9 protein-coding genes (1 of these 9 running past the window's edge) are annotated in these 45,307 nt (G+C 75.1%); all 9 read right to left on the minus strand.

Annotated features, from left to right (window positions below; translation table 11 throughout):
- Nucleotides 1–10,687 carry the 5' portion of a type I polyketide synthase gene (locus tag QFZ71_RS30125; protein WP_307671665.1) on the minus strand. 236 nt of this gene lie to the left of the window's left edge, so 10,687 of the gene's 10,923 nt are visible here — the first part of the coding sequence; its start codon is at nucleotides 10,685–10,687; its stop codon lies beyond the left edge, outside the window.
- Nucleotides 10,688–10,723: 36 nt separating this feature from the next.
- Nucleotides 10,724–27,877: a type I polyketide synthase gene (locus tag QFZ71_RS30130; RefSeq protein WP_307671666.1), complete on the minus strand. Its 17,154-nt coding sequence runs from the start codon at nucleotides 27,875–27,877 to the stop codon at nucleotides 10,724–10,726.
- A gap of 294 nt (nucleotides 27,878–28,171) precedes the next feature.
- Nucleotides 28,172–28,825 (minus strand): response regulator transcription factor, encoded by a 654-nt coding sequence (locus QFZ71_RS30135; protein ID WP_307671667.1) that lies wholly within the window; start codon nucleotides 28,823–28,825, stop codon nucleotides 28,172–28,174.
- Complete coding sequence (locus tag QFZ71_RS30140) at nucleotides 28,815–30,113, minus strand: sensor histidine kinase (RefSeq protein ID WP_307671668.1); 1,299 nt, start codon at nucleotides 30,111–30,113, stop codon at nucleotides 28,815–28,817. Before QFZ71_RS30140 ends, QFZ71_RS30135 begins: the two co-directional genes overlap by 11 nt.
- A gap of 26 nt (nucleotides 30,114–30,139) precedes the next feature.
- Nucleotides 30,140–30,925, minus strand: a complete 786-nt coding sequence (locus QFZ71_RS30145; RefSeq protein ID WP_307671669.1) for an ABC transporter permease — start codon at nucleotides 30,923–30,925, stop codon at nucleotides 30,140–30,142.
- On the minus strand, nucleotides 30,922–31,824 hold the full coding sequence (locus QFZ71_RS30150; RefSeq protein WP_307671670.1) for an ABC transporter ATP-binding protein: 903 nt from the start codon (nucleotides 31,822–31,824) through the stop codon (nucleotides 30,922–30,924). The genes QFZ71_RS30145 and QFZ71_RS30150 overlap by 4 nt, the downstream gene beginning before the upstream one ends.
- Nucleotides 31,825–31,930: 106 nt before the next feature.
- Nucleotides 31,931–32,713, minus strand: coding sequence for a class I SAM-dependent methyltransferase (locus tag QFZ71_RS30155; RefSeq protein WP_307671671.1), 783 nt, complete (start codon nucleotides 32,711–32,713; stop codon nucleotides 31,931–31,933).
- Nucleotides 32,710–33,249 carry an FdtA/QdtA family cupin domain-containing protein gene (locus QFZ71_RS30160; protein ID WP_307671672.1) on the minus strand — a complete coding sequence of 180 codons (540 nt, stop codon included), beginning with the start codon at nucleotides 33,247–33,249 and terminating at the stop codon, nucleotides 32,710–32,712. The genes QFZ71_RS30155 and QFZ71_RS30160 overlap by 4 nt, the downstream gene beginning before the upstream one ends.
- 108 nt (nucleotides 33,250–33,357) lie before the next feature.
- Nucleotides 33,358–45,255, minus strand: coding sequence for a type I polyketide synthase (locus tag QFZ71_RS30165; protein ID WP_307671673.1), 11,898 nt, complete (start codon nucleotides 45,253–45,255; stop codon nucleotides 33,358–33,360).
- Nucleotides 45,256–45,307: the final 52 nt, after the last annotated feature.

Here is a 45,307-nt window from a genome sequence, read left to right on the forward strand (position 1 = left end):
CGTCGGCGATGCCGAGTTCCGAGGCGAGGTGGGCGGCGACGCCGTGGGGGTTGCGGTGGTTGAAGGCCAGGCTCACCGGCAGCCGCAGTCCGGTCAGCGCGCTCAGCCGGTTGCGCAGTTCGACCGCGGTGAGCGAGTCGAGGCCGAGGTCCTTGAATGCCTGTCCGGCCTCGATGACCTGTCCGTCCCGGTGGCGCAGGACCGCCGCGGCCTCGGTGCGGACCAGGTCGAGCAGGATCTGACGGCGTTGCCGGGGCGGTGCGGCGGTCAGGCGGGCAAGAAGTGCGGACGTTCCGTCGGCGTTCCGTCCGTCGGCCGTCTCCGGGGCCGGGTCGTCCAGGAATGCGGTGATCAGCGGGCTCGGCCGGGTGGCGGTGAACGCGGGTCCGAAGACGTCCCAGTCGATGTCGGCGACGACCAGGCCGTCCTCCTGCCGGTCGATGGCTTGTGCCAGGGCCCGTACGGCGAGTTCGGGTTCCATCGGGAGAACCCCGAGGCGCCGGAGCCGGTCGGCGCCCGGGGAGGCGGCGAGGCCGCCGCCGGCCCAGGAGCCCCAGGCCACGGAGGTTCCGGTCAGGCCGAGTCGGCGGCGGTGCGCCACCAGTGCGTCCAGGAAGGCGTTGCCCGCGGCGTACGCGCCCTGGCCTCCGCCGCCCCAGACGGCGGCGCCGGAGGAGAACACGACGAACTGCTCCAGGTTCATCTCGCGGGTCAGTTCGTGCAGGTGGCGTGCGCCGGTGACCTTGGGGCCGAGCACGGTCTCGAGGTGGTCCGTGTCGATCTCGTCCAGTGCGGTGACGCCGTCGACGCCGGCGGCGTGCAGGACCGCGGTCAGCGGCCACCGCGCGGGCACCGCCGCCAGTACCTCGGCCAGCGTGTCCCGGTCGGTGACGTCGCAGGCGGCCAGGGTGACCGCCGCTCCGAGTGCGGTCAGCTCGTCCGCCAGGTCGCGGGCTCCGTCGGCGCTCTCGCCGCGGCGGCCGAGCAGCAGCAGGTGCGGTGCGCCCCGGCGGGCCAGCCAGCGGGCCGCCTCGGCGCCGATGGCCCCGGTTCCGCCGGTGACGAGCACCGTTCCGGTGGGGGTCCAGGCGGGGGGTGCGGGCTGGGTGGTGTCGGTGTCGCGGGGGGTGCGGACGAGCCGGCGGGCGGATGTTCCGCGGTCGCGGATCGCGAGCTGGTCCTCGTCGGCGCCGCCGGCCAGGATCGCGGTCAGCAGGTCGCCCGCGGTGCTGTCGGGGGTGGGCGGGGCGTCGATCAGACCGCCCCAGCGGTCGGGGTGTTCGAGTGCGGCGACCCGGCCCGCGCCCCAGACCGCGGCCTGGGCGGGGTGCTCGACGGGTTCGCCTTCGTGGGTGGAGACAGCTCCGTGGGTCAGCGTCCACAGGGGGGCGGTGATGCCCGCGTCGCCGAGCGCCTGGGTCAGCGTCACGGTGGCGGCGACTCCGGCGGGCACCGTGGTGTCCGGGAGCGCGGTGTCGGCCGCGGCGATGAGCGACAGGACGCCGGAGAGGGGTTCCCGGTGGCCGGTGGTCTCCTTCAGGCGTGCGGCGAGGGTGTCGCGGTCCACGCCGGGGGCGTCGGCCTCGAACTCCACGACGTCGGCGCCGGCGGCGCGCAGCGCGGTGGTGGCCCACTTCGTCAGTTCGCAGGCCGGGGGGACGACGGCCAGCCAGGTGCCGGAGAGCCGGCCGGTGGCGGGGAGTCCGGCCGGCGGGGACCATACGACCCGGTAGCGCCAGGTGTCGATGGTCGTGTCCTGGCGGCGTCGGGTACGCCAGGAGGAGAGTGCGGGCAGGAGGGCGCCGAGCTCGCGGGAGGATTCCAGTTCCAGGGTGCCGGTGAGTTCGGTGAGGTCGCCGCGTTCCACGGCGTCCCAGAAGGCGGTTTCCTCGGTGTCGGCGGTCGTCGTCTCATGGGCGGCCGCTGCGGGTTCGAGCCAGTAGCGTTCGTGTTGGAAGGCGTAGGGCGGGAGTTCGACACGGTGTCCGGCCGGGAGGACCGAGGCCCAGTCCACGTCCGCACCCGCGACCCAGGCCTCGGACAGCGCGGTCAGGAAACGCTCCCCACCACCCTCACCACGACGCAGCGAACCCACCACCACCACATCCGCACCCACCGCCTCGGCCGTCTCCTGCACACCGACCGCCAGAACCGGATGAGGACTGCACTCCACGAACACCGACCGCCCATCGGCCAGCAACGCACGCGTCGCATCCTCGAACCGCACCGTCGAGCGCAGATTCTCGAACCAGTACCCCGCACCCATCGACGCCGTATCGACCACACCACCCGTCAACGTCGAATACAACGGCACCCCGCACGACACCGGCACCACACCCGCAAGATCCGACAGGATCCGCTCCCGCAACTCCTCCACCTGCACCGAATGCGACGCATAATCCACCGGAATACGGCGAGCCCTCACCCCCCGCACCTCACACAACCCCAACAACTCCTCCAACGCCTCCGCCCCACCCGACACCACCGTCGACCCCGGACCGTTGGCCGCCGCCACCGACAACCGCCCACCGAAACCACCGATGAGCCCCTCCACCACCACCCGGCCCTCCGCGACCGACACCATCCCCCCACCACCGGACAACGACACGATCGCCCGGCTCCGCAACGCCACCACCCGCGCCCCGTCCTCCAACGACAGACCACCCGCCACCACCGCCGCAGCGATCTCCCCCTGCGAATGACCCACCACCGCCGACGGAACCACCCCACACGCCCGCCACAACCGCCCCAAAGACACCATCACCGCCCACAACACCGGCTGCACCACATCCACCCGGCCCAGCAGACCCTCATCACCACCCTCCATCACCTCCAGCAACGACCAGTCCACCCACCGCCCCAGAGCCCTCTCACACTCCACCAACGACTCCCGGAACACCCCCGACCACCCAGCCAGCTCACGCCCCATCCCCACCCACTGCGAACCCTGACCCGGAAAGACGAACACCACTCCACGCCCGCCGGCGGCCACTCCGCGCACGGAGCCGGCGGTCGTTGCGTCGATCACGGAGTTCAGGCCTTCCACCGCGGCGTGACGGCCGGTGGCCAGCACCACCGCGCGGTGTTCCAGCGCCGCCCGTGACAGCAGCGAGCAGCCCACGTCGGCCAGTCGGGGTGCGGGCTCGGCCGCCAGGAGGTCTTGCAGGCGGTCCGCCTGGGCCGACAACGCACCGGCCGACTTCGCCGACAGGACCAGTGGGACCGGCCCGGAACCCTCGGGCTCCGGCGCCCCGGCACGCACCTGCTCCGGGTCCGGCTGTGGCTGTGGCTGTGGCTGTGGCTGTGGCTGTGGCTGTTCGATGATCACGTGGGCGTTGGTGCCGCTCATCCCGAACGACGACACCCCCGCACGGCGCGCACGGCCCGTCTCCGGCCACGCCCGCGACTCCACCGCCAGCCTCACCCCACCGGCCGACCAGTCCACATGCGACGTCGGCTCGTCGACGTGCAGGGTGGCCGGAACGGTCCCGGCACGCAGGGCCTGCACCATCTTGATGACGCCCGCGACGCCGGCGGCCGACTGGGTGTGGCCGATGTTCGACTTCACCGAGCCCAGCCACAGCGGCCGGTCCTCGTCACGCCCCCGGCCGTAGGTCGCCAGCAGCGCCTGCGCCTCGATCGGGTCACCCAGCCTGGTCCCGGTGCCGTGCGCCTCCACCACGTCCACATCGGTCGCCTCGAGGCGTGCGTTGGCCAGGGCCTGGCGGATGACGCGTTCCTGGGACGGGCCGTTGGGGGCGGTCAGCCCGTTGGACGCGCCGTCCTGGTTGACCGCGCTCCCCCGCACCACCGCCAGGACCTCGTGGCCCAGACGTTCGGCGTCCGAGAGCCGTTCCACCAGGAGCAGGCCGACGCCCTCGGACCAGCCCGTGCCGTCCGCCGCCTCGGCGAACGCCTTGCACCGGGCGTCCTCGGCCAGCCCGTCCAGGCGGCTGAACTCGCTGAAGACCCCGAAGCCCGCCATCACGGTCACACCGCCGGCCAGGGCCATGTCGCACTCGCCGTTGCGCAGCGCCTGCACCGCGAGATGGACCGCGACCAACGACGACGAGCACGCCGTGTCCACGGTCACCGCGGGCCCTTCCAGGCCGAACGTGTACGCCACCCGGCCGGAGAGGACGCTGGTGGCGCCGCCGGTGAGCTGGTAGCCGGCGGCGTCCTCCGGGAGTTCGCTGTCGAGGCCGTAGTACGAGGAGGCGGCGCCCGCGAACACGCCGATCGGCTCACCGGCGACCGCCAGGGGGTCGATCCCCGCCGCTTCGAACGCCTCCCACGCGCTCTCCAGCAGCAGCCGCTGCTGGGGGTCCATCACCAGCGCCTCGCGCGGGGAGATGCCGAACAGGGCGGCGTCGAACCCGGCCACGTCGTCGAGGAACCCGCCGAGCGGCGCGTAGGGCAGGGATGCCGTGTCGATGTCCCAGCCTCGGTCGGTCGGGAAGTCGGTGATGGCGTCCTGCCCGGAGCGGACGAGCCGCCACAGGTCGGCGGGTGACCGCACGCCGCCGGGCAGCCGGCACGACATGCCGACGATCGCGATGGGCTCGTCGCGGTCGGCGGCGCCGGTGCGCACCTGGTGTGCGGGCCCCCGCTCGCCGACGAGTTCGGCGCCGAGGTGGCCGGCGAGGGCGGCGGGGGTGGGGTGGTCGAACAGCAGGGTCGCCGGCAGGCGGAGCCCGGTGGCCGCGTTGATGCGGTTGCGCAGTTCGACGGAGGTCAGCGAGTCGAATCCGAGTTCCTTGAAGACCCGGTCCGGGGCGACCGCGTCGGCGCCCGTGTGGCCGAGGACGGTTGCGGCCTCGGCGCACACCAGCCCGGTGAGCAGGCGGTGCTGTTCGGCGGCGGGGAGTGCGGCGAGGCGTCCGGCGAGGCCCGATCCGCCGGCGGCGGCGGCGGCGGTGCGGCGTGCGGGGGCGCCCACCAGGCCGCGCAGCAGTGCGGGCAGGGGGCGCAGGGTGCGGGCGGCGGACCGGTCGAAGCGCAGCGGGAGCAGGTGGGGCAGGCCCGTGGTGTGGGCGGCGTCGAAGAGGGCGAGCCCTTCGTCGGCGGAGAGTGCGCCGCCGACGCGGGTGGCGCGGGCGAGGCCGGTGGTGTCGAGGCCGCCGCTGATGGCGCTCTCCTCGGCCCACAGGCCCCAGCCGAGCGCGGTGGCGGTGAGTCCGCGGGTTCGGCGGTGCTGGGCCAGCGCTTCGAGGAAGGCGTTGGCGGCGGCGTAGTTGGCCTGGCCCGGCGAGCCGAAGGCGGAGGACGCGGAGGAGTAGAGGGCGAACAGGGCCAGGTCGTGGTCGGCGGTCAGTTCGTGCAGGGCGAGCGCGGCGCGGGCCTTGGGGCGCAGTACGCCGGTGATCCGCTCGGGTGTCAGTGTCTCGATGACGCCGTCGTCGGCGACGCCGGCCGCGTGGACGACTCCGGTGAGCGGGTGTTCGGCGGGGAGGGTGGCCAGCAGGGCGGCCAGTTCCTCCCGGTCGGTGACGTCGCAGGCCGCCACGTGTACCTGTGCGCCGAGGGCGTGGAGTCGTTGCACGAGTTCGGTGGCGCCGGGGGCGTCGGGGCCGCTCCGGCTGGTGAGGACCAGGTGCCGGACGCCCCGGTGTTCGACGAGGTGCCGGGCCAGCAGTGTTCCCAGGGTGCCGGTGCCTCCGGTGATCAGGACCGTGCCGTCGGGGTCGAGGGCTCGGGGCAGCATGAGGATGTTCTTGCCGACGTGGCCGCCCGAGCCGACGTGCCGGAGGACTTCTGCTGCCTGCCGGACGTCCCGGGCGCGGGTGGGCAGCAGGGTGAGACGGCCGGTGCGGAACAGGTCCAGGATCTGGAGCAGCATGTCCTGCAGGCGGTCCGGTCCTGCCTCGCCGAGGTCGAAGGAGCGGTAGTGGCGGTCGCCGAAGGAGTCCGGGTCGCGCAGGTCCGCCTTGCCCATTTCCACGAAGCGGCCGCCGGGGGCGAGCAGTCGTGCCGAGGCGTCGACGAACTCGCCTGCCAGGGCGTTGAGGACGACGTCCACGCCGCGTCCGCCGGTGCGCTCGGTGAAGACGGCCTCGAAGTCCAGGTCGCGCGAGGAGGCGAGGTGCGCCGTGTCCAGGCCGGTCGCCGCCCATTTCGCCGGTGAGGCCGTCCCGTACACCTGGGCGCCCACGTGCCGGGCGATCTGTACGGCGGCCATGCCCACGCCGCCGGCGGCGGCGTGGACCAGCACCGATTCACCGGCGGTCAGTCCTGCCAGGTCGACCAGCGCGTAGTAGGCCGTCAGGAAGGCCATCGGTACGGAGGCCGCGTCCGCGTAGGTCCATTCGCGGGGTATCGGCGCCACCATCCGCCGGTCGACGACGGCCAGCGGCCCGAAGCCGCCCTCGAAGAGGCCGAAGACGCGGTCTCCCGGTGCGAGGTCGGTGACGCCGGGGCCGGTTTCGACGACGGTTCCCGCGGCCTCGGATCCCATGAGGGCCGAGGGGTCCGGGTACTGTCCGAGCGCGATCAGCACGTCGCGGAAGTTGACCCCGGCCGCCCGCACCTCGACCCGTATCTCACCGGGTGCCAGTTCCGCGGTCGCTTCGGTGGCGGGGGCGAGGGTCAGGTCGCGCAGGGAGCCGGAGGCGGGGTCGGGGGTGAGGCGCCAGGCCCGGGTGTCGGGTACGGCGAGGGCGCCGGATGCCGAGGCGCGGGCCAGCCGGGGGGCGAGGAGGGTGCCGGCGCGCAGGGCGAGCCAGGGTTCGTCGCCGTCGGCGAGCGCGGCGAGCAGGCCGGGGTCGGGGTCGGTGTGGGTGTCCAGCAGGACGAACCGGTCGGGGTGCTCGGCCTGCGCGGAGCGTACGAGGCCGCCGACGGCCGCCCCGGCCAGGCCGGTGACGTCGTCGCCGGGTGCCGCGGCCACGGCAGAGCGGGTGACGAGCGCGAGACGGGATGCGGTGAATCTCTCGTCGGCCAGCCATGCCTGGATGCCGGCCAGGGCCTCGGTGACGGCGGTCTCGGTGTCCGTGTGGGTCAGGGGCCATGCGACGACATCGGGTGCGGTGCCGGAGAAGCCGGCCAGGAAGGCGCCGAGGCCGCCGGTGACCGTGGCGAGGGAGCCCCGCCGGGCCGGTACGGGCACGGGCGTCCAGTCGAGGGTGAACAGCGAGTCGTCGTGGCGCGGGCGGGTGGTGGTCGCGGGCCGCAGGGTGAGCGTCTCGACCGTGGCGACGGGGGCGCCCTCGGGGTCGCTGATCCGCAGGGTCCAGGTGTCCGTGCCGGTGGGTGCGAGGTGGACGCGGGCGCGGACGGCACCGGTCGCGTGCAGGGTGGCGCCTTCCCAGGCGAAGGGCAGCCCGGCCCGGTCCGGGTCGAGGCCGGTGAGGTGCAGCGCGGCGTCGAACAGGGCGGGGTGCAGGGCGTAGCGGGCTGCCTCGCGGTGGGCGGCTTCGGGCAGTTCGACCTCGGCGTAGAGGTCGTCGCCCGCCCGCCAGGCGGCCTTCAGCCCCTGGAAGACGGGGCCGTAGGCGAAGCCGGCGTCGGTGGCGCGCCCGTAGAAGCCGTCGAGGTCCACCGGTTCGGCGTCCGGCGGCCGTGTTCCCGCGGCGCCGGTGGTACCGGCGGGTGAGGCCGTGAGGAGGCCGACGGCGTTGGCGGTCCATTCCTCCTGGCCGTCGGGGCGCGAGTGGATCTCCAGGCGGCGGGTGCCGTCCTCGCGTTCGGCTCCGGTGCTGACCTGGATCTGTACGCCGCCGCGCGGGGGCAGCGCGAGGGGTGCGGTGAGGGTGAGGTCCTCCACGGTGGGGCAGCCGACGTGTTCGCCGGCCTGCCAGGCGAGTTCGAGGAACGCGGTGCCGGGGACGAGGACGCTGCCGAGGATCGTGTGGTCGGTGAGCCAGTGGTGTGTGGCGGCGGAGAGCCGGCCGGTGAGCAGGACCCCTCCCCCGGCGGCCAGGGACACGGCGGCGCCCAGCAGGGGGTGTCGTGCCGCGCCGAGCCCGGCGGAGGTCAGGTCGCCGGAGCTCAGCTTGGCGCCGGGCCAGTACCTCTGCCGCTCGAAGGGGTAGGTGGGGAGCGGGACGCGGCGGGCGCCCGCGGCGCCGAGCGGTGCCGACCAGTCGACGGGGGTGCCGTGCGCGTGGACGCGGGCGATGCCGTGCAGCAGTGACGTGGCCTCGTCCTGGCCGGGGCGCAGGGTGGGGACGGTGGTCGTGTCCTCGATGATGTGGGGGACGAGGGCGGACAGGGAGGTGTCCGGGCCGAGTTCGAGGAAGCGGGTGGCGCCGGATGCGTGGGCCCGGCGGACGGCGTCGGCGAAGCGGACGGGCTCGACGATCTGCCGGACCCAGTACGCGGGGGTGGCCGGGTCGCCGGGGGCGGTGGGCAGGATCGGGATCGTGGGGGTGCGGTAGGTCAGCGACCGGGCGACGGCGGCGAACTCGTCGAGCATCGGCTCCATGAGGTGCGAGTGGAACGCGTGGGAGACGGCGAGTCGTTTCACGCGTACGCCTTGGGCCCGGAACCGCTGCTCCAGTGCGGTGATCGCGTCGGCGTCCCCGGACACGGTGACCGAGGTGGGTCCGTTGTCGGCCGCTGTGCCGACCCCGTCGGGCAGGGTCAGCCCGTCCTCGGCTGCTTCGACGGCGAGCATCGCGCCGCCCTCGGGCAGGGCGTCCATCAGCCGGGCGCGTGCTGACACCAGGGTGCAGGCGTCGTCCAGGGAGAGCACTCCGGCCACGTGGGCGGCGGCGAGTTCACCGATCGAGTGGCCCACCAGCATGTCGGGGGCCGTGCCCCAGGACTCCAGCAGGCGGAACAGTGCCACCTCGAGGGCGAACAGGGCGGGCTGGGTGTACGCGGTGCGGGCCAGGGTCTCGGCGTCTTGCCCGAACAGCACGTCTTTCAGAGGTCGTTCGAGGTCGACGTGGGCGCATACGGTGTCGAGCGCCTCGGCGAACACGGGGAAGGCGTCGTACAGTCCTCGTCCCATTCCGACGCGCTGGGCGCCCTGCCCCGAGAAGAGGAACGCGGTGCGTCCGGGGGTCGCCGTGCCGGTCTGTGCCTGCGGCGGGGCGCCGCCCTCGGCGAGGGCGGCGAGGGCCTGGAGCGCGTCGTCGCGTCCTGCCGCCAGGACGACGGCCCGTGCGGCCAGGGACGCGCGGGTGGTGGCCAGGGAGTGGCCGAGGTCGGCCAGGCGTGCGTCGGGCCGTTCGTCGAGGTGGGTGCGGAGCCGGGCCGCCTGTTCGCGCAGGGCGTGCGGGGTGCGGGCGGAGAGCGGGAGGGGGATCAGCGGCGGTTCGGCGGCCGTGGGTGCGGGTGCGGCCGGGGCGGGCCCGGTCTCGGGTGCCTGTTCCAGGACGGTGTGGGCGTTGGTGCCGCTCACTCCGAACGAGGAGACGGCGGCGCGCCTGGTCCGGTCGGGGCCGGGCCAGGGCCGGTTCTCGGCGAGGAGCCGGACGTCGCCGGCCGACCAGTCGACCTGCCGGGTGGGCTCGTCGGCGTGCAGGGTGCGGGGCAGCACTCCGTGCCGCAGTGCCATGACCGTCTTGATGACGCCGGCGACGCCGGCGGCGGCCTGGGTGTGCGCGATGTTGGACTTCACCGAGCCGAGCCACAGCGGGCGGTCGGCGGGGCGGTTGCGGCCGTAGGCGGCCAGCAGGGCCTGTGCCTCGATGGGGTCGCCGAGCCGGGTGCCCGTGCCGTGCGCCTCGACCAGGTCGATGTCGGAGGGGGCAAGGCCGGCGGAGGCCAGTGCGTCGCGGATGACCCGCTGCTGGGAGGGGCCGTTCGGGGCGGTGAGCCCGTTGGAGGCGCCGTCCTGGTTGAGGGCCGATCCGCGTACCACGGCCAGTACCTGGTGGCCGTTGCGTACGGCGTCCGAGAGCCGTTCCACGAGCAGCACGCCGACGCCCTCGCCCCAGCCGGTGCCGTCCGCGCCGTCGCCGAACGCCTTGCACCGGCCGTCGGCCGCCAGTCCCCGCTGGCGGGAGAACTCGACGAACGCGGCAGGTGTGGCCATGACGGTGACGCCGCCCACGAGCGCCATGGTGCACTCGCCTCCGCGCAGCGACTGCACGGCCAGGTGCAGCGCCACCAGGGACGCCGAGCAGGCGGTGTCCACGGTGAGGGCGGGGCCTTCCAGTCCGAAGGCGTACGAGAGGCGTCCGGACAGGACGCTCGCGACGGCGCCGGTGGCGAGGTAGCCCTCGGCGGCGGCCGGGTCGGCGGCGAGTGCGGTGGCGTAGTCCTGGCCGTTGGTGGCGGCGAACACGCCGATCCGGCTGCCGCGTACGGACCCGGGGGCGATGCCGGCTCGTTCGAAGACCTCCCAGGAGGTTTCCAGGAGCAGGCGTTGCTGCGGGTCCATGGCGAGGGCCTCGCGCGGCGAGATCTCGAAGAGCCCGGCGTCGAACGCGGCGGCGTCGTGCAGGAATCCGCCTTCGTGACCGTAGCTGCCGCCGGGCCGCTCGGGGTCGGGGTCCAGCAGCGCGTCCAGGTCCCAACCCCGGTCGGTGGGGAAGGGTCCCACCGCGTCACGGCCCTCGGTGACCAGCTGCCACAGCTGTTCGGGGGTGCGGACGCCGCCGGGGAAGCGGCAGGCCATGGAGACGATGGCGATGGGCTCGGTGTCCCGTTCCCGCTGTTCGCGCAGTTCCTGGTGCGCCTGCCGGAGCTCGCCCGTGACGAACTTCAGGTGGTCGAGCAGCTTCTCTTCGTTCGTCATCAGAGCGACTCCCAGCGGGCAGGACCGTACATGGCGTCAGGACTTGCCGAATTCGTTGTGGATGAGGTCGAAGAGGTCGTCGGCGCTGGCCGACTCCAGGTCGATGCCGGCGGTCTCGGGCCGGGGCCGGGCGGGCACGGTCGCCGCGGCGCCGAGCCGGTCGGCGAGGTCGCGCAGGCGGGTGAGCAGGAGCGTCGTCTCCTCGTCGTCGGGCGGGGTCTCGGCGAGCGCCGCCTCGAGCTTCTCCAGCCGGGCGACCGCGCTCCCCCCGGCCGCCCGGGCGGCCGGGTCCGGGCCGCTCGCCAGGAGCCCGCGCAGGTAGGTGGCGAGGGCGGCGGGGGTCGGGTGGTCGAACGCCAGGGTGGCGGGCAGGGTCCGGCCGGTGGCGGCGTCGAGCAGGTTGCGCAGTTCGACGGCCATCACCGAGTCGGTGCCCAGATCGCGGAACTGCCGGTCCGGGTCGATGGCGGCCGGGGTGCTGTGGCCGAGTACGGCGGCGGTCCGGGAGATCACCAGGTCGACCAGGATGCGTTCCTGTTCCGCCTGCGGGACTCCGGCCAGCCGTTCGGCCAGGGACGGCCCGTGCCGGTCGGGGGCGGGCGGGGCGGGGCGGGGTGCGGCGGGCAGCAGGTCGAGCAGCCGCCCGCCGCGCCCGGCTTCCAGGACGGGGCCGAAGCGGCTCCAGTCGATGCCGGCCACGCAGAGCGTGGTCCGCTGTTCGGCGAGGGCCGTTTCCAGGGCCGGCAGGGCCTCCTGCGGCGGCAGTGGTGTCACGCCGGTGCGCTGCTGCTGCTCGCCGGCCGCGGTGCCGGCGCCGACGCCCGTTCCGGCCCAGGGTCCCCAGGCGAGGGCCGTGGCGGTGCGGCCGGCGGCCCGGCGCCGCTCGGCGAAGGCGTCCAGCGCGGCGTTGCCCGCGGCATAGGCGGCCTGACCGGGGTTGCCGACGACTCCGGCGAAGGAGGTGTACAGCACGAACGCGTCGAGGGGGTGGTCCGCGGTCAGGTCGTCGAGGTGCCGGACGGGTGCCAGGCGGGTGTGGAGCGTGTCCGCGACCCGGTCGGGGGTGAGGGAGCCGATCACCGCGTCGTCCACCGTGCCGGCCGCGTGGACGACGGCGGTGAGCGGGAGTTCTTCCGGTATGCCCGCCAGTACCCCGGCGAGGGCGGCGCGGTCGGTGACGTCGCGGGCGAGGAGGGTGACGTGGCTGCCGAGGGCGGTCAGTTCGGCGGTGAGGTCGTCGGCGCCGGGTGCTTCGGGGCCGCGGCGTCCGACGAGTACCAGGTGCGGCGCGCCCTGCCGGGCGAGGAGGCGGGCGGTGTGCGCGCCGAGGGCACCGGTGCCGCCGGTGATCAGTACGGTGCCGGTGGGCCGCCAGGCGTGGGCCGTGCGGTCGCCGTTGCCGGGGGCGTTCACGAGGCGTCTGCCCAGGACACCGGTGCGGCGGATCGCCACCTGGTCCTCGGGGCCGCCGGCGCCGAGCAGTGCGGCCAGCCGCGGGCCGGTCCGGTCGTCCCAGGGGGCGGGCAGGTCGACCAGGCCGCCCCAGCTGCGGGGCATCTCCAGGGCCGCGACCCTGCCGAAGCCCCAGACGGCCGCCTGGTCGAGGTCGGGTGCCGGGTCGTCGGTGGAGGCCCGCACCGCGCCTCGGGTGGCGCACCACAGCGGGCCCGCCACACCGGCGTCGTCGAGTGCCTGGGTGAGGGCGACGACGGAGGGCAGGGCGGTGGGGCCCGGGGCGGGCGGCAGGGCCAGGACACCGGCCGGGGCGGTCTTCGCCGTCGCGGCGCGGAGCCGGGCGGCGAGGGCGGTGCGGTCGGTGTCTCCGGGGATGACGAGGGTGTGCGCGCCGGCGCGGTGCAGCGCACGGCTGATGTCGTCGGCACCGGTGGGGGTGCTGTCGTCCTCGCCGGGCGGTGTGATGAGGAACCACGTGCCGGTCGGCCGGGCGGTCTCTTCGGCCACCGGGACCCAGCGCACCTCGTACTGCCCCTCCTCGGAGGCGGTGGGGCGCCCGGCCGGGGCGGTTTCGGGCCAGAAGCGGGTGTGCTGGAAGGGGTAGGGCGGCAGGGTGGCGGTCGGGGCGTGGGGGAACACCGCCGCCAGGTTCGCGGCGGCCCCCTCGACCCACAGCCGGGCGACGGCCGCGAGCAGGGACTCCGCCTCCGGGCGGCGGCGGCGCATCGCGGGCACCGCGCCGGGGACGAGGCCGCTGAGGACGCCGTCGGGGCCGAGTTCCAGGAACCGGGTGGCACCCGCCTCGTGGGCGCGGCGCACCGCGTCGGCGAAGCGGACCGGCTGCCGTACCTGTCCCACCCAGTAGGCGGGGGTGGCCGGGTCGCCGGGGGCGGTGGTGAGGATCGGGATCTGCGGGGTGTGGTACGTCAACGACTCGGCGACCGTGGCGAATTCGGCCAGCATGGGTTCCATCAGGTGCGAGTGGAAGGCATGGGAGACCGCCAGCCGCTTGACCCGGACCCCCTCCCCGCGCAGCCGCTCCTCCAGGACGGCGACGGCCGCGGCGTCGCCGGAGACCGTGACCGAGGTGGGGCCGTTGACGGCGGCGAGGTCCACCCCGTCGGGAAGTACGAGGTCCTCCTCGGCCGTCTCCACGGCGAGCATCGCACCGCCCTCGGGCAGGGCGTCCATCAACCGCCCGCGCGCCGACACCAGAGCACAGGCGTCGTCCAGGGAGAGCACCCCGGCCACATGCGCGGCGGCCAGCTCACCGATCGAGTGCCCCACGAGCACGTCCGGGGTGACCCCCCAGGACTCCAGCAGGCGGAAGAGGGCCACTTCCAGGGCGAACAGGCCCGCCTGCGTGTAGACGGTCCGCCCCAGCAGACCGGCGTCGTCACCGAACACCACATCCCGCAACGGCCGTTCCAGATCCACACGGGCACAGACCGCGTCGAACGCGTCCGCGAACACCCCGTACGCCTCGTACAACTCCCGGCCCATACCCAGCCGCTGCGAGCCCTGGCCGGAGAACAGCAGGGCGGTGGATCCCTCGCGGGCTGTTCCCCGGATGGCCCGGGCGGACGGTTCGTCCGTCGTCAGCGCCGCCAGGGCGTCGGAGTATCCCGCGGCGTCCTCGGCGAGCACGACGGCTCGGTGGGCCAGTCCGAGGCCCGTCGTGGCGAGTGTCCGGCCCACCGCGACGGCGGAGAGATCCGGGTCGTCGCAGAGGTTCATGAGGCCCTGCGCGCGGGCTTCCAGTGCCGCTTCGGAATGGGCCGAGAAGGCCCAGGGCAGTACGGAGTGCTGGGCGGGCGCCGGGGGTGCGGCCGTATCGCCCTGCTCCAGGACGACATGGGCGTTGGTGCCGCTGATCCCGAACGAGGAGACCGCCGCCCGGCGGGGCCGGTCGGCCCGCGGCGTCCACGCGGTGGTCTCGGTGAGAAGGGCCAGCCTGCCCGTGTCCCAGTCGACGGACGGGGAGGGGTGTGCCGCGTGCAGGGTGCGGGGCAGTTCGCCGTGGTGCATCGCCAGGAGCATCTTGATGACGCCGGCGACGCCGGCGGCGGCCTGGGTGTGGCCGATGTTGGACTTCACCGAACCCAGGTAGAGGGGTTCGGAACGGTCCTTGCCGTACGTCGCGAGGAGCGCTTCCGCCTCGATGGGGTCGCCGAGCTTCGTGCCCGTGCCGTGGGCCTCCACCGCGTCGACCTCCGAGGGCCACAGTCCGGCCGAGGCCAGGGCGGCGCGGATCACCCGCTGCTGGGAGGGGCCGTTCGGTGCGGTCAGTCCGTTGGAGGCGCCGTCCTGGTTGACCGCGCTGCCGCGCAGCACCCCCAGCACGCGGCGGCCGTGGGCGCGGGCGTCCGAGAGCCGCTCCAGCAGCAGCAGTCCGGCGCCCTCGCCCCAGCCGGTGCCGTCGGCGTCGGCGGAGAAGGCCTTGCAGCGGCCGTCGGCCGCCAGGCCGCGCTGGTGGGCGAACTCGACGAACGCGGTGGGCGCGGCCATGACCGTGACGCCGCCCGCGAGCGCCATGGAGCACTCCCCCGAGCGCAGCGACTGTGCCGCCAGGTGGAGGGCGACCAGGGAGGACGAGCAGGCGGTGTCCACGGTGAGGGCCGGCCCCTCCAGCCCGTAGGTGTAGGAGATCCGGCCGGACAGCACGCTGGCCGCGCTGCCGGTGGCCACGTGGCCCTCCAGCCCCGATCCGGTGGTGGGGAGGAGCCCGGCGTAGTCCTGGCCGTTCGTGCCCACGAAGACGCCGACGCGGCTGCCCTTGAGGGAGGCGGGGTCCAGGCCGGCCCGCTCGAAGGTCTCCCAGGAGGTCTCCAGCATCACCCGCTGCTGCGGGTCCATGGCCTGCGCCTCGCGCGGGGAGACGCCGAACAGGTCGGCGTCGAAGCCTGCCGCGTCGGGCAGGAAGGCGCCGCGGCGTGCGAAGTCGGGGGCGTCGCGCAGGTCCCAGCCCCGGTCGGCGGGGAAGTCGCCCACCAGGTCGAGGCCTTGGGAGAGCAGCTCCCAGAATTCCTCCGGGGTGGCCGCGCCGGGGAACCGGCAGCCCATCGCGACGATGGCGACGGGGTCCTCCGACGCGGGCGGGGCGGGGAGGCCCGGGGACGCGGCGGCGGGGGCGGCCGCTTCGGCGCCTCCGGTCAGTTCGGCGCGCAGCCGGGCGGCGAGGGCGGCCGGTGTGGGGTGGTCGAAGATCAGGCCGGCCGGGAGCGGGAGTCCGGTGGCGGCCCGCAGGGCGTTGCGCAGCTCGATGGCGGTGAGTGAGTCGAAGCCCAGGTCGCGGAAGGCCTTGTCGGGTGCGACGGTGGCCGCCGTGCCGTGGCCCAGCACGAAGGCGGCCAGGGTGCGCACCAGTTCTTCGGAGATCCGGCGGCGCTCGCCCTCGCCGGCGGCGGCGAGGCGCGCGGCGAGGCCGGTGGCGCCGCCGGAGTCGTCGGCGCTGTCCGGGGTTGCGGTGGGGGCGAGTTCGCGGAGCAGCGGGCTCGGCCGGGCGGCGGTGAAGCCGGCGGCGAACCGTGTCCAGTCGACGTCCGCGACGACGACGGCGGCCGTTCCCTCGCCGTCCGCGGCCGCGCCGCCGAGCATCCGGCTCAGGACGGTGACGGCGAGGTCGGGTGGCAGGGGGGACAGTCCGGAGCGGCGCAGCCGCTGGGTGAGGGCCTCGTCCTCGGCCATGCCGGTCTCGGCCCACGGCCCCCAGCCGATGGACGTGGCGGGCAGCCCCCGGGCGCGGCGGCGTTCGGCGAGTGCGTCGAGGTGGGCGTTGGCGGCGGCGTAGTTGGTCTGGCCCGCCGTGCCGACGGCGCCGGTGAAGGACGAGAAGAGGACGAAGGCGTCGAGGGGGAGTTCGCGGGTGAGGGTGTCGAGGTTCTCGGCGGCGAGGGTCTTGGCCCGGAGCACCTGTTCGAAGCGTTCGGGGGTCAGGCCGTCGAGCACCCCGTCGTCGAGCACGCCGGCCGCGTGGACGACGGCGGTGAGCGGGTGCTGTTCCGGTATCCGGTCGAGCAGGGCGGCCAGGGCGTCGTGGTCGGCGGCATCGCAGGCCACGGCGGTGGCGGTGGTGCCCACTGCCGCCAGTTCGGCGGTCAGTTCCGCGACGCCGGGCGCCTGGGGTCCGCGCCTGCTGACGAGGAGCAGCCGGGTGTGGCCGCGCTCGGCGAGCAGGCGGGCCACCTGGGCGCCGAGTGCGCCGGTGCCGCCGGTGATCAGCACAGTGCCGCCGCCGGTGCGGGGGGCGGGGGTGGCCGGGGGGGTCGGTACGGCGGTGACGAGGCGGCGGGCGAAGACGCCTTCGGCCCGGATGGCGACCTGGTCCTCCTCGTCGCCCGGCTGTGCGGCGCGGGCGGCGAGTACGGCGCAGAGGCGGTTCCCGGCGCGGGCGTCGAGGGTTTCGGGCAGGTCGATCAGTCCGCCCCAGACGTGCGGGAGTTCGAGGGCCGTGCCGCGGCCGAAGCCCCAGATCTGGGCTTGGGCGGGGTCGGGAGGGCCGTCGGCGCGGCCGGTCGAGACCGCGCCGCGGGTGAGGGCCCACAGCGGGACGTCGGCGTCGGCGCAGGCCTGGGTGAGGGCGAGCGTGGCGGCGAGCCCCCGGCCGAGGGCCGATCCCGTGTGCAGGGCGCCGGTGTCGGTTCCCAGCAGGGAGACGACGCCCGCGAGTTCGCCGTGGGAACGCAGCTGGTCGGCGAGGGCGGTCCGGTCGGCGGTGGGGTCGGGCAGGGTGAGGACGGTGGCGCCGCTTCGGCGCAGGGCGTCGGCGACCTGGGTGGTCGGGCTGTCCGGGTCGTCTGCGCGGTCGGGGCCGGCGACGAGCCAGACGCCGTCGAGGACGGCGGGTGCCGGGGCGACGGGTCGCCAGACCGCACGGTAGTACCAGGATTCGACGGCGGCCTCGGTGCGCCGGCGGTCGTGCCAGGAGGCGAGGTGCGGCATCAGGCCGGCCAGCCCGCGCCGGGTCTCGTCGTCGGGCAGCCCCAGGGTGTCGGCGAGCCGGTCGACCTCGCGCCCGGCCACGGCCGTCCAGAATCCGGCCTCGGCCCGTTCGCGGGGGGCCGTGGTGCCGTCGTCGGCCGCGGTCTCGGGCCAGTAGCGGCGGTGCTGGAAGGCGTAGGTCGGCAGCTCGACGGCGCGGCCGCCGAGCGGTGCGACGTACCTGTCCCAGGCGACGTGGGCGCCGTGCACGTACATCTCGGCGATGCCGCGCAGCAGGGTGGTGTGCTCGCCGTGGCCGGAGCGCAGGGCGGGGACGGCGGTCGCGTCCTCGACGAGGTGCGGGACGAGGGCGGACAGGGCGCCGTCGGGGCCGAGTTCGAGGAATCGGGTGGTGTCCGCCTCGTGGGCGCGGCGTACCGCGTCGGCGAAGCGGACGGGTTCGCGGACCTGTCCCACCCAGTAGGCGGGGGTGGCGAGGTCGCCGGGGGCGGTGGTTTCCACCGGGATGCGGGGGGTGTGGTAGGTCAACGACTGGGCGACCGTGGTGAATTCGGCGAGCATGGGTTCCATCAGGTGCGAGTGGAAGGCGTGGGAGACCGCCAGCCGCTTGACCCGGACGCCCTCCCCGCGCAGCCGCTCCTCCAGGACGGCGACGGCCGCGGCGTCCCCCGACACGGTCACCGAGGTGGGGCCGTTGATCGCTGCCGGTTCGACCCCGTCGGGCAGCTCCAGCGTCTCCTCGGCCGCCTCCACGGCGAGCATCGCACCGCCCTCGGGCAGGGCGTCCATCAACCGCCCGCGCGCCGACACCAAGGTGCACGCGTCGTCCAGCGACAGCACCCCGGCCACGTGCGCGGCGGCGAGTTCACCGATCGAGTGCCCCACGAGCACGTCCGGGGTGACCCCCCAGGACTCCAGGAGGCGGAACAACGCCACTTCCAGGGCGAACAGGCCCGCCTGCGTGTAGACGGTCCGCCCCAGCAGACCGGCGTCGTCACCGAACACCACATCCCGCAGCGGCCGTTCCAGGTCCACGCGGGCACAGACCGCGTCGAACGCGTCCGCGAACACCCCGTACGCCTCGTACAACTCCCGGCCCATGCCCAGCCGCTGCGAGCCCTGGCCGGTGAAGAGGAAGCCGGTGCGTCCGGTCGTCGCGGCCGCGGTGGGTGCGTTGCCGCGTCCCGCCGCCAGTGCGTCGAGTTCGTGGAGCAGTTCCTCGCGTCCCGTTCCCAGCACCACCGCCCGGTGCTCCAGTGCCGCGCGGCGGGTCGCCAGGGAGAGCCCGACGTCGGCCGGTTCCTCGGCGGCGGCCGTGGCGCGCAGCCGGGCCGCCTGGGCGCGCAGCCCTTCCGGCGAGGCGCCGCTCAGCACCCAGGGCACGAGGGTGTCCGGCATCCGGGGGGCCGGGAGGGGGGCAGGTTCGTCCGGCGCCTGTTCGATCATGGTGTGCGCGTTGGTGCCGCTGATCCCGAACGAGGAGACCGCGGCGCGTCGGGGGCGTCCGGCCGAAGGCCACTCCCGCTCCTCGGTGAGAAGTTCCACCGCCCCGGCCGACCAGTCCACGTGCGGCGAGGGCTGGTCGGCGTGCAGGGTGCGGGGCAGGACGCCGTGGCGCAGCGCCATGACCGTCTTGATGATCCCGCCGACGCCGGCGGCGGCCTGGGTGTGGCCGATGTTGGACTTCAGCGACCCGAGCCACAGGGGCCGTTCGGCGTCCCGGTCCTGTCCGTAGGTGGCCAGCAGGGCCTCCGCCTCGACCGGGTCGCCGAGTTTCGTGCCCGTGCCGTGCGCCTCCACCAGGTCCACGTCGCCGGGGGTCAGGCCGGCGTCGGCGAGGGCGGCGCGGATGACCCGCTGCTGCGAGGTGCCGTTCGGTGCCGTGAGGCCGTTGGACGCGCCGTCCTGGTTGACGGCCGAGCCGCGCACCACCGCGAGCACGGGGTGTCCGTTGCGCCGTGCGTCGGAGAGCCGCTCCACCAGCAGCACACCGGCGCCCTCGGACCAGCCGGTGCCGTCCGCGTCCGCCGAGAACGACTTGCAGCGTCCGTCGGGCGCGAGTCCCCGCTGCTTGCTGAAGTCCACGAACACACTGGGGGTGGACATCACGGTGACGCCCCCGACGACGGCCATCGAGCACTCGCCCGCACGCAGCGACCGGGCGGCGAGGTGCAGGGCCACCAGGGACGAGGAGCACGCGGTGTCCACCGTCACGGCCGGGCCCTCCAGCCCGTAGGTGTAGGCGATCCGGCCGGACACCACACTGCCGGCGCCTCCGGTGGCCCGGTAGCCCTCGGTCTCGGGAACGGCCTCGGCGGCCGCCGCGTAGTCGTGGTACATGACGCCGGCGAAGACGCCGGTGTCGCTGCCGCGCAGGGCGGCCGGGTCGATGCCGGCCCGCTCGAAGGTCTCCCAGGAGAGCTCCAGCAGAAGCCGCTGCTGGGGGTCCATCGCGAGCGCCTCGCGCGGCGAGATGCCGAACAGTTCCGCGTCGAACTCGGCGGCGTCGTGCAGGAAGCCGCCGTGCCGTGCGTACGTGGTGCCGGGGCTGGAGGGGTCGGGGTCGTGGAGGCGTGCGAGGTCCCAGCCGCGGTCGGTGGGGAAGCCGGTGATGCCGTCGCGGCCTTCCCGGACCATCCGCCAGAGTTCCTCGGGGCTGTCCACCCCGCCCGGGTAGCGGCAGCTCATCGCGACGACGGCGATCGGCTCGTCCGCTCCGGCGGTGTTCCGCCGGCGCGGTACGGCGGGGGCCGCGGCCGTTCCGCTCAGCTCCTCGCGGAGGTGGGCGGTCAGCGCGGCGGGGCTGGGGTGGGAGAAGACCAGGGTGGCGGCCAGCCGCAGTCCGGTGGCGGCGGCCAGCCGGTTGCGCAGTTCGACGCCGGTCAGGGAGTCGAACCCGAGGTCCTTGAAGGTCCGGCCGGTGTCCACACCGGTGCCGGAGGAGTGGCCGAGCACGCCTGCGACGGTCGTCCGTACCAGCTCCTCGACGGCGCGGGTGCGCTCGGGTTCCGGCAGGGCGGCGAGGCCGCCGGTGTCCGCCGCCGGGGCGGTGGCGGCCGAGCGGAGCGCGGGGCGGGCCAGGTGCCGCAGCATCGGCGGTACGGGGCCGTCGCCGGGGGCGGGTTCGGCGGCCATCGCCAGTACGTGGGCGGGCCCGGCGGTCACGGCCGCGTCGAGCAGCCCGGTGCCCCGGCCTGGGTCGAGGGCGCCGCCCAGGGCGGCGAAGCGCGCGCGGTCGCTCGTGCCGAGTCCGGCGGCCATGCCCTCGGTGCCGCCCCACAGTCCCCAGCCCACCGCGACGGCGGGCAGGCCCTCGGCCCGGCGGCGGGCGGCGAGGCCGTCGAGGAAGGCGTTGGCCGCTGCGTAGGAGGCCTGGCCGGCGGTGCCGAAGGAGGCGGCCACGGACGAGAACAGGACGAAGGAGGTGAGGCCGGATCCGCGGGTCGCCTCGTCGAGGAGGGCGGCCGCCTCGGCCTTGGGGCGCAGCACCGCGGCGGCGCGTTCGGGGGTCAGGGAGGTGAGCAGTCCGTCGTCGAGGACGCCCGCGGTGTGGACGACGGAGGTGATGGGGTGGTCGGCGAGCACCTGGTCGAGGTCGGCCCGGTCGGCGGCGTCGCCGGCGATGACCGTCACGGTGGCGCCCCGCGCGGTCAGTTCGGCGGCGAGGTCGGCGGCGCCCGGCGCTTGGGGGCCGCGCCGGCTGAGCAGGACCAGGTCCGTGACCTGGTGTGCGGTGACCAGGTGGCGGGCGACGCGGGCGCCCAGCGCCCCGGTGCCCCCGGTGATCAGGACGGTGTCGTGCGGGCCCCAGGGCTGGTCGGCGCCGGCCCGCAGCCGTGTGGCGCGGGGGGTCAGCAGGGTGCCGGAGCGCAGGGCGGTCTGCGGGGTGTCCAGGGGCAGGCCGGCGGCGAGGGCGGCGGCCGAGGCGGCCGTGCCGTCCAGGTCCGTCAGGCCGAACCGGCCGGGGTGTTCGGCCTGTGCGGACCGCAGCAGGCCCCAGACCGCGGCGGCGGCGGGGTCGACGCTCTCGCCGTCGGCTGTGGCGACGGCGTTCCGGGTGACGACGAGCAGCCGGCTGTCGGAGAAGCGCTCGTCGTCCGCCCAGGCGCGGACCAGGCCGAGTGCGGCGGTGACCGTGTCGTGCGTGCGCCGGGCGAGGGCGGAGCCGCCGGCGGCCGGGTCCGGGCCGGTGCCGACGCAGGCCAGCAGCGTGCCGGGGGCGGCCTCCACGTCCGCCAGGGCGGTCAGGGCGGGGAAGGGGCCTGCCGCGGTGAGCGTGTCGAGGAGGTCGGTGGTGCCCACCGGCAGGGCCGCGAACGGTACTTCGCGGTTCCCGTCGCCTGCGGGGGTCCAGTCGATGCCGTAGAGCACCCCGAAGGAGGCGTCGCCGAGCCGTTCGGCGGTCACGGGCCGGAAGGCGAGCGAGCGTACCGTCAGCACGGGCGCGCCCGTCGGGTCGGCGAGGCGGACCGTGTACGCGTCGGGGCCGTTGCGGACCAGGGTGACGTGCAGCGTGGTGGCGCCGACGGCGTGCCGGGTCACGTCGGACCAGGCGAACGGCAGGAGGGTCGCGCCGTCCTCGCGGAGGAGGCCGGTGGCGCCGAGCGCGTGCAGCGCCGCGTCGTACAGCACGGACTGCGGCCCTGGCGGCAGTTCGACCTCCGCGTACACGGTATCCCCGTCGCGCCAGGCGGCGCGCAGGCCCTGGAAGGCGGGGCCGTAGGAGAGGCCGGCCGCGGCGAGGGTGTCGTAACCGGGCGGGGTGGCCGTGCCCGTGGGGTGCCAGGGGTCGTCCGTGGCGGGGGTGTCCCCGGGGAGGCGGGCCGGTTCCAGGACGCCGGTGGCGTGGGTGGTCCAGGGTGCTCCGGGGTCGCCGTCGGGGCGGCTGTGGATCTCGACCGTCCGGTCGGTCACGGTCATCTGGAGCTGGACGGCACCGTGTTCGGGCAGGATCAGGGGCTCGCGGAGGGTCAGTTCGGCGAGTCCCGGCAGTCCCGCGCCGGCTCCCGCGTGGAGGGCGAGATCGACCAGGGCGGTTCCGGGCAGCACGGTCCGCCCGTGGACGACGTGGTCGGCCAGCCAGGGGTGCGTGGTGAGGCCGACGGCGCCGGTCCAGACGAGTCCGCGCTCGCCCGCCAGGGGAACGACGGCGCCCAGCAGGGGGTGTCCGGCCGTGACCAGGCCGGCGGCGGCCAGGGCGGTGGCGGAGGAGGTCCGGGAGGTCCAGTGGCGGGTGCGCTGGAAGGCGTAGGAGGGCAGTTCGACGGGGCGGGTGTCCCGGCCGGTGCCGGCGACGGCCCTCCAGTCCGGTGCCCCGCCGCGGGTCCACAGCACGGCGGCGGTGTGGGCGGCCCCGGTGTCGTCCTGGTCCCGGCGCAGCAGCGGTACGGCGAGGGCCTCGTCGAGGACCGCCGGGACGAGGGCGGACAGGGTGCCGTCGGGGCCGAGTTCGAGGAATGTCCGTACCTCGCGGAGGGAGGCGAGGGCGTCGGCGAAGCGGACGGGTTCGCGGACCTGTCCGACCCAGTAGGCGGGGGTGGCCGGGTCGCCGGGGGCGGTGGTGAGGATCGGGATCTGCGGGGTGTGGTACGTCAACGACTCGGCGACCGTGGCGAATTCGGCGAGCATGGGTTCCATCAGGTGCGAGTGGAAGGCGTGGGAGACCGCCAGCCGCTTGACCCGGACCCCCTCCCCGCGCAGCCGCTCCTCCAGGACGGCGACGGCCGCGGCGTCCCCGGAGACGGTCACCGAGGCGGGGCCGTTGACGGCGGCGAGGTCCACCCCGTCGGGCAGCGTCAGGGCTTCCTCCGCCACTCCCACGGCGAGCATCGCCCCACCCTCCGGCAGGGCGTCCATCAACCGCCCGCGCGCCGACACCAAGGTGCACGCGTCGTCCAGGGACAGCACCCCGGCCACATGCGCGGCGGCCAGCTCACCGATCGAGTGCCCCACGAGCACGTCCGGGGTGACCCCCCAGGACTCCAGGAGGCGGAAGAGGGCCACTTCCAGGGCGAACAGGCCCGCCTGCGTGTAGACGGTCCGCCCCAGCAGACCGGCGTCGTCACCGAACACCACATCCCGCAGCGGCCGTTCGAGCTCCACGCGGGCACAGACCGCGTCGAACGCGTCCGCGAACACCCCGTACGCCTCGTACAACTCCCGGCCCATGCCCAGCCGCTGCGAACCCTGGCCGGAGAAGAGGAAGCCGGTGCGTCCGGTCGTCGCGGTTCCGTGCAGTACGCCGGCCGTGTCGTGGCCTTCGGCCACCGCGTCCAGGCGGGCCGCCAGTTCCTCGCGGTCGGCGGCGAAGACGGCCGCGCGGTGGTCGAGAGGGAAGCGGGTGATCGCCGACGACCGTGCGATCGCGGTCAGCGGCACGGACGGTTCGGCGTCCAGGAAGGCGCGCAGCCGGGCCGCCTGGCCGCGCAGGGCGGCGGTGCCGTGCCCCGAGAGGAGCACGGGAAGCGCAGGGCCGGGCTCCGGGTCCTCCTGGTCCGGGGCGGCCGGTTCGGGTGCCGCCTCGATGACCGCGTGGGCGTTGGTGCCGCTGATGCCGAACGAGGAGACACCGGCCCGGTGCGGCCGGTCCGCGGGGGGCAGGGTCACGTTCTCGGTGAGCAGTTTCACGGCGCCCGCCGACCAGTCCACGTGCGGTGAGGGTTCGTCGGCGTGCAGGGTGCGGGGCAGGATGCCGTGGCGCAGGGCCATGACCGTCTTGATGACGCCGGCGACGCCGGCGGCGGCCTGGGTGTGGCCGATGTTGGACTTCAGCGACCCGAGCCACAGGGGCCGTTCGGCGTCCCGGTCCTGTCCGTAGGTGGCCAGGAGTGCCTGCGCCTCGATCGGGTCGCCCAGCCTGGTGCCGGTGCCGTGGGCCTCCACCGCGTCCACGTCGGAGGGTTTCAGGCCGGCCGCGTCGAGGGCCGCCCGGATGACCCGCTGTTGTGCCAGGCCGTTGGGTGCGGTCAGTCCGTTGGAGGCGCCGTCGGAGTTGACGGCGGAGCCGCGCAGCACGGCCAGGACGGGCTGGCCGTCGGCCAGGGCGTCGGACAGGCGTCGCAGGACGAGCACGCCCGCGCCCTCGGACCATCCGGTGCCGTCGGCCCGTGCTCCGAACGCCTTGCAGCGGCCGTCCGGGGAGAGGCCGTCCTGCCGTGCGAACTCGACGAGGACGCCGGGTGTGGCCATCAGGGTGACGCCGCCCGCCAGGGCCGTGGAGCACTCCCCCGCGCGCAGCGACTGTGCGGCCAGGTGCAGGGCCACCAGGGAGGACGAGCAGGCGGTGTCCACGGTCACCGCCGGGCCCTGGAACCCGTAGGCGTAGGCGATCCGGCCGGAGGCGACGCTGGCGGTGGTGCCGGTCAGCAGGTAGCCCTCGGAGCTCTCGGCGGGCTCGTGCATCCGGGGGCCGTAGTCCTGCGCGGTGGCTCCGACGAAGACGCCGGTGCGGCTGCCACGCAGGTCGGCCGGTGCGGTGCCGAGCCGTTCCAGGGCCTCCCAGGTGACTTCGAGGAGCAGGCGTTGCTGCGGGTCCATGGCGGCGGCCTCGCGCGGCGAGATGCCGAAGAGTCCGGCGTCGAAGCCGGCGATGTCGTCCAGGAACCCGCCGGCCGTGGGGAGGGGGGTGTCCAGGGCGGCCAGGGACGTCTGCCAGCCCCGGTCCTCGGGGAGGCCGCTCAGGACCTCGCGGCCCCGGGACAGTGTTTCCCACAGGGCCGCGGGCGAGTCGATGCCGCCGGGGAAGCGGCAGGCCATGGCGACGATGGCGACGGGGTCGGCGGCGTCGGCGGGTCCGGCGGAGGCCGGGGCGGCGGCGTCCTCGCCGCGCAGCGCGTCGCACAGCCGGTGGGCGGCCGCGGCCGGGGTGGGGTGGTCGAAGAGGAAGGTGGGCGGCAGGGTGATCCCGGTGGCGGCGGCGAGCCGGTCGCGCAGCTCGACCAGGGTCAGGGAGGCGATCCCGAGGGACTTGAAGGTCTGCTCCGGGTCGATGTCCCCGGCCGCGGTGAAGCCGCCGACCACGGCGGCGTGGGAGCGGACCAGTTCCAGCACCGTGCCGCGGGCGGACCGCGGGGAGAGGGCGCGCAGCCGGTGGCGCAGGGAGTCGTCCGGGTCCGTGGCCGTGTCGGCGCCGGTGTCCGGGGCGGCGGTGTCCCGCGCGGGGTCGCCGGAGCCGCTCCCCTGCGCGGTCGCGGTGCCGGGCCGCCAGTGGCGCTCCCGCTGGAAGGCGTAGGTGGGCAGGTCCACGACCGCACCCGGCGGGGCGGGCAGACGGACGTCCCGGCCGTGGGCGAGGAGTTCGGCGGCGGATCCGAGCAGCCGCGCGCGTCCTCCCTCGCCTCGGCGCAGTGAGCCGACGACCGCGGTGTCGGGCACGTCCAGTTCGGCCAGGGTGTCGCGTACGGCGGCCACCAGCACCGGGTGCGGGGTGGCTTCGACGACGAAGCGGAAGTCCTCCTCGGCCAGCCGTCGCACGGCGGTGGAGAACTCGACGGTGGAGCGCAGGTTGCGGTACCAGTAGACGGCGTCCAGGCCGGCCGTGTCGGTCCACTCCCCGGTGACGGTGGACAGGAACGGCAGCTCGGAGGTGCGGGGTTCGATGTCCGCGAGCGCGGCCAGCAGCTCGTCGTGGATGAGTTCGACCTGTGCCGAGTGCGAGGCGTAGTCGACGGGGATGCGCCTGGTCTCGACGCCGTGCGACACGCAGTGTGCCGCGAAGGTGTCGAGGGCGTCGACCGGTCCCGAGACCACGACGGCGGTGGGCCCGTTGTCGGCGGCGATCGAGAGGGCGGGTGCGTCGTCGAGCCAGGGGCGGACCTGTGCGGCCCCGGCCTGTACGGAGAGCATGCCGCCCTGCCCGGCCAGGGCGCCGATGGCCCGGCTGCGCAGGGCGACCACCTTGGCCGCGTCCTCCAGTGACAGGGCGCCGGCCACGCAGGCCGCGGCGATCTCGCCCTGGGAGTGTCCGGCGACGGCGTCGGGCACGACCCCCAGCGACCGCCAGGTCTCGGCGAGCGCCACCATCACGGCGAAGAGCGCGGGCTGCACCACGTCGACCCGGTCCAGGGTGGGCGCGCCCTCGGCGCGGCGCAGGACGTCCGTGAGCGAGTAGTCGGTGTGCGGGGCGAGCGCTTCGGCGCAGGCGTGGATGGTGCGGGTGAACACCTCGTCGGTGTCGAGGAGTTCGGTGGCCATGTCGGGCCACTGCGAGCCCTGCCCGGAGAAGATCATGGCGAGGCGTCCGGTGCGGGCGGTGCCCTCGCTGATGCCTGCCGCCGGCAGTCCGGCGGCGACGGCGTCGAGCTGTGCGAGCAGCTGCTCGCGGTCCGCGGCGAGGAGCACGGCGCGCCGGGCGAAGCGCGTGCGGGTGGTGGCGGTCGAGTGCGCCACGTCCGCCACGTCCAGGCCGGCGCTCTCCACCGCGTCCTTGAGCCGGGCGGCCTGGGCGCGCAGGGCCTGCGCGGTGCGGCCGGAGACGAGCACGGGGACGGGGAGGGTGCTGCCCTCGGGGGCCGGGGCGGTGGCCGGGGTGGCCGCCGGGGCGGGAGCCGGGCCCAGGACCAGGTGGCAGTTGGTGCCGCCCATGCCGAAGGAGCTGACTCCGACGAATCCCTCGCCGCCCAGGGGGGCCGCCTCGGTCTGGACGCGCAGGTTCAGCCGTTCCAGGGGGATGCCGGCGGGCGCGGACCGGAAGTTGAGGCTCGGCGGCACGGTGTTCCGCTCGACGGCGAGCGTGGCCTTCAGCAGGCCGGCGATGCCGGCGGCGCCCTCGAGGTGTCCGATGTTGGTCTTCACGGAGCCGACGGGCAGCGGGGTGGTGCGTGCGGTGCCGAGGGCGGCGCCGAGGGCCGCGGCTTCGACGGGGTCGCCGACGGGGGTACCGGTGCCGTGCAGTTCGACGTAGCCGACCGCGTCCGGGGTGATCCCGGCGCGGGCGTGGGCGGCGCGCAGGACGGCTTCCTGGGCGGCGGCGCTGGGGGTGGTGAGGCTGGGGCCGCCGCCGTCGTTGTTGACGGCGCTGCCGTGGATGACCGCGTGGATCCGGTCGCCGTCGGCGAGGGCGCGGGTCAGCGGTTTGAGGAGGACGACCGCGCCGCCCTCGCCGCGGACGAATCCGTTGGCGCGTTCGTCGAAGGTGAAGCAGCGGCCGTCCGGGGAGAGTCCGCCGAAGCGCAGGGCGGAGACGGTGCTGTCGGGGGCCAGGATGAGGTTGACGCCACCGGCCAGGGCCAGGTCGGACTCGCCGCGTGCCAGGCTTTCGCAGGCGAGGTGGACGGAGACCAGGGAGGAGGACTGGCCGGCGTCGACGGTGAGGCTGGGGCCGTGCAGTTTGAGGGTGTAGGACAGGCGGTTGGCGATGAGGCCGCGCTGGAGTCCCGGCATGGAGTGCCGGTCGAGGCCCGCGTCGCCTTCGCGGTGCAGGAGGGCGGCGTAGTCGTCCCAGATCGCGCCGAGGAAGACACCGGTGCGGCTGCCGCCGAGGTCGGCGGGGATGTGGCGGGCGTCCTCCAGTGCCTCCCAGGCGAGTTCGAGGGCGAGGCGCTGCTGCGGGTCGGTGGCGGCGGCCTCGCGCGGGGAGATGCCGAAGAAGGCGGCGTCGAAGTCGGCGGCCTGTTCGATGAATCCGCCGCGGGTGGCGCCGGGAACGCGCGCGCGGTCGGAGGGGGTCTCGGTGATCGCGTCGGTCCCCGTGGCGAGCAGGTCCCACAGCGCTGCCGGTCCGGGCGCGCCGGGCAGCCTGCACGCGTACCCGATGATCGCGAATGCCTCGGAACCACCGGTGTACGTATCCGACATGAATGCCCCGAAATCACTTGACGGCGCGAGGTCGCCGGTCCCGAACCCGGCCGGCTGCCGGAGCAGGTGGCCACGCGCCCACCGTGTTCCGGCCGCTCTTCCTCGACTGAAGCACCCCGACGCTAGCCAGGGGCCCGACGAGCGGCCAACCCCTAGCCTTCGCGCCGCCGCCCCTGACCAGGTGACTAGGGGGCGGCGCGGTGCTGCTCAGGGGTGGGGGTGCGGGGCGGCCGGTGTACCTCCGGGGGCCTGGGGCGGGCGGCCCGGCGCGGAGCGCTCCGCCGGTGGGGGCGGTCAGCCGAGGATGCCCTGCCGGTACGCGGCGGCCACGGCGGCGGCCCGGTCCCTCGCGTCCAGCTTGTCGTAGATGTGGGTCAGATGCGTCTTGACCGTCGCTTCGCTGATGAACAGTTCACGAGCGATCTCCCGGTTCGACGTGCCGCGCGCCACGTGTTCCAGCACCTGGAGCTCCCGCGCGGAGAGCGTGGCGTCGGCGGGCGGTGCGGCGGGCCGTCGTACCGCCGTGACCAGGCGTGAGGCGACCGCCGGGGACAGTACGGTGCGGCCCTCGGCCGCCGCCCGGATGGCGGCGAACAGCTCGTCGCGCAGCGCGTCCTTCAGCAGGTAGCCCGTCGCCCCGGCCTCGATCGCGGGGAGGGTGTCGGAGTCGGTGTCGTAGGTGGTGAGCACCAGCACGCGGGCCCGTGCGCCACGCCGGGTGAGTTCGGCGATGGCCTCCACGCCGCTGCCGGCGGGCATGCGCAGGTCCATCAGGACGACGTCGGGGTCCAGGCGCAGCGTCATCTCCACCGCTTCCGTGCCGCCGGATGCCTCTCCGAGCACGGTGAAGCCGGCCGCGGGTTCCAGGATGCCGCGCAGTCCGTCGCGCACCACCGGGTGGTCGTCGACGATCAGCAGGGTGATCCCCCCGTTGTCCTCAGCGTTCATGGGGCACCGACGGGACGCGTGCGGACACGGCGGTGCCCAGGCCCGGTTCGGACTCCACGGTCAGCTCCCCCGCCAGCCGCTCCGCGCGGGCGCGCATGCCTTTCAGGCCGAAACCGGAGGCGGTGCCGGGCTCGGGCAGGGCGGACGGGTCGAAGCCCTGGCCGTCGTCGCGCACGTCGAGGACGACCTCCTCGCCCATGTAGGACAGGGTCACGCCGACGCGGCCGGCCTTCGCGTGGCGTGCCGCGTTGGACAGGGCTTCCGCCGCGATGCGCAGCAGCGTCGCCTCCACCTCGTCGTGCAGGGGCTCGTCGGAGCCGGTGAGGGTGAACTCGGCGTGTACGCCGGTGTGTTCGGACCAGCGGGTGACGGTCTTCTTCAATGCCTCGGGCAGGTCGTCCTCGGCCAGGGCGACGGGCGCGAGGTTGGCGACGGCCCGGCGTGCCTCGCCGAGGCTGTGGCGGGCCAGTTGCAGGGCTCGTTCGGCGTGGGCGCGGGCCATGCCCTGTTCCCGGGTGTCGGTGACGACCTGGAGCTGGGTGATGACACCGGTCAGGTCCTGGGCGACGGTGTCGTGGATCTCGGCCGCCAGGCGGCGGCGCTCGTCGGCGATCCCGGCCTCGCGTGCCTGGAGCATGAGCTGGTCGTGCAGGGCGGCGTTCTCCACCAGGGCCCGCTCCAGCGCGAGGTTGGCGTGCTCCAGCTCGCGGATGGTCGCCACCCGCTTCCGGGCGCGGTCCTCCTCCTTCCCCGCGTCCTGCTGGACGGTCAGGAAGATGCCCAGGTTGACGGCGACCAGCATGCCGTAGAACACCCATTTCGCCGTGTTGTCGGGCGGCAGGCCCCCGATCTGCGCGCCGGCGATCGTCGCGGCGGTGGCCAGCAGGCCGAGGGGGACCCAGCGGCGGGGCACCAGACGTTCGGTGTCGAAGCATCCGGCCGCCGCGTAGAAGGCGCAGAACGGGTTGATCCAGGCCAGGCCGAACGCCAGGGCCGAGCGCAGTGTGTAGTAGACGGCGCCGGCGGCGCCGGGGCCGGGGCGGCTGCGTGCCGACCGGTCCCACCACAGCTGCAGGAGGAGCGCCGCGGCGGCGAGTATCCCTGCCGCAATCCACTCGGCGCGGTCCATGCCGACCAGGGACGAGGTCGCGGCGGCGAGCACCAGACCGACGCCGAGGAGGACGGGGGGGCTGAAGCGCAGGAGTGAGCGCGACGGGGCGTCGGGCGCGGCCTGCGCCTCGGTGACCGGGGGGGATGCGTCGGGTGCCACGCCCTCAGTGTCGGCCATGGCACCCGGCGCGCGGGGCACGTTCGTCACTCCCAGCGGAACCAGCGCGTGGCGCACACGGACAGCACCAGCGTCCACAGGGCCAGTACGCCGAGGTGGATCCAGTCCGGCCAGTCGCCGGCGGTGGCCTGGTTGAGGGCCTGGGCGGCGGCACCGAAGGGCAGCTTCTCCACGATGTCGGCCATCAGTTCGGGCATCTGCTGGATGGGCATGTAGACGCCGGCGGCGAGCATCGCGGGGAAGAACACCGAGAGGCTGACCGCCTGGGCGATCTTCACGGTGGGGGACAGCGCGGAGATCAGCGCGCCGAGCGCCAGCAGGCACACCACCGCCAGCAGCAGGGTCAGCGCGTAGCCCGCGACCTGGGTCGGCAGGGCGACGCCGGAGACGATGCGCCCGACCGCCAGGGTGGCCACGGCGGAGAACAGCGAGGCGACGGCGTGCAGTCCCACCTGGGCGCCGAGAACGGCGGTGGGGCGCATGGGGGTGGTGGACATGCGGCGCAGGATGCCGCGCTCGCGGTAGCCGGTGATCACCGGGGGCATGGCCATCAGACCGGCCATGATCATCGAGAGGAGCACGGCGACGGGCACGTAGGCCTCGACGGTGGTGAGGCCGCCGAGCTCCTTCATGGGCTCGGTCATGGACGGGATGAAGCCGAGGACCACCAGCAGCAGCGTGGGGAAGGCCATGACCCAGAACACCGAGCCGGGCTCGCGGAAGAACAGGATCAGTTCGGCGCGCAGCACGGCCCGTCCGGTCCGGGACGCGCCGGTGGTGGAAGGTACCGAGGGTGCGGTGGCGGCGCTCATGCGTCGGCTCCCGTCAGGTTGAGGAAGGCGTCATCGAGGGTGGAGTCGGTGACGCGCAGTTGGTGGGCGCTCACCCGGTTGCGGGCGAGCAGGCTGATCACCGCGTTGACGGTCTCGTCGGTGCCGGCGAGGGTGACCCTTCCCTCGCGGATCGTGACGTTGGCGAGGCCCGGCAGGGCGGCGAGGACGTCTTCCTCCAGGGGGCGGGAGGGGGTGAAGGAGATGACGGTGCCGCTCGCGGTCTGGGCGACCAGGCCGGAGGGGGTGTCCAGGGCGGCGACCCGGCCGCGGTCGAAGATCGCGACCCGGTCGCACAGCCGCTGCGCTTCCTCCATGAAGTGGGTGACGAGGAGGATGGTGACGCCGCTGGCCCGGACGTCCTCGATCAGCGACCACACCTCGCGCCGGGCGCCCGGGTCCAGGCCGGTCGTCAGCTCGTCCAGGACGACGACCCGCGGGTTGCCGATCAGGGCGAGCGCGATGGCCAGCCGCTGCTTCTGGCCGCCGGACAGCTGCGCGAACCGGGTGTCGAGCTTCTCCTCCAGGCCCAGGCGGGCGGCCAGGACCCGCCAGTCGGCGGGGTTGGGGTAGCAGCCGGCGTACAGCTGGAGCGACTCGGTGACGGTGAGCTTGCCCTGCAGCTCGCTCTCCTGCAGCTGCGCGCCCATGATGAGGGTCGTCTTCGCCCGGTCGGCGACCGGGTCCAGTCCGCACACGCGGATCGTGCCGCTGTCCGGGACGCGCAGTCCGAGGATGGACTCGACGGTGGTGGTCTTGCCGGCGCCGTTGGGGCCGAGGACCCCGAAGATCTCGCCCTCCTCCACCGCGAGGGAGACGCCGTCCACGACGGGGCGTCCGCCGTAGCTCTTGCGCAGGTCGCTCACTTCAATGAGAGTCATGCTTCCACCGTGCCGGTCCGGGCCGCTCCGGCACATCGCCCATCACGCTCGCAGGGGGATCAACCGATCGGTTGATCCCCCTTACGCCACCCCTACCGCACGACCCCTATGCCCCCGACACCGTCTCGGGGTTTTCCCCCGGGGCCCCGGATCGGGCCGCGGGTGCGGTGGTTCCGACGAACAGGCCGCGCGGTGCGAGCGGGTGCTTGACGTACTCGACCTCGCAGCCCGCGCGGGCGAAGGAGCTCTCGTACTCGTCGCGGGTGAACAGCGTGGTGCGGTGCACGTCGGAGAAGTGCGTGATGCCGCTCTCGGCCGAGGCCACCAGGTAGTGCACCTCCATGTGGCTGACCCCGCCGTCCCGGACGGAGTGGGAGAGGCGGACGTAGGTGCGCCCGCCCGACTCGACCGTGTCGGTGCCCACGTAGCCCTCCAGGAAGTCCTCGGGGAGCCAGAAGGGTTCGATGACGATGACGCCGCCCGGTACGAGGTGGCGGGCGAAGCTGGTGAGGGTGGCGGTGAGTTCGTCGGTGTCGGCGCAGTACGCCACCCCGCTGAACAGGCTCACCACCGCGCCGAAGGTGCGGTCGAGGGCGAAGTCGCGCATGTCGCCCCGGTGGATGGGGACCCCGGTGTTCTTCCGGGCCAGCTGCACCATGTCCTCGGACAGATCGAGGCCCTCGACGTGCCCGAACGAGGCGGCGAAGTGCGCGAGGTGATCGCCGGAGCCGCAGGCGACGTCCAGGAGCGAGTCGGCCTCCGGCAGCCGCTCCCGTACCAGGGACGTCACCAGTGCGGCCTCGCCCGTGTAGTCCTTGCCCCGGCCCCGGTAGAAGGCCTCGTACATCTCGCCGCGGTCGTAGATGCTCTCGTGCCGTTCAGTCGTCACGCGTCTGCTCCTTGCGGTCGTGGGGTCGTCCGTGTGTCCGCTCGCCCGTCGCCTCGCCCGTCCGTCCCCTCGGGGCCGTCGGCGGCTCCGGTGCCGGGAAGGCGTGCGGTGCGCACGAACTCGTCGTAGTCGTAGAGGTAGTCGTCCAGTTCGTACGGGGCCGAGGCGAGCACCAGGCAGGTCGCCTCGGGTGAGAAGTCGGCGAACTCGGTCCACACGCCCGGCTCCACGTGGAGCGCCCGGTCCGGGCGGTCCAGGCGTACCCGGGCGCGCGAGAAGCCGTCGTCCACGACCACCTCGAAGGCCCCGGTGGCGGCCACGACGAGTTCGTGCAGTTCCCGGTGCATGTGCAGCCCTCTGACGGCCTGCCGGGGCACTCCGTGCACGAAGAAGACCCGCTCGATCGGGAAGTCGACCTGCTGTCCCCGCTCGATGACGGTGAGCGAGCCGCGCGGGTCGGTGTTGTCCGGGAGCGTGACGAGACGGCAGCCGCGTACCGCCTCAAGGGGCGCCTCGGGGCTCTGGTCAGGGGCCATGGGGGCCTTCCTCGGTGTGTGGGACGGGGGCGGTGCGGGTGCGCGGGGCAGGCCGCGGGCTCCGGCGCGGGGCCGGCCGGTGTGCGGGTGGGGTGGGTTTCGCCGCGGTCATCGGGGCAGCTCCTCGATCCACCGGTGGACCGCGCGGGCCGTGGTCCCGGCGTGCTCGGCCATCATCGTGAAGTGGTCGCCCGGTACGTCGACGATGTCGCGGGCCGCCTTCCACGAGCTGCGCCAGTCACGGCCGTCGGCGGGCTCGCGCAGCGGCCGGGAGGCGCGCAGCAGAAGGGTGGGGATGCGGCTGTCGGGGCGCGGGGCCTCCCAGAACAGGCCGCCGTACCAGGTCATCGCGGTGAGACGGCTGTCGTCCATGGGCACGAACTGTTCCGCCCGGTCGAAGACTCCTTCGGAGAGTTCGGCGCTCCAGTCCGCCATCACCGGGTCGTCCAGCCGGTAGATGTCGGCCAGCACCAACCCGGCCGGTGGCGCGCCGAGTTCGGTCAGGCGCACCGCCAGCCGGTGGGCGAGGACGGCGCCGCCGGAGTGCCCGAAGAGGACGACCGGTGTGTCCTGCGCGTGGGCGAGGATGCCCCGGGCCTGCCAGTCCAGGGCGACTTCGGCGGTCGCGGGCAGCAACTCGCCGCGTCCGTAGCCGAGGACGGGCACCGCGGCGACCGGCCGGGTGCCGCGCAGCGGCGCGGCGAGCCGGACGAACTCCTGGGGGCCGCCGCCGGCGGTCAGGCCGCTGACGCAGATCAGCGGTTCGGGCGCCGGTCCGTCGGCCAGGGTGGTGAGCGCGGCCGGTCCGCCCGCCTGGGCCACATCGGCGGCCGTCGGCCGGAACTTCGCCGTTTCGCCGACGAGTTCGAGGAATTCCTTGATCCGTCCGGTGCTCACGGCTTCCCGGTAGAGGGAGTCCAGCAGGCCGACCGGGTTCCGGTCGGTGGGCGAGATGCCGAGCGTGACGGCGGGCTCCGCGCCGGCCGGGGACCCGCCGCCGGGCGCCGTGGCGGCGAGGTGGCGGGCGAGGGCGGCGGGCGTGGGGTGGTCGAAGACGACGGTGCCCGGCAGCGACAGGCCCGTCGCCCGCTCCAGTGTGCCGCGGATCTCCAGTGCGGCGAGCGAGTCGACGCCCAGTTCCAGGAACTGCCGGTCGGGGGCGACGGCCGCGGCGTCGGTGTGCCCGAGCACCGTGGCAGCTGTGTCGCGGACGAGGTCCAGGGCCGCCCTGTGCCGGTCCGGGCCGGTGAGGCCGGGGGCCGCGGCCGGTTGCGGTTCCGGGTCGCGCACGGTGGCGGACAGGGCCCGTACCGGGGGGAGTTCGTCGAAGAGCGGACGGTGCCGGGTCAGGGTGTAGGCGCGGTGGAAGCGTTCCCAGTCCACGTCGGCGACGACGGCGCAGGGTGCCGGAGCGGCCACGGCCTCGCGCAGGGCGGACCAGACCGTGCCGGGGTCCAGGGGGCGCAGGCCGAGTCGCTGTGCGGCGGTGTTCTCCTCCCCCGTCGCCCACGGTCCGAAGGAGACGGAGGTCGCGGGCAGGCCGAGGGAGTGCCGGTGTGCGGCGAGGGCGTCCATCCGGGCTCCCTCGGCGGCCCGTACGGCTGCTCCGGTACCGCCCCAGACGCCGGTCACCGAGGAGAGCAGGACGAACGCCCGGAGGCCGGGGGTCAGTTCGCGGGTGACCTCGTGCAGCACCCGGGCGCCGTCGGCCGCGGCGGCCGCGTGCAGGTCGCCGGGGTCCAGTTCCGTCCAGGGGGTGTCCTCGCCCGCGCCGACCGCGTGGAACACGGCGGTGAGGGGCCGGCCGGCGGGGATCGCCGCCAGCACCCCGGTGACGGCGGCCCGGTCGGTGACGTCCGCGGCGGCGAAGGTGACGTCGACGGGCAGGCTCTCGGCGAACTCGCGGGCGCCGGGCGCCTCGGCGCCCCGGCGGCCGAGCAGGATCAGGTGTTCGGCTCCGTCCGAGGCGAGCGCCGTGGCGAGCGCCCGGCCCCGGCGGCCGGTTCCGCCGGTGACCAGCACGGTGCCCGAGGGCTGCCAGGGGGCGGCGGCGGGCGGCGGGGCGGTGACGATCCTGCGGGCCATGGGCGTGGCGCGCAGGGCGATCTGGTCCTCGCCGGCGCCGCCGGCGGCGAGGAGCGCGGCCAGCCGGGCCGCGGTCCTCGGGTCGGGGTGGGCGGGCAGGTCCACCAGGCCGCCCCAGCGGTGCGGGGCCTCCAGCCCCAGGGTGCGGCCCAGTCCCCAGACGGCGGCGCGGGCGGGGACGGCGGGCGGGTCGGCCGGGCCGGTGGCGACCGCGCCCGTGGTCAGGCACCACAGGGGTGCGTCCGCCGCGATGTCGCCGAGTGTCCGGGCGAGGGTGAGGACGTCGCCGGGCTCCGCTGCCAGGCAGAGCACTCCGGTGACCGCCGGGTCGTCGTCGCAGGCGCGCCGCAGTGCCTCGGCGCGGGTCTCCCCGCTGCCGCCGGCGTCGGGTACCTCGGTCACGCGCATGCCCTGCTCGCGCAGCAGCGCGAGCAGGCCGGCGGCGCTCCGGTCCCCGGCGGTCACCGCGAGCCAGGTGCCGTGCGGCACCGCCTGCTCCGGCTCCGGCAGGGGGCGCCAGGTCACCTGGTGGCGGTCGGTGCGTGCGGCGTCCGGTGCCGGGGCGGGGTGGGGCTCGGGCCAGTAGCGGCGCCGCTGGAAGGCGTACGTCGGCAGGTCCGGGCGGGGCCCGGTGGCGGGTCCCAGGAGCGCGTCCCAGCCGATGGGGACTCCGGCCGTGTGCAGGCGGGCGACGGCGGTGAGCAGCGCGGCGGGCTCCTGCCCGCCGGAGCGCTGGAGCGCCACGCAGAGGGTGTCGGTGGTGGGGTCGAGGGAGCGGGCGTGTTCCAGGGTCCGCTCCAGCGGGACGGTGAGCGCGGCGCCGGGCCCGATCTCGGCGAAGCGGGTCACGCCCTGGTCGAGGAGGGTGTTGACGGCGTCGCGGAAGCGGACGGTGGCGCGTATCTGGCGGACCCAGTACTCCGGGGTGGACATCGAGCCGTCGTCGGGGAGGCCGGTGACGGTGGACACCAGGGGGATGCGGGCGGGGTGGTAGTGAAGGGACGCGGCCACGGCGGCGAAGTCGTCCTGTACGGGGTCCATGCGCGGGGAGTGGAAGGCGTGCGAGACGTCCAGGAAGCGGACCCTGCGGCCGGTGAGCCCTTCTTCCCCGGCCAGTTCCGCCAGGGCGTCGGCGTCACCGGAGAGGACGATGTCGTCGCGGCTGTTGACGGCGGCGACCGCGGCGCGGGCCTCGTAGCCGCTCAGCGCGGCGCACGCCTCGGCCTCGGTCATGCGCACGGACATCATCGCGCCGCCCTCGGGCAGTGCTCCCATGAGCCGTGCGCGGGCGGACACCAGGGTGCAGGCGTCGGCGAGCGGGAGGACGCCGGCGACGTGCGCGGCGGCGATCTCGCCCACGGAGTGCCCGGTCAGCCGGTCGGGGGCCAGGCTCCAGGACTCCAGCAGCCGGTAGAGCGCGACCTCGAAGGCGAAGAGGCCGAGCTGGGTCCAGGCGGTGCGGCCCAGCGCGTCGGCGTCGTGGAGGACGACCTCGCGCAGCGGGCGGTCCAGGTCCGGGTCGAGATGGGCGCAGACCGCGTCGAAGGCGTCGGCGAACACCGGGTAGGTCTCGTACAGTTCGCGGCCCATACCGGCGCGCTGGGCGCCCTGGCCGGAGAAGACGAAGGCGAGGTCTCCGCGTCCGGCCTCGCCGCGGACGGTCTCGGCTCCGGTGCCGTCCGCCCCGGCGAGCTGGGCGAGCCCCCGGTGGAGCCCCTCGGCGTCGGGTGCCAGGACGACGGCGCGGTGTTCCAGGGCGGCTCTGGCGGTGGCGAGTTGGCGGGCGGTGGCGTGCAGGTCGAGGGCGGGTCCGGTGCGGTCGGCGTACGAGCGGAGCCGGTCGGCCTGGGCTCGCAGAGCGGCCTCGGACCGGCCGGAGACCGGCCAGAGCACGAGGGGGGCGGCGGGGTCGGGCCCGCCGGCCGGCCGTGGGGTGTTCGCGGTTTCGTGCGGCGCCTCCTCGATGATGACGTGGGCGTTGGTGCCGCTGATCCCGAACGAGGACACGCCGGCTCGGCGGGCACGGCCGGTGTGCGGCCAGGGCCGGCCGTCGGTGAGCAGTTCGACGGCTCCGGCCGACCAGTCCACTTCCGGGGTGGGCTCGTCGACGTGGAGTGTCCTGGGCAGGACGCCCCGGCGGATCGCCTCGATGGTCTTGATGACGCCCGCGACGCCCGAAGCGGCCTGGGTGTGGCCGATGTTGGACTTCACCGATCCCAGGTAGAGGGGTTCCTCGCGGTTCTGTCCGTAGGTGGCCAGCAGCGCCTGGGCCTCGATGGGGTCGCCCAGCCTGGTGCCCGTTCCGTGGGCCTCCACCGCGTCGACCTCGTCGGTCTCCAGGCCGGCGGCGGCCAGTGCGGCGCGGATCACCCGCTGCTGCGCGGGGCCGTTCGGGGCGGTCAGTCCGTTGGAGGCGCCGTCCTGGTTGACCGCGCTGCCCCGCAGCACTCCGAGCACCCGGTGCCCGTTGCGGCGGGCGTCCGAGAGCCGCTCCAGCAGGAGCAGGCCCACGCCCTCGCCCCAGCCGGTGCCGTCGGCGGAGGCGGCGAAGGAGTGGCAGCGGCCGTCGGAGGCGAGGCCGCCCTGGCGGCCGAACTCGGCGAACACGACGGGCGAGTGCATCACGGTGACGCCGCCCGCCAGGGCCATGGAGCACTCGCCGTTGCGCAGCGACTGTGCGGCCAGGTGCAGGGCGACCAGGGACGACGAGCACGCCGTGTCCACGGTGACCGCGGGGCCCTCCAGGCCGAAGATGTAGGAGATGCGGCCGGACAGCACACTGTTGGAGGAGCCGGTCATGGCGTGGCTCTCGGAGCCCTCCGGCAGGACGCCGGCCATGGCGTAGCCGGCGGCGGAGGCGCCGACGAAGACGCCGGTGCGGGTGCCCCGTACGGCGGTGGGGGCGATGCCTCCGCGTTCCAGCAGCTCCCAGGCGCTCTCCAGCAGCAGCCGCTGGTGCGGGTCCATGGCGACGGCCTCGCGGGGCGAGATGCCGAACAGGTCGGCGTCGAACGCGGTGGCGTCGTGCAGGAATCCGCCCTCGGCGGTGAATCCGCCCGCGGCGGAGAGGTCCCAGCCGCGGTCGGCGGGGAACGGCGACATGGCGTCGGTCCCGGCCTCGACGACCTTCCAGAGATTCTCCGGGGAGTCGGCGCCGCCGGGGTAGCGGCAGCTCATGGAGACGATGACGACCGGGTCGTCCGTCCCGGCCCGCGCGGCGGGGGGCGGGGTTCCGGGTGCGGCGGCCGGTTCCGCGACGCCGAGCAGGCCGAGGAGTTCGGCGGCGGCCACGCGGGCGGTGGGGTGGTCGAAGACCAGGGTGCCCGGAAGCCGGAGTCCGGTGGCCGCGCTCAGGCCGTCGCGGACCCGCAGCGCGGTCAGGGAGTCGATGCCGAGTTCGGTGAAGGCGCGGTCGGGGTCGACGGCCCGGGGGCCGGGGTGGCCGAGCACGGTGGCGACCACGGTGCGCACCAGGTCGAGCAGGAGGCGGTGGCGGTCGGCGGCGCCGGCCGACTGGAGCCTGGTGCGCAGTTCGTGGCCCTCGGCGCCGGCGGTGGCGGTGTCGGGCGCGTCGGTGGGTTCGGTGGTCCTCTGTTCCAGGTCGCCCACCAGGGGGCTGGGCCTGCGGGCGGTGAACGTGGGGACGAAGCGGTCCCAGTCGATGTCGGCGAACACGCCGGTGGCGCGGCCGGAGTCGACGGCGGAGGCGAGGGCGGCCAGGCACAGTTCCGGCGGCATGGGGGCGATGCCCCGGTCCCGGAGGTAGTCGCCGGCGTCGCGGTCGGTGACCATGCCGCCGCCGTCCCAGGCTCCCCAGGCGACGGCGGTGGCCGCCCGGCCGTGTGCCCGGCGGCGTTCGGCGAGCGCGTCGAGGTGGGCGTTGGCGGCGGCGTACGCGGCCTGCCCTCCCCCGCCCCAGATGCCGGCGATCGAGGAGAACAGCACGAAGAGGTCGGCCCGGTCGCCCAGCAGGGCGTCCAGGTGGACCGCGCCGAGGACCTTGGCGCGGGCGTCCCGGGCGATCTCGGCCGGTGAGGTGGTGGCCAGCGGTGCGGTGGTCGAGACGCCCGCGGTGTGGACGACGCCGGTGACGGGGTGGCGTTCCAGCAGGGCGGCCAGTGCCGCGCGGTCGGTGACGTCACAGGCGGCGACGGTCGCGGTGGCTCCGATCCCGGCCACTTCGGCGACCAGTTCGTCGACGCCGGGGGCGTCCGGGCCGGACCGGCTGACGAGGAGCAGGTCGGTGACGCCGCGCCGGGCCAGCCAGCGGGCGACCTCGCGGCCGAGCGCGCCGGTCCCGCCGGTGACCAGGACCGGGCCGCCGGGGGTCCAGGGGGCGGCGGCGGGTTCGGGTGCGGCCCGCCGTACCCGGCGGGTGAACACCCCGGAGGGCCGTACGGCCAACTGGTCCTCGTCCTCGGCGGCGCCCGCCAGGAGCGCGCCGAGCCGGGTGGCGGAGCGGGTGTCCCCGCTCCCGCACAGGTCGATCAGTCCGCCCCACCGCTCGGGGTGCTCCAGTGCGGCCACCCGGCCCAGGCCCCAGAGCATGGCGCCGTCGCCGTCGACCGCCGTGTCGAAGCGGCCCACGGTGACGGCGCCGCGGGTGAGGCACCACAGGGGTGCGCCGATTCCGGTGTCGCCGAGCGCCTGCAGCAGGGTGACGGTGTCGCCCGTTCCGGCGGCGAGGACGTCGTCGCCGGGGTGCGGGGGTTCGGCGAACGCGAGCAGGGAGACGACGCCCGTGAAGCCGCCCGGCTCGGGCAGTTGTGCGAGTACGGCCGCCAGTTCGTCGCGTCCGGTGCCGGTGGGGACGAGGATCTCGGTGACGTCGGCGCGGGACAGTGCGGTGCGTACGGTCTCCGTCCGCGCCTCCGCGCCGGTCTGCGGGAGGGCGAGCATCCATCGCCCGGCCGGCGCGGTGGACGGCAGGCCGACCAGGGGGCGCCAGGTCACCTCGTAGCGCCGGGAGTCCACGGTGGATTCCTGGCGGCGGGCCCGCCGCCAGCCGGCGAGGGCGGGCAGCACCTGGTCGAGGCCGGGTGCCTCGACGCCCAGGGCGCCGGCGACCGCGGCGGTGTCGCCGCTCTCGACGGCGTTCCAGAACGCCTGCTCCGCCCGGTCCGTTCCGGCGGGGCCGTCGGCGGGTGCGGTGGCCAGGGGCGCGGCGGCGTCGGGCCAGTAGCGGTCGCGGGCGAAGGCGTAGGTGGGCAGGTCGACCGGGCGGCCTGCCGGCAGGAGGTGTTCCCAGTCGACCGCGACCCCGCGTACGTGGGCCTCCGCGAGTGCGGTGAGCCAGCGTTCACGGCCGCCCTCGCCGCGCCGCAGGGTGCTCAGAACGGCGCCGGGGAGGCCCGTGTCGTCCAGGGTCTCCCGCAGGCCGACGGTGAGCACGGGGTGGGGGCTGATCTCGATCAGCAGCCGGTTCCCGTCGTCCAGCAGGGCGCGGGTGGCGTCCTCGCAGCGGACGGTGGCGCGCAGGTTGTCGTACCAGTATTCGGCGCCCAGGGTGGAGGTGTCGATCCGTGTGCCGGTGAGCGTCGAGTAGAAGGGCACGGCGGCGGGGGCGGGGTCCACGTCCCGGAGGTCGGCCAGGAGGCGGGGCCTGAGCCGCTCCACGTGCGCCGAGTGGGAGGCGTAGTCCACGGGCAGGCGGCGTGCCCGGATTCCGGCCGCCGCGCAGTGGGCGACCAGGGCTTGCAGTCCTTCCACGTTCCCCGACACGACCGTCGAGCCGGGTCCGTTGACCGCCGCGACCGAGAGTCCTTCCCAGCGTCCGGTCAGCTCCTGCGCGGTGTCGCGGGAAACGGCCAGCGACACCATGCCGCCGCATCCGGCGAGTTCGTCGGCGATGGCGCGCGCCCGCAGCGCCACCACCCTCGCCCCGTCCTCCAGCGACAGTGCTCCCGCCACCACCGCGGCGGCGATCTCTCCCTGGGAGTGGCCCACCACCGCGGACGGGTGGACGCCCGCCGAGGCCCACAGTTCGGCCAGCGACACCATCACCGCCCACAGCACCGGCTGTACGACCTCGACCCGTTCCAGGTCGGCGCCCTCGCCGCGCACCACGTCCAGCAGCGAGAAGTCGGTGAACGGCTCCAGTGCCCGGTGGCACTGTTCCATCCGTGCGGCGAACACCGGTTCCTGCTCCAGCAGTTCGGCTGTCATTCCCGCCCACTGGGAGCCCTGCCCCGGAAACACGAACACCGTGCCGCCGCGCACCGCGGTGCCGCGCACCACGCCGGCCGCCTCGTCCCCGGCCGCCAGCGCCCGCAGCTGGGCCGTGTGGTCGGGACCCAGCAGTACCGCTCGCCGCTCCAGTACGGCGCGTCCGGTCGCCAGCGACCAGGCCACATCGGCGGGATCGGCGTCACCGGCGGACAGCAGACGCTCCGCCTGCCCCCGCAGCGCATCCCCGCTCCGGCCCGACAGCAGCCACGGCACCGGGCCGCCGTCGCCCGGCGGACGCTTCCGCGCCGCGGCACCGTCCGCGTCCTCCCCCTCCGCGGGGCCGCCGGCTTCGACGGTCCGGGGGGCGGCTTCCAGGATCACGTGCGCGTTGGTGCCGCTCATCCCGAACGAGGACACGCCCGCCCGGCGCGGCCGGTCGGTCCGCGGCCACGGCCGGGCGTCGGTCAGCAGTTCCACGGCCCCCGCCGACCAGTCCACCTGCGAGGACGGTTCCTGGACGTGCAGGGTGGCAGGCAGCGTGCCGTGTTGCAGCGCCTGGACCATCTTGATGACGCCCGCGACGCCCGCAGCCGCCTGGGTGTGCCCGATGTTCGACTTCAACGACCCCAGGTACAGGGGCTCCTGACGGTCCTGTCCGTAGGTGGCCAGCAGCGCCTGCGCCTCGATCGGGTCGCCCAGCCTGGTGCCCGTGCCGTGCGCCTCCACGGCGTCGACGTCGGCGGCGGTCAGCCGCGCGTCGGCCAGCGCCGCCCGGATCACCCGCTCCTGCGACGGTCCGTTCGGGGCGGTCAGTCCGTTGGACGCGCCGTCCTGGTTGACCGCGCTGCCCCGGACCACCGCCAGCACGCGGTGCCCGTTGCGGCGGGCGTCCGAGAGCCGCTCCAGCAGGAGCAGGCCCACGCCCTCGCCCCAGCCGGTGCCGTCGGCGTCGGCCGAGAAGGCCTTGCAGCGGCCGTCGGCGGAGAGCGCGCCCTGGGTGCTGAACTCGATGAAGGTACCGGGCAGCGGCATCGCGGTGACGCCGCCGGCCAGGGCCATCGAGCACTCCCCCGCCCGCAGGGACCGGGCGGCGAGGTGCAGCGCCACCAGGGACGAGGAGCAGGCGGTGTCCACGCTGAGGGCGGGCCCGCGCAGTCCGAACGTGTAGGAGACCCGGCCGGAGAGGACGCTGGCGGAGTTGCCGGTGCCCAGGTGGCCTTCGGTGGCGGCCTCGGAGCCGAGCAGCAGCGCCAGGTAGTCCTGGCCGTTGGTGCCCGCGAACACACCGGTCTCACTGCCGCGCACCGAGGTGGGGTCGATGCCCGCGCGTTCGAACGCCTCCCAGGAGGTCTCCAGCAGCAGACGCTGCTGGGGGTCCATGGCGAGCGCCTCGTGCGGGGAGATGCCGAACAGACCCGCGTCGAAGGCGGCGAGGTCGTCGAGGAAGCCGCCCGAGCGGGTGCTCGAGGGGCCGTCGTTGCCGAGGAGGGCGTCGAGGTCCCAGCCGCGGTCGGCGGGGAAGTCGCCCATCGCGTCGACGCCGTCGCGCACCAGGCGCCACAGGGCCTCGGGCGAGTCGGCCCCGCCGGGGAAGCGGCAGGACATGCCGATGATGGCGATCGGTTCGTCGTCCGCCGCCCGGCGGCCGTCTCCGGCCGGCGGGGCGTCGGGGGCGGCCGCTTGTCCGGACAGCAGGGTGAGCAGGTGTTCGGCGAGGGCACCGGGGGTCGGGAAGTCGAAGACGAGGCCGGCGTGCAGGGCCAGCCCGGTCCGGGACGCCAGGAGGTTGCGCAGCTCCAGGGCCGTGAGGGAGTCGAAGCCCATCTCGTGGAAGGCGCGTTCGCGGTCCACGTCCGCCGGCGACCCGTGGCCGAGGACGCCGGCGACGGCCTCCAGGACGAGGTGCTCCACGTCGCGGGCCTGTTCGGCGGCGTCCGCGCCCGGCGCGGCGCGTGCGACGAGGCCGGTGGCCTGGACTCCGCGGACGACCGGGGCGGCCTCGGGGAGTTCGGCGAACAGTCTGCTCGGCCGTACCGCGGTGAAGCCCGGAACGAAGCGTTCCCAGTCGATGTCGGCGACGACCACAGTGCCGTCCCGCTCGGTGAGGGCGGTGGTCAGCGCCTCCAGGGCACGGCTCTCCTCCATGGCGGGCAGGCCGCCGCGCGCCAGCCGGGCGGCGGCGGCCGGGTCGGCGGCCATGCCCGCTCCGGCCCAGGCGCCCCAGGCGAGGGCGGTGCCGGGCAGGCCGCGGGCGCGGCGGCGTTCCACCAGGGCGTCGAGGTGCGCGTTGGCGGCCGCGTAGGGTCCCTGCCCGGCGCTGCCGATGACGCCCGCGACCGAGGAGAAGGCGACGAAGTCGGTGAGTTCGCCGGTGAGTTCGTCCAGGAGGTCGGCGGAGTGGGCCTTGGCGTCGAGTACGGCGGCGAGCCGCTGGGGGGTCAGCGTGTCGAGCACGCCGTCGTCGACGATCCCCGCGGCGTGGACGACCGCGGTCACGGGGTGGTGTTCCAGCAGTCGGGCCACCGCGTCGCGGTCGCCGAGGTCGCAGGAGACGGCGACGGCGTCGCAGCCGCGCTCCGCGAGTTCCGCGACCAGCTCGGGCGCGCCGGGTGCGGCGGGGCCGCGGCGGCTCGCGACGACGAGGCGGGTGGCGCCGCGTTCGGCCAGCAGCCGGGCGACCTTGCCGCCCAGCGCACCGGTGCCGCCGGTGACCAGGACCGGGCCGTCGGGGTGCCACTCGGCGGCCGGTGTCCGTGCGGCGGTGCCGGTGGGGGCACGTCGCAGTCGGCGGGCGTGGAGGCCCGTCGGCCGGATGGCCGCCTGGTCCTCGCCCGCGTCGGCGGCCAGCAGTTGGACCAGCCGGTCGGCGGCTCGCCGGTCGAGGTGGGCCGGAACGTCGACCAGCCCGCCCCAGCGGTCGGGGTGTTCGAGCGCGGCGACCCGGCCCAGGCCCCACAGCTGGGCCGCTGACGGGTCGCATGCCTCACCGGGTGCGACGGCGACCGCGCCGGAGGTGAGGCACCACAGGGGTGCGGTGAGTCCGGCGTCGCCCTGGGCCTGGATGAGGCACAGCAGGTCCGCGGCGGTGTCCAGGCAGGCGAGCAGCCCGGCGACGGGGCGGTCGCGCTCGGTGGCGTCCGAGGCCAGGGCGGCCAGTGTGCCGGCGCATTCCGTGCGGTTCGCGCCGAGTTCGGTCAGCTCGACGAGGTCGGCGCCCGCGCCGCGCAGGCCGTCCACGACCCCGCCGGGCACCTCCCTGCCGCCGGTGACCAGGATCCAGGTGCCGGTCAGGCGTGCCTGCCGGGCGGTGACCGGGCTCCAGCCGACGCGGTAGCGCCAGGCGTCGGTGGTGGCCTGGTGTCGGCTCCTCTCCCGCCAGGCGGCGAGGGCGGGCAGGACGGCGCCGAGGCCGTCGCGCTGTTCGTCGTCCAGGTGCAGCGCACCGGCGACGGCGTCGGTGTCGGTCGAGTCCACGGCCGCCCAGAACTCCCGCTCGGCGGGGTTGTCGCCGGCGACGGGGCGGGGGGCGGCCACCGGGGTGGGCCAGTACCGCCGGCGGGCGAAGGGGTAGGTGGGCAGGGTGATGCGGGCGCCCTGGAAGGGCGCGAGGTAGCCGGGCCAGTCCACGGGGACGCCCCGGGTGTGCAGGCATGCGAGGGCGCGGGCGAGGGTGGCGGGCTCGGGGCGTTCCGGGCGCAGCGCGGGGGCGGCCACCAGGCTGTCGACCTGCTCCTGGGCGAGGGCGCAGAGCACTCCGGCGGGGCCCAGTTCCAGTGCGGTGCGTACTCCGGTGAGGGAGGCGAGC

The sequence above is a fragment of the Streptomyces sp. V2I9 genome (genome assembly GCF_030817475.1).
Classification (GTDB): Bacteria; Actinomycetota; Actinomycetes; order Streptomycetales; family Streptomycetaceae; genus Streptomyces.

What these genes read in the sequence shown, in the direction of transcription:
- QFZ71_RS30130 (WP_307671666.1), bottom strand. Translation starts at nt 27,877, where the DNA reads ATGTCGGATACGTACACCGGTGGTTCCGAGGCATTCGCGATCATCGGG.
- QFZ71_RS30135 (WP_307671667.1), bottom strand. Translation starts at nt 28,825, where the DNA reads ATGAACGCTGAGGACAACGGGGGGATCACCCTGCTGATCGTCGACGAC.
- QFZ71_RS30140 (WP_307671668.1), bottom strand. Translation starts at nt 30,113, where the DNA reads ATGGCCGACACTGAGGGCGTGGCACCCGACGCATCCCCCCCGGTCACC.
- QFZ71_RS30145 (WP_307671669.1), bottom strand. Translation starts at nt 30,925, where the DNA reads ATGAGCGCCGCCACCGCACCCTCGGTACCTTCCACCACCGGCGCGTCC.
- QFZ71_RS30150 (WP_307671670.1), bottom strand. Translation starts at nt 31,824, where the DNA reads ATGACTCTCATTGAAGTGAGCGACCTGCGCAAGAGCTACGGCGGACGC.
- QFZ71_RS30160 (WP_307671672.1), bottom strand. Translation starts at nt 33,249, where the DNA reads ATGGCCCCTGACCAGAGCCCCGAGGCGCCCCTTGAGGCGGTACGCGGC.